Source organism: Microbacterium testaceum StLB037 (assembly GCF_008763945.1).
Taxonomy (GTDB): domain Bacteria; phylum Actinomycetota; class Actinomycetes; order Actinomycetales; family Microbacteriaceae; genus Microbacterium; species Microbacterium testaceum_G.
Genome location: NZ_VTQH01000002.1, coordinates 364,574 through 420,724, shown reverse-complemented (window position 1 = coordinate 420,724; position 56,151 = coordinate 364,574). Strand labels below are relative to the sequence as shown.

53 protein-coding genes and 3 tRNA genes (1 of these 56 running past the window's edge) are annotated in these 56,151 nt (G+C 70.4%); 38 read left to right on the top strand and 18 right to left on the bottom strand.

What is annotated here, in order from left to right; genetic code table 11:
* A protein-coding gene (pepN, locus tag F9B98_RS10660; protein WP_150957064.1) for an aminopeptidase N crosses the window boundary here: on the bottom strand, positions 1-700 show its 5' portion. It extends 1,850 nt beyond the left edge of the window; the window shows 700 of its 2,550 coding nt (coding positions 1-700); its start codon is at positions 698-700; its stop codon lies off the left edge, out of view.
* A gap of 127 nt (positions 701-827) precedes the next feature.
* Here pepN and F9B98_RS10655 point away from each other — a divergent pair, with 127 nt between their 5' ends.
* The 5 genes from F9B98_RS10655 (at position 828) to F9B98_RS10635 (ending at position 5,826) form a co-directional block, all read left to right on the top strand.
* Positions 828-2,015 carry a ferrochelatase gene (locus F9B98_RS10655; RefSeq protein WP_150957061.1) on the top strand — a complete coding sequence of 396 codons (1,188 nt, stop codon included), beginning with the start codon at positions 828-830 and terminating at the stop codon, positions 2,013-2,015.
* 89 nt (positions 2,016-2,104) lie between these two features.
* Positions 2,105-2,647 carry a ribose-5-phosphate isomerase gene (locus F9B98_RS10650; RefSeq protein WP_150957058.1) on the top strand — a complete coding sequence of 181 codons (543 nt, stop codon included), beginning with the start codon at positions 2,105-2,107 and terminating at the stop codon, positions 2,645-2,647.
* Positions 2,647-3,639 (top strand): Fpg/Nei family DNA glycosylase, encoded by a 993-nt coding sequence (locus tag F9B98_RS10645; RefSeq protein WP_150957055.1) that lies wholly within the window; start codon positions 2,647-2,649, stop codon positions 3,637-3,639. Before F9B98_RS10650 ends, F9B98_RS10645 begins: the two co-directional genes overlap by 1 nt.
* Before the next feature lie 70 nt (positions 3,640-3,709).
* Positions 3,710-4,336: an FMN-binding negative transcriptional regulator gene (locus F9B98_RS10640; protein ID WP_191966768.1), complete on the top strand. Its 627-nt coding sequence runs from the start codon at positions 3,710-3,712 to the stop codon at positions 4,334-4,336.
* Positions 4,333-5,826: an amidohydrolase gene (locus tag F9B98_RS10635; RefSeq protein WP_150957052.1), complete on the top strand. Its 1,494-nt coding sequence runs from the start codon at positions 4,333-4,335 to the stop codon at positions 5,824-5,826. Before F9B98_RS10640 ends, F9B98_RS10635 begins: the two co-directional genes overlap by 4 nt.
* Before the next feature lie 337 nt (positions 5,827-6,163).
* On the opposite strand, the gene F9B98_RS10630 is transcribed toward F9B98_RS10635, so the two are convergent.
* The 5 genes from F9B98_RS10630 to F9B98_RS10610 all read right to left on the bottom strand — a co-directional run bounded on the left by F9B98_RS10630 (position 6,164) and on the right by F9B98_RS10610 (position 9,643).
* The gene (locus tag F9B98_RS10630) at positions 6,164-6,649 is read right to left on the bottom strand and encodes a Dps family protein (RefSeq protein ID WP_076675873.1); all 486 of its coding nucleotides are present in this window, start codon (positions 6,647-6,649) and stop codon (positions 6,164-6,166) included.
* 111 nt (positions 6,650-6,760) lie between these two features.
* Positions 6,761-7,999: a signal peptidase I gene (locus F9B98_RS10625; RefSeq protein ID WP_150957049.1), complete on the bottom strand. Its 1,239-nt coding sequence runs from the start codon at positions 7,997-7,999 to the stop codon at positions 6,761-6,763.
* Entirely contained in the window at positions 7,987-8,490 is a 504-nt protein-coding gene (locus F9B98_RS10620; protein WP_150957046.1) for a hypothetical protein, read from the bottom strand. Before F9B98_RS10620 ends, F9B98_RS10625 begins: the two co-directional genes overlap by 13 nt.
* Positions 8,487-9,008, bottom strand: a complete 522-nt coding sequence (locus F9B98_RS10615; protein ID WP_150957043.1) for a hypothetical protein — start codon at positions 9,006-9,008, stop codon at positions 8,487-8,489. Before F9B98_RS10615 ends, F9B98_RS10620 begins: the two co-directional genes overlap by 4 nt.
* A gap of 26 nt (positions 9,009-9,034) precedes the next feature.
* Positions 9,035-9,643: an alternate-type signal peptide domain-containing protein gene (locus F9B98_RS10610; protein WP_150957040.1), complete on the bottom strand. Its 609-nt coding sequence runs from the start codon at positions 9,641-9,643 to the stop codon at positions 9,035-9,037.
* 168 nt (positions 9,644-9,811) lie between these two features.
* On the opposite strand from F9B98_RS10610, the gene F9B98_RS10605 reads away from it, so the two are divergent.
* Positions 9,812-10,390: a gamma carbonic anhydrase family protein gene (locus F9B98_RS10605; RefSeq protein ID WP_150957037.1), complete on the top strand. Its 579-nt coding sequence runs from the start codon at positions 9,812-9,814 to the stop codon at positions 10,388-10,390.
* Between the two features lie 10 nt (positions 10,391-10,400).
* A complete protein-coding gene (locus tag F9B98_RS10600; RefSeq protein WP_150957034.1) occupies positions 10,401-10,769 on the top strand; it encodes a hypothetical protein in 369 nt (122 codons plus the stop codon).
* 5 nt (positions 10,770-10,774) lie between these two features.
* Here the strand turns inward: F9B98_RS10600 and F9B98_RS10595 are convergent.
* Positions 10,775-10,848 (bottom strand) — tRNA-Gly (locus tag F9B98_RS10595).
* Between the two features lie 194 nt (positions 10,849-11,042).
* On the opposite strand from F9B98_RS10595, the gene F9B98_RS10590 reads away from it, so the two are divergent.
* From F9B98_RS10590 to F9B98_RS10555, 8 genes are all read left to right on the top strand, one after another.
* Positions 11,043-11,116 (top strand) — tRNA-Pro (locus tag F9B98_RS10590).
* A gap of 72 nt (positions 11,117-11,188) precedes the next feature.
* Positions 11,189-12,700 (top strand): trigger factor, encoded by a 1,512-nt coding sequence (tig, locus tag F9B98_RS10585; RefSeq protein WP_150957031.1) that lies wholly within the window; start codon positions 11,189-11,191, stop codon positions 12,698-12,700.
* A gap of 179 nt (positions 12,701-12,879) precedes the next feature.
* The gene (locus F9B98_RS10580; protein ID WP_150957028.1) at positions 12,880-13,368 is read left to right on the top strand and encodes a tetratricopeptide repeat protein; all 489 of its coding nucleotides are present in this window, start codon (positions 12,880-12,882) and stop codon (positions 13,366-13,368) included.
* Positions 13,369-13,445: 77 nt separating this feature from the next.
* The gene (locus F9B98_RS10575; RefSeq protein WP_058231493.1) at positions 13,446-14,030 is read left to right on the top strand and encodes an ATP-dependent Clp protease proteolytic subunit; all 585 of its coding nucleotides are present in this window, start codon (positions 13,446-13,448) and stop codon (positions 14,028-14,030) included.
* A 23-nt stretch (positions 14,031-14,053) separates the two neighbouring features.
* The gene (locus F9B98_RS10570; protein WP_115918066.1) at positions 14,054-14,716 is read left to right on the top strand and encodes an ATP-dependent Clp protease proteolytic subunit; all 663 of its coding nucleotides are present in this window, start codon (positions 14,054-14,056) and stop codon (positions 14,714-14,716) included.
* Positions 14,717-15,344: 628 nt separating this feature from the next.
* A complete protein-coding gene (gene clpX, locus F9B98_RS10565) occupies positions 15,345-16,613 on the top strand; it encodes an ATP-dependent Clp protease ATP-binding subunit ClpX (RefSeq protein ID WP_150957025.1) in 1,269 nt (422 codons plus the stop codon).
* A 41-nt stretch (positions 16,614-16,654) separates the two neighbouring features.
* Entirely contained in the window at positions 16,655-17,188 is a 534-nt protein-coding gene (locus tag F9B98_RS10560; protein ID WP_150957022.1) for a hypothetical protein, read from the top strand.
* Between the two features lie 115 nt (positions 17,189-17,303).
* On the top strand, positions 17,304-17,813 hold the full coding sequence (locus F9B98_RS10555; RefSeq protein WP_150957019.1) for a GNAT family N-acetyltransferase: 510 nt from the start codon (positions 17,304-17,306) through the stop codon (positions 17,811-17,813).
* Positions 17,814-17,858: 45 nt separating this feature from the next.
* On the opposite strand, the gene F9B98_RS10550 is transcribed toward F9B98_RS10555, so the two are convergent.
* The gene (locus F9B98_RS10550) at positions 17,859-19,910 is read right to left on the bottom strand and encodes a M3 family metallopeptidase (RefSeq protein ID WP_150957016.1); all 2,052 of its coding nucleotides are present in this window, start codon (positions 19,908-19,910) and stop codon (positions 17,859-17,861) included.
* Positions 19,911-19,990: 80 nt separating this feature from the next.
* Between F9B98_RS10550 and F9B98_RS10545 the strand changes: the two genes are divergently transcribed.
* Positions 19,991-20,587 (top strand): helix-turn-helix domain-containing protein, encoded by a 597-nt coding sequence (locus F9B98_RS10545; RefSeq protein WP_150957013.1) that lies wholly within the window; start codon positions 19,991-19,993, stop codon positions 20,585-20,587.
* Positions 20,584-20,796: a hypothetical protein gene (locus F9B98_RS10540; protein WP_150957010.1), complete on the top strand. Its 213-nt coding sequence runs from the start codon at positions 20,584-20,586 to the stop codon at positions 20,794-20,796. Before F9B98_RS10545 ends, F9B98_RS10540 begins: the two co-directional genes overlap by 4 nt.
* A gap of 169 nt (positions 20,797-20,965) precedes the next feature.
* Here F9B98_RS10540 and F9B98_RS10535 read toward each other — a convergent pair whose 3' ends face one another.
* Together F9B98_RS10535 and valS are read right to left on the bottom strand one after the other, a co-directional pair.
* Positions 20,966-21,214 carry a hypothetical protein gene (locus F9B98_RS10535; RefSeq protein WP_056231099.1) on the bottom strand — a complete coding sequence of 83 codons (249 nt, stop codon included), beginning with the start codon at positions 21,212-21,214 and terminating at the stop codon, positions 20,966-20,968.
* Complete coding sequence (gene valS, locus F9B98_RS10530) at positions 21,214-23,781, bottom strand: valine--tRNA ligase (RefSeq protein ID WP_150957007.1); 2,568 nt, start codon at positions 23,779-23,781, stop codon at positions 21,214-21,216. The genes F9B98_RS10535 and valS overlap by 1 nt, the downstream gene beginning before the upstream one ends.
* Positions 23,782-24,162: 381 nt before the next feature.
* On the opposite strand from valS, the gene F9B98_RS10525 reads away from it, so the two are divergent.
* The 9 genes from F9B98_RS10525 (at position 24,163) to ndk (ending at position 36,317) form a co-directional block, all read left to right on the top strand.
* Entirely contained in the window at positions 24,163-25,002 is an 840-nt protein-coding gene (locus F9B98_RS10525) for an endonuclease domain-containing protein (protein WP_150957004.1), read from the top strand.
* Positions 25,003-25,393: 391 nt separating this feature from the next.
* Positions 25,394-27,007: an ABC transporter substrate-binding protein gene (locus tag F9B98_RS10520; RefSeq protein ID WP_150957002.1), complete on the top strand. Its 1,614-nt coding sequence runs from the start codon at positions 25,394-25,396 to the stop codon at positions 27,005-27,007.
* Between the two features lie 28 nt (positions 27,008-27,035).
* Entirely contained in the window at positions 27,036-28,013 is a 978-nt protein-coding gene (locus F9B98_RS10515) for an ABC transporter permease (protein WP_150956999.1), read from the top strand.
* Positions 28,010-28,852, top strand: coding sequence for an ABC transporter permease (locus tag F9B98_RS10510; RefSeq protein WP_150956996.1), 843 nt, complete (start codon positions 28,010-28,012; stop codon positions 28,850-28,852). The genes F9B98_RS10515 and F9B98_RS10510 overlap by 4 nt, the downstream gene beginning before the upstream one ends.
* On the top strand, positions 28,849-30,396 hold the full coding sequence (locus F9B98_RS10505) for an ATP-binding cassette domain-containing protein (RefSeq protein ID WP_150956993.1): 1,548 nt from the start codon (positions 28,849-28,851) through the stop codon (positions 30,394-30,396). The genes F9B98_RS10510 and F9B98_RS10505 overlap by 4 nt, the downstream gene beginning before the upstream one ends.
* A 295-nt stretch (positions 30,397-30,691) precedes the next feature.
* A complete protein-coding gene (gene ileS / locus F9B98_RS10500; protein ID WP_150956990.1) occupies positions 30,692-34,138 on the top strand; it encodes an isoleucine--tRNA ligase in 3,447 nt (1,148 codons plus the stop codon).
* Complete coding sequence (locus tag F9B98_RS10495; RefSeq protein ID WP_150956987.1) at positions 34,135-35,487, top strand: bifunctional folylpolyglutamate synthase/dihydrofolate synthase; 1,353 nt, start codon at positions 34,135-34,137, stop codon at positions 35,485-35,487. The genes ileS and F9B98_RS10495 overlap by 4 nt, the downstream gene beginning before the upstream one ends.
* Positions 35,475-35,897 carry a DUF4233 domain-containing protein gene (locus F9B98_RS10490; protein ID WP_150956984.1) on the top strand — a complete coding sequence of 141 codons (423 nt, stop codon included), beginning with the start codon at positions 35,475-35,477 and terminating at the stop codon, positions 35,895-35,897. Before F9B98_RS10495 ends, F9B98_RS10490 begins: the two co-directional genes overlap by 13 nt.
* Positions 35,898-35,900: 3 nt before the next feature.
* Positions 35,901-36,317, top strand: a complete 417-nt coding sequence (ndk, locus tag F9B98_RS10485) for a nucleoside-diphosphate kinase (protein ID WP_144785245.1) — start codon at positions 35,901-35,903, stop codon at positions 36,315-36,317.
* A gap of 636 nt (positions 36,318-36,953) precedes the next feature.
* Here ndk and F9B98_RS10480 read toward each other — a convergent pair.
* Positions 36,954-37,550: a vitamin K epoxide reductase family protein gene (locus tag F9B98_RS10480; RefSeq protein WP_150956981.1), complete on the bottom strand. Its 597-nt coding sequence runs from the start codon at positions 37,548-37,550 to the stop codon at positions 36,954-36,956.
* Between the two features lie 329 nt (positions 37,551-37,879).
* On the opposite strand from F9B98_RS10480, the gene F9B98_RS10475 reads away from it, so the two are divergent.
* Positions 37,880-40,510 carry an Rne/Rng family ribonuclease gene (locus F9B98_RS10475; RefSeq protein WP_150956978.1) on the top strand — a complete coding sequence of 877 codons (2,631 nt, stop codon included), beginning with the start codon at positions 37,880-37,882 and terminating at the stop codon, positions 40,508-40,510.
* Positions 40,511-40,658: 148 nt separating this feature from the next.
* Here F9B98_RS10475 and F9B98_RS10470 read toward each other — a convergent pair whose 3' ends face one another.
* Complete coding sequence (locus tag F9B98_RS10470) at positions 40,659-40,934, bottom strand: DUF4031 domain-containing protein (protein WP_150956975.1); 276 nt, start codon at positions 40,932-40,934, stop codon at positions 40,659-40,661.
* Positions 40,935-41,148: 214 nt separating this feature from the next.
* Here F9B98_RS10470 and rplU point away from each other — a divergent pair, with 214 nt between their 5' ends.
* The 10 genes from rplU (at position 41,149) to F9B98_RS10420 (ending at position 49,170) form a co-directional block, all read left to right on the top strand.
* Positions 41,149-41,457, top strand: coding sequence for a 50S ribosomal protein L21 (gene rplU / locus F9B98_RS10465; protein WP_055836929.1), 309 nt, complete (start codon positions 41,149-41,151; stop codon positions 41,455-41,457).
* Positions 41,458-41,475: 18 nt separating this feature from the next.
* Positions 41,476-41,736, top strand: a complete 261-nt coding sequence (rpmA, locus tag F9B98_RS10460) for a 50S ribosomal protein L27 (RefSeq protein WP_055836932.1) — start codon at positions 41,476-41,478, stop codon at positions 41,734-41,736.
* Between the two features lie 93 nt (positions 41,737-41,829).
* Positions 41,830-43,374, top strand: a complete 1,545-nt coding sequence (obgE, locus tag F9B98_RS10455; protein ID WP_150956973.1) for a GTPase ObgE — start codon at positions 41,830-41,832, stop codon at positions 43,372-43,374.
* Positions 43,371-44,216 (top strand): glutamate 5-kinase, encoded by an 846-nt coding sequence (gene proB / locus F9B98_RS10450; RefSeq protein WP_150956970.1) that lies wholly within the window; start codon positions 43,371-43,373, stop codon positions 44,214-44,216. Before obgE ends, proB begins: the two co-directional genes overlap by 4 nt.
* Positions 44,213-45,472 carry a glutamate-5-semialdehyde dehydrogenase gene (locus tag F9B98_RS10445; RefSeq protein WP_150956967.1) on the top strand — a complete coding sequence of 420 codons (1,260 nt, stop codon included), beginning with the start codon at positions 44,213-44,215 and terminating at the stop codon, positions 45,470-45,472. Before proB ends, F9B98_RS10445 begins: the two co-directional genes overlap by 4 nt.
* 50 nt (positions 45,473-45,522) lie before the next feature.
* The gene (locus F9B98_RS10440) at positions 45,523-45,747 is read left to right on the top strand and encodes a hypothetical protein (protein ID WP_150956964.1); all 225 of its coding nucleotides are present in this window, start codon (positions 45,523-45,525) and stop codon (positions 45,745-45,747) included.
* A gap of 10 nt (positions 45,748-45,757) precedes the next feature.
* Positions 45,758-46,354: a nicotinate-nucleotide adenylyltransferase gene (gene nadD / locus F9B98_RS10435; RefSeq protein ID WP_150956961.1), complete on the top strand. Its 597-nt coding sequence runs from the start codon at positions 45,758-45,760 to the stop codon at positions 46,352-46,354.
* Entirely contained in the window at positions 46,351-47,451 is a 1,101-nt protein-coding gene (locus F9B98_RS10430; protein ID WP_150956958.1) for a hypothetical protein, read from the top strand. Before nadD ends, F9B98_RS10430 begins: the two co-directional genes overlap by 4 nt.
* Positions 47,448-47,828 (top strand): ribosome silencing factor, encoded by a 381-nt coding sequence (rsfS, locus tag F9B98_RS10425; RefSeq protein WP_150956956.1) that lies wholly within the window; start codon positions 47,448-47,450, stop codon positions 47,826-47,828. Before F9B98_RS10430 ends, rsfS begins: the two co-directional genes overlap by 4 nt.
* 91 nt (positions 47,829-47,919) lie before the next feature.
* On the top strand, positions 47,920-49,170 hold the full coding sequence (locus F9B98_RS10420) for an LCP family protein (protein WP_225310307.1): 1,251 nt from the start codon (positions 47,920-47,922) through the stop codon (positions 49,168-49,170).
* Between the two features lie 5 nt (positions 49,171-49,175).
* Here F9B98_RS10420 and F9B98_RS10415 read toward each other — a convergent pair whose 3' ends face one another.
* The 3 genes from F9B98_RS10415 to F9B98_RS10405 are packed head-to-tail and all read right to left on the bottom strand — an operon-like array spanning position 49,176 to position 52,146.
* A complete protein-coding gene (locus F9B98_RS10415) occupies positions 49,176-50,108 on the bottom strand; it encodes a TAXI family TRAP transporter solute-binding subunit (RefSeq protein ID WP_191966766.1) in 933 nt (310 codons plus the stop codon).
* A complete protein-coding gene (locus F9B98_RS10410) occupies positions 50,105-51,493 on the bottom strand; it encodes a sensor histidine kinase (RefSeq protein ID WP_150956950.1) in 1,389 nt (462 codons plus the stop codon). Before F9B98_RS10410 ends, F9B98_RS10415 begins: the two co-directional genes overlap by 4 nt.
* Entirely contained in the window at positions 51,490-52,146 is a 657-nt protein-coding gene (locus tag F9B98_RS10405) for a response regulator transcription factor (RefSeq protein ID WP_150956947.1), read from the bottom strand. The genes F9B98_RS10410 and F9B98_RS10405 overlap by 4 nt, the downstream gene beginning before the upstream one ends.
* A 179-nt stretch (positions 52,147-52,325) precedes the next feature.
* Between F9B98_RS10405 and F9B98_RS10400 the strand changes: the two genes are divergently transcribed.
* Entirely contained in the window at positions 52,326-53,690 is a 1,365-nt protein-coding gene (locus F9B98_RS10400; protein WP_150956945.1) for an MFS transporter, read from the top strand.
* Positions 53,691-54,268: 578 nt separating this feature from the next.
* On the opposite strand, the gene F9B98_RS10395 is transcribed toward F9B98_RS10400, so the two are convergent.
* From F9B98_RS10395 to F9B98_RS10385, 3 genes are all read right to left on the bottom strand, one after another.
* A tRNA-Ala gene (locus F9B98_RS10395) sits at positions 54,269-54,344 on the bottom strand.
* A gap of 42 nt (positions 54,345-54,386) precedes the next feature.
* Entirely contained in the window at positions 54,387-55,295 is a 909-nt protein-coding gene (locus tag F9B98_RS10390) for a 3-methyladenine DNA glycosylase (RefSeq protein WP_150956942.1), read from the bottom strand.
* Entirely contained in the window at positions 55,292-56,002 is a 711-nt protein-coding gene (locus F9B98_RS10385; protein WP_150956939.1) for an SOS response-associated peptidase, read from the bottom strand. Before F9B98_RS10385 ends, F9B98_RS10390 begins: the two co-directional genes overlap by 4 nt.
* Positions 56,003-56,151 lie beyond the last annotated feature (149 nt).

The window sequence follows — 56,151 nt, the reverse complement described above, 5'->3', positions numbered from 1 at the left end:
TGTCGAAGACGTAGTCGGCGTCGAGGTACTGCCACAGGCTCTTGCGCGCGAACACGCCGAGGGGGATGACGCGGCCGTCGGCGCTGGTGAGCTCGCTGTAGGTGGCCTCGTAGGGGCCGGCCACGAGCGCGGTGATGTACGACGAGATGCGCGGGGTGGCGGGGAAGTCCCAGCGGGCGGTGTCGTCCGAGACGGCGACCGGCTCGGGCGTGGGGGAGTTGGAGACGACCTTCCAGCGCGCGGGCGCGGTGACCGAGAAGGTGAAGGCGGCCTTCAGGTCGGGCTGCTCGAAGACCGTGTACATGCGGCGCGAGTCGGGCACCTCGAACTGCGAGTAGAGGTAGACCTCGCCGTCGACGGGGTCGACGAAGCGGTGCAGGCCCTCACCGGTGTTGGTGTACTCGCAGTCGGCCTCGACGACGAGCTCGTTCTCGGCCGCGAGGCCCTCGAGCGCGATGCGCGAGTCGGAGAAGACGGTGGCGGGGTCGAGCGAGCGGCCGTTCAGCGTCACGGAGTGCACGGTGCGCGCGATGAGGTCGATGAAGGTCGACGAGCCCTCGGTGGCGGCGAACGCCACGACGGTTCGCGAGGAGAAGACCTCGTCTCCGCGCGTGAGGTCGAGCTGCACATCGTAGGAGTGCGTGTCGACGATCGCGCGACGCTCCTGCGCTTCGATTCGGGTGAGGTTCTCTCCTGGCACTGGCGTACTCCCGGGGATCTGGGTGGAATTGTCGCGGGTGACGCGGTTGACGTCGCTGACAACCGTATAAGCCTAGTAGCGAGATATCCCGGGTCCGGGCCTCGTGCGCAGGTGGGAAGATGTGATCGTGAGCACGACCGACACGGACACCAGCCCTGAGACCGTCCTCTACGCGTCGCCCGCCGCGGCGTCCGGGCCCAAATGGGTCGAGACGCCGGTGGCGTACGACGGCATCCTCCTCGCCGGTTTCGGCGGGCCCGAGGGGCAGGACGACGTCATTCCGTTCCTGCGCAATGTCACGCGCGGGCGCGGCATCCCCGACGAGCGCCTCGAAGAGGTCGCCCACCACTACCGCCACTTCGGCGGGGTGAGCCCGATCAACCAGCACAACCGCGAACTCAAGGCGGCGCTCGAGGCCGAGATCGCCAAGCGCGGACTGGGCTTGCCGGTCTACTGGGGCAATCGCAACTGGTCGCCCTACCTCGAAGAGGCCGTGACCGAGGCGGCCGAAGCCGGAGACACCACCCTTCTGGCGATCGCGACCAGCGCCTACAGCTCGTTCTCGAGCTGCCGCCAGTACCGCGAGGACTACGCGCGCGTGCTCGAGGCGACCGGTCTCGGCGAGACCGTGACCATCGACAAGGTCCGCCAGTTCTTCGACCACCCCGGCTTCGTGACGACGTTCGTCCGCGGAGTGACGGATGCCGTTTCGGCCTACGTCGCCGACGGGATCGCGCCCGAGAAGATCCGCGTGCTCTTCTCCACGCACTCCATCCCGACCGCCGACGCCCAGCGTTCCGGCCCCCGCGACGTCGACTTCGGTGAGGGCGGGGCCTACGAAGCCCAGCACAAGGCCGTCGCGGCCTTCGTCATGGCCGAGGTCGCCGCTGCCGTTGCCGATGTCGAGTGGGAACTCGTCTACCAGTCGCGCTCCGGCCCGCCCACCCAGCCCTGGCTCGAGCCCGACGTCAACGACGTGATCGCGGAGCTTCCGGGGCGCGGCGCCGAGGCCGTCGTGATCGTTCCCCTCGGCTTCGTCAGCGACCACATGGAGGTGCTCTGGGACCTCGACACCGAGGCCATGGAGGCCGCCGAAGAGGCCGGCATCCGCGCGGTGCGCACCCCGACCCCGGGCATCGACCCCGCGTACGTGTCGGGGCTGATCGACCTGGTCGAGGAGCGCTTGAAGGGCACCCCGAAAGCGGAGCGCCCGCACCTCACCGACCTGGGCCCCTGGTACGACGTCTGCCGACCCGGGTGCTGCGAGAACATCCGCGCCGGCTTCAAGCCGGTCGCCGCGGGCCTGCGCCCCTGACACCATCCGACGCCGCCCGTTCCCTTCCCGGAGCGGGCGGCGTCGTCATGTCCGCCCGCGATGTCGGACGCTCTCAATAGACTGACGACATGCGCATCCACATCGGCACCGATCACGCCGGTCTCGAGTTCTCCACCCAGATCCAGCACCACCTCGCCTCGCAGGGCCACGAGGTCATCGACCACGGTCCCATCGAGTACGACGCCCTCGACGACTACCCCGCGTTCTGCATCCGCGCGGCCCAGGCCGTCGTCCGCGACCAGGCCGCGGGCGTCGAGGCCCTCGGAGTCGTCTTCGGCGGGTCGGGCAACGGCGAGCAGATCGCCGCGAACAAGGTCCTCGGGGTGCGCGCCGCGCTCGTGTGGAACACCTCCACGGCCGAGCTCGCTCGCGAGCACAACGACGCCAACGTCATCTCGATCGGTGCGCGTCAGCACACCTTCGACGAAGCAGCGTCGTTCATCGACCGCTTCATCGCCACCCCGTTCTCGGGCGAAGAGCGTCACGCGCGCCGCATCGGACAGCTCGCCGCGTACGAGCAGGACGGCGTGCTGCTGCCCGACCCGCGCGCGGGCCAGAAGCCGAACACGATGACCGACGCCAGCGACTCGTTCGACCCCGAGGCAGGCTGATGCCCGAAGGGCATTCCGTCCATCGCATCGCCCGGCAGTTCGAGCGGAACATCGTCGGCCGCACGGTGTCGGCATCCAGTCCTCAGGGACGTTTCGTCGAGGGGGCCGCCGTTCTCGACGGCCGCGAGGCGACCGAGGTGCGGGCCGTCGCGAAGCAGATGTTCCTGCGCTTCGACGGCGACGTGTGGCTGCGCGTGCACCTCGGCATGTACGGGGCGTGGGACTTCTCGGGCGAGGTGGTGGTCGATGCCACGATCGCCTCGGCCAACGGGCGCATGGGGCAGACCAACCAGCGCGGCACCGTGCTCGACGACGAGCCCATCCTCGATTCCGCCGGCGAGAACTCCCTGACCTCGATCGGCGCCCCGCGGCGCACCCGCGTCCGCATGTCGGAACAGACCACCGGGCTCGAAGAGCAGACCGAGTGGCCCCCGCCCGTCGTCGGCGCGGTGCGCCTGCGCCTGCTGACCGAGACGACCTGCGCCGACCTGCGCGGACCGACCGCGTGCGTGCTGCAGACACCCGACGAGGTGGCGGCGACGATCGCCAAGCTCGGCCCCGACCCACTCGTGGACGATCTCGCCGAGGGCGAGGAGCAGTTCACGGCGACCGTGCGCAAGAAGCCCACCGCCATCGGTCTGCTACTCATGGACCAATCCGTCGTGAGCGGGATCGGCAACGTCTACCGCGCCGAGCTGCTCTTCCGCGCGCGGCAGAACCCGCACACGCCCGGTCGCGAGGTGCCGGAAGAGGTCGTGCGTGAGATCTGGCGCGACTGGGCTCGGTTGCTGCCGATCGGCGTCGAGACGGGTCAGATGATGACCATGGACGACCTCGATCCCGAGGCCTACCGGCGGGCGATGGCCCACCGCGACGACCGCCACTGGGTCTATCACCGCGCGGGTCTGCCGTGCCGGGTGTGCGGGACGACCGTGCTGATGGAAGAGGCCGCGGGGCGCAAGCTCTACTGGTGCCCGCGCTGCCAGGCGTGAACACGGGGGATCGGTGGCGAGGCGGCTTCACCTGTCGAAGGCGCCTCGCCGCGCGTTCTAGGCTGATCCGGTGCGTCAGAACCCGAGCTTCGCGATGACCGACGTCGGTGAGATCCGCCGTCTCATCGACCTCAATCCGTGGGTCACCCTCATCAGTCACGGCGACGACGGTCTCGTCGCCTCGCACTACGCCGTCATGCTCGACGACGAGCGCGACGACCTCACCATCGTGGGTCACGTCGGCAAGCCCGATGACGCCATCCTCGGCCTCGGCGAGGGCGAGTTGCTCGTCGTCGTGCAGGGCCCGCACGGGTACATCACTCCGCGCTGGTACGGCGACGTGCCGGCCGTGCCGACGTGGAACTTCGTGTCGGCGCACCTGCGTGGCATCCCGGAACTTCTCTCTCCCGAGGAGAATCTGCGCGTGCTCGATCGTCTGGTCGACCGCTTCGAGGGGGGCGCAGACGACGCCCGGGGGCTCTACACGCTGCCGAACGACGCGGCCTTCGTCGAGCGCCTCGAACGGGGGACGGTGGGCTTCCGCCTCACCCCGACGCACGTGACCGCGAAGCGCAAGCTCAGCCAGAACCGGTCGCCCGAGGTGGTCGAGACGATCATCGACGGTCTCAGCGCCGAAGGGCGTCACGAGCTCGCCTCCGAGATGCGTCGCGCCGCCGACGCGCGGGTGCGGCCGTGATCGGCGAAGAGGCGGGGTTCCTCCGCGCCGTCCGCGTGGCCGGGCCCGGTCGGGAGTTCCTTCCGACCACCGAGCCCGTCGACATCGTCATCGCCGATGGCTTGATCGCCGACATCGCGCCGACCGGCAACCTGCGCCCGCGGGGATTCGTCGTCGACGGGGAGGGCGGCTGGCTGCTCCCGGGGCTCTGGGACCACCACGTGCACGTGCTGCAGTGGGCCCTGGCCGCTGACCGCGTCCCCCTCGGCGAGGTCGCCAGCGCACACGATGCGGCCGACATCATGGCGCTCGCTCCCGAGACCGACGGACGCCGCGTCGGGTCCGGATTCCGCGACGGGCTCTGGCCCGACACCCCCAGCCTCGACCTGCTGGATGCCACCACCGGCGGCGTCCCGACGTACCTGATCAACGCCGACGTGCACAGCGTCTGGATGAACACGGCGGCCTTCCGTCGTGAGGGCTTCGAGCCCGCGGCATCCGGGATGCTCGTCGAAGAGGACGCGTTCGAGATCTCGCGGCGACTCAACGCTGTCGCCCCGGAGGTGGCGGATGCCGCGGTCGAGCGGATGGCGAACGCCGCCGCTGCGCGGGGGCTGGTCGGCCTCGTCGACCTCGACATGACGTGGAACGACGAGCCCTGGCAACGGCGCGCCGCGCGGGGATTCGACGCCCTGCGGGTGTCGTACGGGACCTACCCGCAGGATCTCGACCGCGCCATCGCCGAGGGGCTGCGCACCGGCGACCCCGTGCGCGGATCGACGAACGGCCTCGTGCGCGTGGGGCCACTGAAGGCCATCACCGACGGCTCGCTCGGCACCCGCACGGCCGCGTGCGCTCACCACTACCCGGGAGACGTCGGCAACCACGGCCTGCTCACCGTGCCGCCCGACGAGCTCGTCGACATGATGACGCGCGCCACAGCCGCGGGAATCGAGTGCGCGATCCACGCGATCGGCGACGTTGCCAACGCCCACGCCCTCGACGCGTACGCCCTCACGGGCGCGGTGGGCACGATCGAGCACGCCCAGCTCGTCGCGCACGCCGACATTCCCCGGTTCGCCCGTCTGGGCGTTGCCGCGAGCGTGCAGCCCGAGCACGCGCTCGATGATCGGGACATGACGGATGCCATCTGGGCCGAGCAATCCGCCCAGCCCTACCCCCTGCGGGCCCTGGCCGACAGCGGGGCCAACCTGCGGTTCGGTTCCGACGCGCCGGTGGCGCCCCTCGATCCCTGGGCCGCGATGGCGTCGGCGGTCTTCCGCACGCGCGATGGCCGGGACGCCTGGCAGCCGCACCAGCGGGTCGACATCGACACCGCCATCGCGGCATCCACCGCCGGCGGCTCGACCGCGGCCGCGGAGATTTCACCCGGTGCGGTGGCCGATCTCATCATCGTCGGCGCCGACCCGCTGACGGCGGACGAACGCGGCCTGCGCTCCATGCCCGTGCGGACGACCCTGCTCGCGGGTCGCGTGACGCACGGCGCCTGACGCGCGGTAGTTCTTCTCCGCGCGCTGCGGACGCGTTTCCGGGCCCTTTCCGCGTGAGGGGTCGAAAACTGTCGCCTGGAGCGGCTCTCGGCGACAGCAATTGACCCCTCACGCGCACTGCGGAACGCGTGCTCCGGGCCCATTCCGCGTGAGGGGTCGAAAGTTGTCGCCTGGAGCGGCTCCCGGCGACCGAAACTGACCCCTCGCGCGGGCTGTGCACGCGCGCGCAGCGGCGGGGCGGGGGAGCGTGAAACGGAGCGCGCGACGCGACAGATCGACGTCCCGGACACGACGGAGGGGGCGGCGCCGAAGCACCGCCCCCTCGTGAGTGAACGTCTTACGCGGCGAGGTGCGCGAAGAGGAACCAGCGGTCCTTGTCGAGGCCGCGCTTGATCTCGATCGCGACGTCCTGGCTCGACATGTCGATCTCGTCGAGGCCCTCGATGGCGGCCTCGATGTCGACGAGCACGGCGTCGATGTCGGCGATCACGGCGCGGATGACGACGTCGGACTGCGCGAAGCCGGCGGGCACCTCGGTGGCCTTCGCTTTGGCGGCCACCGTCGACAGGCGCGAGTCGATGGGCAGCCCCAGGGCGACGATGCGCTCGGCGGCGAGGTCGGCCCAGTCCTGCGCGTGGGCGACGACGGTGTCGAGCAGCTCGTGCACACCGATGAAGTTGGAGCCGCGAACGTGCCAGTGGGCCTGCTTGCCGTTGACGACGAGGGCCTCGAGGCCGATCACGACGGGGGAGAGGAACTGGGCGGTGCCGGCGGCCATGGTCGGGTCGACGGTGGTGGCGGCGGGGGTCTGAACGGTGCTCATCTTCTGCTCCTTAGGCGACGTTCGAAGTCTTGATGGATGCAACGCTACTCACGTGGGAGCATTCCGCAAGCAAGATGAGGCTCGGCTAAATACCTGGTGAATAGGCAATCCTCACCTACGTTCGTCGGCCCGGGCGCGTAAGGCCAAGCCCAGGGTCGCAAGGATCGCCGCCGCGACCACGACGCCCCCGAACGGCGTGGAGCGCAGTCCCGTCCAGGGCAGCGTGCCGCCCTCCTGTGCCGACGGGTGCGCGTTGTCGTCAGCGGATGGGTCGGGAACCGACTCGGTGAGACGCACGGTGGGGGTGAGAACCGCCTCGGCGAGGCGGGTCTCGTTGCCGGCGGCGGGGTCCATCCGCAGGGCGACATCGAGGCGCACGGTTTCGCCCGGCGGGATCACACCGCTCACCCACTGACCTCCGCTGGGGATGACCGCGTCGCCGACGACCAGGTGCAGAGCCGCGGCGAAGGCACGGTCGTCGTCCGTCGTCGGCACGCTGTCCAGACGCAGCCCGGCCCGAGCGGGGTCGCCGCTGGCGTTGCGCACCCACAGCGTCGATGGAGTGGTCGCGCCGGGCACGTACGGACTCGTGCGAGGGAAGAGCGAGACGGATCCGTCGGCGACGAAGCGCGCGCCGTCGCCGCTCACCAGGAGCCGCTCGAGGGAAGCCGCCCCGGTGTCCGCGTGCGCCTCGACCGGGAGCGAGGCCGTCGCGATCGCCGTCGCGGCGACGAAGGAGGCGGCCAGGAACACCGTCGGCACCCGTCGCTCCCTGGCCCGCCGCCGCTGCGTGCGGATGGCGTCGATCGCGAGGAGTCCGAGCCCGTAGCCGACGACCACCACACCGATCGCCGCGACGACCGCCCCGCGTTCCTCGCCGCCGAAGAGCATCGCGGGGTAGCCCAGGAAGGGGACGGCCAGCACCACCACACCGCGGAGCTGTTCGCTCTGCACCGGGGGGTCGTCGACATCGTTCGCGTCGCCGCGGGTGATCAGGAGGCGGCCGCCGCCCGTGCTGCTGGTCGTCCCCACGACGCGGTGGGTGGCCACCGCGGGTTCGCCGGAACGCATCTGGAAGGTGACGACGTCGCCGATGCGGACCTCCTCGATCGGGGTGGGCCGAACCGCGATCATCGTGCCCGGGGGCATGCCGGGCTGCATGCTGCCGGTGAGGACGGAGTAGGTCTGCCCGCCGAGGAGCAGGGGGAGCACGACCGTCACGAACGCGAACGCCGACACCGCGACGAGGAGGACGGTCGTGGCGATCGAGCGGGCGCGGGACCAGGCCGAGCGGGGCGGGGCGGCGTCGGGGGAGGCGCGGTGGTCGCGGCGGAGGCTCAGTTCGGGCATCGCAGGCCCCCGAGCAGTCCGCTGACGAGCCCCGATGGAATGAGCGTCTTCCCCGCGCTCGCTGGGGACGTCCAGTCACCGTGGCGAGCGACGACCGCCACGGTGGGGTTGCCCGTGATCAATCGGATGACGTTGTTCAACAGACCCGCTCGGACGTCGGCGGCGATGATGCCGTTCTGCGCATCGGATGCGCTCACGGTGAGAAGGACCGGAGCAGGAGTGCCGGGGGGTGTCACCAGGACGACGTCGTACGCCGTGGCGTCTGAAACGGCACTCCAGCTGAGACGCACGTGGAGGTCGAGGAGCGGGCCCCCGCGATTCTGGCAGACCACGGGCCCGGGCGAGCCAAGGCTCCCGGTCGACAGCTCGAACGACGGCGCGGACGCCGTCGCTTCCCATCCGGCAGACGCGGGAGCCGCCCCGCCCGCCACGACCACGAGCGCCGCCAGCGCGCAGGCGGACAAAGCCCGCGCCCCGAGCACGCGCTTCATTCGGTCACCTGCTGCGCCCGCACCTTCAGACGGGGTTCGATCGGCACGGACTGTTCGTCGGGGGCTCCGGGGAGAAGCATGACGCGCAAGCAGAGGTCGACGGACGCCCCGCTCGCGTAACCGCCCGGGGGTGCATACGAACCGCCCGCGGGAATGAGCTGGCCGCGGCCGCACTCGCCGACGAAGACCTCCGTCTTCACCCACTCCGCGAGCCCGGCGGCCACCTCGGGTTCTGCCGCAACTCGCCATCGCAAGGTGGTGCCCTGCCCCGTCTCCGTCACGTGAAGCGTCGCGGTATCGCTCGACTGCCCGGGGAACAGCGGCTTCCACTCGTCCCAGCTACCGACCCACTCCGCCGACAACGCGAGCGACCCCGACGACACCGTCTCCGCCGGCAGCGCGACGCGACTCTGCCACACCGCATGAGCGGCGGCGGTCCCGGTTCCGAGTACCAGGACCGCCGCGACCCCCGCACCCCACCGCAGCCGTCGCGAGACGCCGTTGTCGCGCTTCGACATGCCGTGGTGCACCTTGGATCGGCGGGTCAGTTGTCGCCGACCTGCGAGAGCATGAACTCGACATCGTCGAGGTTGACCGAGCTCGCGGCACCGAGCTGACCGCCCGTGGTCCCGCGGAACGTGATCGTCAACGTCGCTTCGACGGTCTGCGTGCCGTCTTCGTCCGCGATGTCGGCGGCCGTCAAACGATACGAGGTCGCGTCGTTCGCGGTTCCGACGCCATCGAGATCGAGGGCCACGTCGAGATATGCGCCCAGCCCCCCAGAGAAAGATCCGCCCAGCTCGGCGGACAGATCCGCGACGATCGTGTCCCCGACGAGCGTCACGTCGATCGGCTGGGTGAGGGTGAGGACGTCCCCCGGAACGATGCGGACGTCCGCCACGTTCGCGACGTTGGTGACCCCTCCGAGGACACCCTCGAGCTCCCATGATCCGGGCTGGAGAGCGAGGTCGAGATTTCCGGAGCTGACGGCGGTGGCCTGCAGCGCCTCCGAGGTGCTCCAGAACGCGTACGTCCCCGCCCCGCCGAGCATCAGCGCCGTGCCCGCGGCGACCGCCACGATGGCCTTGCCGCGACGGTGTCGGCGGGTGGTGCGGCGGCGGGTGGACGGAGCGGCGGGGTCGGTGATCGACATGGGTTCTCCTGGGTTCTCGGGCGAGTTCGATCCGAACCTAAGAGTTTCCCGTGAGTCACGAGCTACCTATCCGCGCGGTTGCAGTACCCGACCCACCGAACGTCAGTAGTCCGCGGTAGGGCGGCTCGGTAGTGCGGATGCCACACGCGGGCGCGCTAGCCTCGGCCCATGCCGATCGCCCCAGACGCCTCCGTCCTCACCCTTCCCGACGCGGCCCCGGTCCTGCACGACAGCGCTTTCGTGGCATCCGGTGCCCGTATCGTCGGGGCCGTGAGCCTCGCCGAGGGCGCGAGCGTCTGGTACAACGCCGTCCTGCGCGCCGACAGCGCGACGATCGCGATCGGCCCGCGCAGCAATCTCCAGGACAACGTCTCGGTGCACGTCGATCGGGGCCGCCCGGTCGTCATCGGCGCCGACGTCTCGGTGGGGCACAACGCCGTGGTCCACGGCTGCACGATCGGCGACGGCTCACTCGTCGGCATGGGTAGCGTCATCCTCTCGGGCGCCGAGATCGGGCCGGGGTGTCTCATCGCCGGGGGAGCGGTCGTGCTCGAGGGCACCGTCATCCCCGCGGGGTCGCTGGTCGCCGGCGTCCCCGCGAAGGTGCGTCGCGTTCTCACCGACGACGAGCGCGCCGGCATCCTGCGCAACGCGCAGACCTACCTCGCCCACGTGGCGCGTCATGCGTCGGCCGAGCAGATTCCGGATGCCGCAACCCCGGCCGCCGGTGAAGGTGCAGGCGCGTAACCTCGCGCGCATGCAGATCACATCGCTCGAACCGCACGAGGTGTTCGTCTTCGGCTCGAATGCCTCGGGTGCGCACGGCGGAGGGGCGGCGCGCTTCGCGATGGACCGCTTCGGCGCCGTCTGGGGGCAGTCCGAGGGCCTGCAGGGCCAGTCGTACGGCATCGACACGATGTCGGGACTCGGCACCCTCGAGGAGCAGGCGCGACGCTTCATCGCGTTCGCGGCGGAACACCCCGAGTTGCGGTTCCTGGTGACCGAGGTGGGTTGCGGCATCGCGGGCTATCGGCCCGCTCACGTGGCGCGGTTCTTCGTGGGGGCGGGCGACAATGTCGTGCTGCCGGAGTCGTTCACGCGCGAACTCCGAGAGGAACGCGCCTGAAAAGATGGAGGGGCTGACGAGAATCGAACTCGCATCATCTGTTTGGAAGACAGAGGCTTTACCACTAAGCTACAGCCCCGGATTTCCGCAGCTCTGTGACGAACCGCGAAGTCGGACGACACCCACTCTACGACACCTCGAAGCCCCTCGCGAACGCCGGGGGATCGGCATCCCTCGATCATCTCGTGCACGGCGACCGGTGAAATGGGCCCTGGCAGGGCTATCGACTAGACTTTCAGCGGTCGTTTCGTCGGCGCGTTCCGCGCGCCGTCCCGGGGCGTAGCTCAGCTTGGTAGAGCGCCCGCTTTGGGAGCGGGAGGCCGCAGGTTCAAATCCTGTCGCCCCGACGAACGGCCCCACAGACCACAGGCCCAACCGGCCCCCGCGTGCGCGCGGGCCACACGAGGAGAACGAACCGCATGGTCAACAGCACCGTCGAGAAGCTCAGCCCCACCCGGGTCAAGCTGCACATCACGGTTTCGCCCGACGAGCTCAAGCCGAGCATCGCCCACGCCTACGAGCACATCGCGCGCGACGTGCAGATCCCCGGCTTCCGCAAGGGCAAGGTGCCCGCGCCGATCATCGACCAGCGCATGGGCCGCGGCGCCGTCATCGAGCACGCCGTCAACGAGGGCCTGGACGGCTTCTACCGCGAGGCCGTCGAGGCCAACGAGCTGCGCGTCATCGGCCGTCCGAACGCCGAGATCGTCGAGCTCCCCGAGCTCAAGGACTTCTCCGGCGACCTGGTCGTCGACGTCGAGGTCGACGTCCGCCCCGAGTTCGACCTGCCCGCCTACGACTCGATCACGGTGACGGTCGACGCCGCCGAGGTCGACGAGGCCGGCATCGACGCCGAGCTCGACCGCCTGCGCGCCCGCTTCGGCACGCTCATCACGGTCGACCGCCCCGCCAAGACGGGTGACTTCGTCGAGCTCGACCTGGTCGCCACCATCGACGGCAACGAGATCGACCGCGCCGAGGGCGTGTCGTACGAGATCGGTTCGGGCGAGCTGCTCGAGGGCATCGACGAGGCCATCGAGTCGCTCACGGCCGACGAGCAGACCACGTTCCGCTCCAAGCTGGTCGGCGGCGAGCACGCCGGTGAAGAGGCCGAGGTCTCGGTCACCATCACCGCCGTCAAGGAGCGCGAGCTCCCCGAGGCCGACGACGACTTCGCGCAGATGGCGTCGGAGTTCGACACCATCGCCGAGCTGCGCGAGTCGCTCAGCGAGCGCGTCTCGCAGCAGTCCGTGTTCACGCAGGGCTCCGCCGCGCGCGACAAGTTCATCGAGGCGCTCCTCGACGCCGTCGAGATCCCGGTTCCCCCGCAGCTCATCGAAGACGAGGTGCACCAGCACCTCGAGGGCGAGAACCGCCTCGAAGACGACGAGCACCGCGCCGAGGTCACCGAGGCGAGCGAGAAGCAGTTCCGCACGCAGATGGTGCTCGACAAGATCGCCGAAGACGCCAACGTCCAGGTGTCGCAGGACGAGCTGACCCAGTACCTCATCCAGTCGGCCGCGCAGTACAACATGGCGCCGCAGGACTTCGTCAACGCGCTGCAGCAGGGCAACCAGCTCCCCGCGCTCGTCGGCGAGGTCGCCCGCAACAAGGCCCTCGCGATCGCGCTCGGCAAGGTGAAGGTCGTCGACACCGACGGCAAGCCCGTCGACCTCACCGGTTTCGTCGCCGTCGAGGGCGAAGAGCCCGCCGAGGCTGACGACGACGCCGACGAGGCCACCGCCGACGCTCCCGCCGAGGAAGCTGCCGCCGAGGAGGCCCCCGCCAAGGCTCCCGCCAAGAAGCGCGCCCCGGCCAAGAAGAAGGCCGACGCTGACGACGCGCCTGCCGCGGAGGAGGCCCCCGCGAAGGCTCCCGCCAAGAAGCGCGCCCCGGCCAAGAAGAAGGCCGACGCCGCCGACAGCGAGTAAGTCGTGACGGAGGGGGTGGATGCCACGGCGTCCGCCCCCTTCTTCGTTTCCGGGCGCCGTCCGGGGACGACCCCGGTGCGTGTCCCGAACACTCGGCCCGCATCTCGAAGCGTCCGGGTGTTGTGGACACTCAGCGCGCGAGCGCGCGGTCAGAACGAGGACGAGGAAGAAGAACACACGTGGACGACTGGCAAAGCAGGGTGGATGCCGTCTGGGCCGACGAGGCGCTCAGCCCGGAGGATGTGGTCTCGCGCATCGACGAAATCGCCGCCGAGCGACCCGCCGATGACGCGATCGCACTGTTCGAACGGGCGGGTGCGCGGGACTCGGCGGGCATCGAGGACGAGGCCGAGGTGCTGTACCGCCGGGCCCTCGAGATCGGCCTCGACGACGAACGGCGCACGCGGGCGACGATCCAACTGGCGAGCACGATCCGCAACCTCGGCAAGACCGAGGAGTCGCTCGCGATGCTGCAGGCGGAGTACGACCGCGAGCCGCGCGGACCGCTGCACGACGCGGCCGCCGCCTTCTACTCCCTCGCGCTGGTGTCGAGCGGACAGCCGGAGCGGGCGGCATCCATCGCCCTTCACGCCCTCGCCCCGCACCTGCCGCTCTATACCCGGTCGGTGACCGGATACGCGCGAGAAATCGCCGAACGAGCGGGCTGATCCGCCCGCGGCGAACACGGCATCCGGTGTCGTACCCCGCCGGTAGATTCATTGCAGATCACGGAAGAGGAGCACACATGCCCGAACCCCTTATGGCAACGAGCGTCTTCGACAGACTGCTCAAGGACCGCATCATCTGGCTCGGTTCCGAGGTGCGCGACGAGAACGCCAACGAGATCTGCGCCAAGATCCTGCTGCTTGCCGCAGAAGACCCGCAGAAGGACATCTACCTCTACATCAACTCGCCCGGTGGCTCGATCACGGCCGGCATGGCGATTTACGACACGATGCAGTTCGTGCCCAACGACATCGTCACCGTCGGCATCGGCATGGCGGCCTCGATGGGCCAGCTGCTGCTGACCAGCGGCACCAAGGGCAAGCGCTACATCACGCCCAACGCCCGCGTGCTCCTGCACCAGCCCCACGGCGGCTTCGGCGGAACGTCGAGCGACATTCAGACCCAGGCGCAGCTCATCCTCGACATGAAGCGCCGCCTGGCCGAGATCACCGCGAACCAGACCGGCAAGAGCGTCGAGCAGATCAACGCCGACGGTGACCGCGACCGCTGGTTCACCGCTCAGGAAGCCCTCGAGTACGGCTTCGTCGACCACATGCGCGAGCACGCCACCGACGTCACCGGCGGCGGCGGAACCGCGGCCTGAGTCGAGAGGAAAAGGACACCGACATGAACATCCCCACTTTCGGCGGCGCCGCAGCGCACATGCCTTCGAGCCGCTACGTCCTTCCTCAGTTCGAGGAGCGCACGGCCTACGGCTACAAGCGCCAGGACCCCTACAACAAGCTGTTCGAAGACCGCGTGATCTTCCTCGGCGTGCAGGTCGACGACGCGTCGGCCGATGACGTCATGGCCCAGCTGCTCGTGCTCGAGTCGCAGGACCCCGACCGCGACATCATCATGTACATCAACTCGCCCGGTGGCTCGTTCACGGCCATGACGGCGATCTACGACACGATGCAGTACGTCTCGCCGCAGATCCAGACGGTCGTGCTCGGTCAGGCCGCCTCCGCGGCATCCGTTCTGCTCGCCGCCGGCGCCCCCGGCAAGCGTCTCGCCCTGCCGAACGCCCGCATCCTGATCCACCAGCCCGCCATGGGTGAGGCCGGTCACGGGCAGGCGTCCGACATCGAGATCCAGGCGCAGGAGATCCTCCGCATGCGCACCTGGCTCGAAGAGACCATGGCGCGCCACACCGGTCAGGACGTCGCGAAGGTCAACAAGGACATCGACCGCGACAAGATCCTCTCCGCCGCCGAGGCGATGGAGTACGGCATCGTCGACCAGGTGCTCACGACCCGCAAGCGCACTCCCGCGGCCCTCACGGCCTGACGCGCTCGCGCCACGACCAGCCCCGCAGACCCGTTTCGGTCTGCGGGGCTTCGTCGTGTGCAGGGGTTTGCGTGCTGGCGGTTCTCGCGCCGGGTGGGGGATTCGCGCAGGGTCAGTTGGGAGGGGCGGATGCCGACTGAGGTTGTGCGGATCGCTGAGGGTGTGCGGGGCGCGGGGCGGATTCTGCGCCGGGTGGGGGATTCGCGCAGGGTCAGTTCGGAGGGGCGGATGCCGACTGAGGTTGTGCGGATCGCTGAGGGTGTGCGGGGCGCGGGGCTGTTTCTGCGCACGGTCAGGGATTCGCGCAACCTCAGTTCGCGGGGGCAGATGCCGACTGAGGTTGTGCGGATCGCAGAGATTGTGCGCCGCAGCACGGGCGTCTCCGCGCCGGGTCAGCGATTCGCGCAACCTCAGGCCGCAGGGGGGGAGTTCGCGACTGAGGTTGTGCGGATCGCGGAGGTTGTGCGCGGCGCGCCGAGCCAGCGGCCACGCCACACAACCCGGATGCCGGTAGTCCGCCATGGGCGATCATGACCGGGCCGCGCGCGCAAATGCCCTCGGATCGCGCGGGCTCGGGTTAGGCTCGGGTAACACACCGGCGGGGGCCGGGTGACGGGAGGATCCGGCCATGGCACGCATCGGTGAGAGCGCCGACCTGTTCAAGTGCTCCTTCTGCGGCAAGAGCCAGAAGCAGGTACAGCAGCTGATCGCCGGTCCCGGCGTGTACATCTGCGACGAATGCGTCGAGCTGTGCAACGAAATCATCGAAGAGCGCATGGCCGAGTCGTCGGCCGGCGAGGTCGCCGAGTTCGACCTTCCCAAGCCGCGCGAGATCTTCTCGTTCCTCGAGGAATACGTCGTCGGTCAGGAGTCCGCAAAGCGCGCCCTCGCCGTCGCCGTCTACAACCACTACAAGCGCGTGCGTTCGCACGGCACGCTGCAGCCGGCCGAGGCGCGCGCCGAAGAGATCGACATCGCCAAGAGCAACATCCTGCTCCTCGGCCCCACCGGGTGCGGCAAGACCTACCTGGCCCAGACGCTCGCGAAGCGCCTCAACGTCCCCTTCGCGGTGGCGGATGCCACGGCTCTCACCGAGGCCGGTTACGTCGGTGAAGACGTCGAGAACATCCTTCTCAAGCTCCTGCAGGCCGCCGACTTCGACGTCAAGCGCGCGGAGACCGGCATCATCTACATCGACGAGGTCGACAAGATCGCCCGCAAGGCCGAGAACCCGTCGATCACGCGCGACGTGTCGGGCGAGGGCGTGCAGCAGGCGCTGCTGAAGATCCTCGAGGGAACGGTCGCCTCGGTTCCGCCGCAGGGCGGCCGTAAGCACCCGCACCAGGAGTTCATCCAGATCGACACGACGAACGTCCTGTTCATCGTGGCCGGCGCCTTCGCGGGTCTCGAAGAGATCATCTCGTCTCGCGTCGGCAAGCACGGCGTCGGTTTCGGCGCCCCGCTGCAGCGCAAGGAAGACGCGCCCGACCTCTTCAGCGAGGCCCTCCCCGAAGACCTGCACAAGTTCGGCCTGATCCCGGAGTTCATCGGTCGCCTGCCCGTCGTGGCATCCGTCTCGCCCCTCGATCAGGACGCGCTGATGGAGATCCTTACGGCGCCGCGCAACGCGCTCGTCAAGCAGTACCAGCGGATGTTCGAGCTCGACGGCGTGCAGCTCGAGTTCGACGAAGACGCCCTGCGCGCGATCGCCGACCTCGCGGTGGCGCGCAAGACCGGTGCCCGCGGCCTGCGCGCGATCCTCGAAGACGTCCTCGGCCCGATCATGTTCGACGTGCCGTCGGCCGACGACATCGCCAAGGTCGTCATCACCCGCGCCTCCGTCGAGGACCGCGCCCAGCCGACGATCGTGCTGGCGCAGAAGCGTCGCAGCGCCTGAGTCGTCCCGTCGCGTTGCACGGGCGCGGCGAGCACCTGCGGGTGAGTCCCCTCTCCGTCGGGGGGATGACCCGCGGGGCGCGGCTGGTCGTACGAGAGAGACCGGATGCCGCGCTCTCGGCGCTCGTCGAGGCGTTGCGCGCCGAACGGTTCGACGTCGGCGATGACCGCGTGTCGAGGACCCTGTCGGCGCGAGGCTCGGAGTGGATCGCGCAGGACCTGTTCATCGGAGCGCCCGCGCCGACGTGGTCGTCGGGCATCGTGGACGCGGCGTTGCAGCACACGCCGCTCGCTTTCGTGCCCGGACTCCGCCGGCGAGCCACACCGACCGTCGTCGTCGCCAGCGCCCGTGCGCACGACGACGGCGCGGAGCTCGTCGTGTTCTCGCATCCGACGCTGGTCGGCTGGGCCATCTCGAACGACGCCGCACCCCTCCTCGCGGCGGCCCTCGACCGCGTCGAGGCGCAGTACGCGCCCGCGGGGCGGCTGGTCGCGCGCGAGGCGCTGTGGGGGATTCCGAACGACGGTGCTCCCACCTCCCAGGCGTTCGTGCGGGACGAGCTGGGCTGGCGCTGACCCGGGATCACCTGCCCGCCAGCGCCGCGAGAGCCGCCCGCGCGGGAGGTGCCCAGGCACGCTCCGCGAGCGGAAGCAGCCCGCGGCGACCGACCCGAGCGGGCAGGATGGAGGGATGCTGTCCGCTCTCTCCCTCCCCGTCGCCCTGTCGAGCCGAGCCGGGGAGGTGCAGCTGCGGCGCGCCGTTCCCGACGACCTGCCGGGGCTGATGGCTCTGCTGTCGGATGACCCGATCAGCGCCGCCCGGGGCGACCGGTCCGACGGGGCCGACGAGGGCGCATACGCTGCCGCCCTCCGGAGCGTGCTGGATGCCCCCCTGAACGACCTCCTCGTCGTCGACGACGCGCAGGGCCGCCTCGTGGGCACCCTGCAGCTCACCGTCATCCCGGGCATGGCCCGCCGCGGGGCCACCCGCCTGCTCGTCGAGGCCGTGCGGGTGTCGTCGAGCGAGCGGTCGGGCGGAATCGGCACCGCCCTGATGCAGTGGGTCGTGCACGTGGCGGCACGCGCGACGGGGGCGACGCTCGTCCAGCTGACCTCCGACGCCGCGCGCGTCGACGCCCACCGGTTCTACACGCGGCTGGGCTTCGTCGCCTCGCACGTCGGATTCAAGTACTCGCTCTGACGGCTCAGGGCCCGAGCGCACCACGCACCCGGGCCCGTCGACGCCTCAGCCGGCGAGACCGCGGCGTTCGAGAAGCGGCTGGATCTCGGCATCCCGGCCCCGGAAATCCCGGTACGCGGCCAGAGGATCGCCGGACCCACCGACGCCCAGCAGCCGCTGGCGGAACCGGTCACCGTTCTCGCGCGTGAGGCCGCCGTTCTCGCGGAACCACTCCACGGTGTCGGCGTCGAGCACCTCGCTCCAGATGTAGGAGTAGTACCCGGCGCTGTAGCCGCCCGAGAACACGTGGGCGAAGTACGTCGAGGCGTAGCGGGTCGGAACGGCGGGGTTGTCGAGCCCGATGTCGGCGAGGGCGGCCGCTTCGAAGGCGGCGACGTCGATGTGGGCCGAGGCCTCGTCGACCGAGAGGCCGTGCCACGCCTGATCGATCCAGGATGCCGCGAGGTACTCGCTCGTGGCGAAGCCCTGGTTGAACGCCTCGGACGCGTGCAGGCGCTCGACGACGTCGGCCGGGAGGGGTTCCCCGGTGTCGATGTGGCGGGCGTAGTTCGAGAGGATCTCGGGCCACATGATCCACATCTCGTTCACCTGGCTGGGGAACTCGACGAAGTCGCGGTACACCGCGGTGCCGCCGAAGTGCGGGTAGGTGACGGTGGCGAAGAGTCCGTGCAGGGCGTGACCGAACTCGTGGAAGAGGGTGGTGACCTCATCCAGTGTCAGCAGCGTCGGGGTTCCGGGCGCGGGCTTGTTGACGTTCAGGTTGTTGACGACGACCGGCGCCGTGCCGCGGAGGTCCGACTGCGTGACGATCGAGTTCATCCAGGCGCCGCCGCGCTTGCTGTCGCGCGTGTACAGGTCGAGCAGGAACAGCCCGAGCTCGCTGCCGTCGGCGTTGTGCACCTCGAAGACGCGCACGTCGGGGTGATAGCCCTGCAGGTCGTGCCGTTCGGAGATCCGGATGCCGTAGAGGTTCTCGGCCGCGAAGAACACGCCGTCGCGCAGCACGCGCTCTGCCTCGAACCAAGGGCGCAGGGCCGCGCGGTCGAGGTCGTAGCGCTCCGCGCGCACCTTCTCGGTGTAGAACGCCCAGTCCTGCGCCTCGATGCGGATGCCGTCGGCGTCGGCGATCTTCTGCAGCGCCTCCTGCTCGGAGCGCGCGTTGGCTGCGGCGGGGACGGCGAGTCGGCGGAGGAGGTCGCACGCGGCATCCGGAGATCCGGCCGTCTGATCCGCGAGCACCGCGGCCGCGTGCGAGGGGTAGCCGAGGAGGGCGGCGCGCTCGGCGCGCAGGCGCACGATCTCGCGGAGGACGTCGCGGTTGTCGTTGTCGTTGCCGCGCGTCGCGCGCGAGCGCGAGGCCTCGAGCAGACGGCGGCGGCTCTCGCGGTTCGTCAGCGAAGCGAGCAGGGGGTGGCCGGTGTACAGCGTGAGGGTGACGACGTAGCGTCCGTCGAGGCCGCGGCTCGTAGCTGCCTGCGCGGCGGCGGAGAGCTCGCCGTCGCTGAGTCCGTCCAGCTCGTCCGCCGTGTCGAACACCACCGCGAGGTCGTTGGTGTCGGCGAGCAGGTTCTTCTCGAACGTGGTCGTCAGCACCGAGAGGCGCTGGTTGAGCTCGGTGAGCTTCTGCTTCTGCGCGTCCTCGAGGCCGGCGCCGGCCAGCGACATCTCGCGGTGGTACCGCTCGACGAGGTAGCGGCTCTCGGCGTCGAGGTCGAGGTCGTCGAGCTGCGCGTGCACGGCGGCGATTCGCGCGAACAGCTCGGTGTCGAGCTGGATCGCGTCGCGGTGCGCCGACATGAGGGGAGCGAGCTCCTCTTCGACGGCCTGGATCGCGAGGGTGCCGTCGGCGGATGCCACGGTGTAGAAAGTGCGTGCGACACGGTCGAGCAGTTCGCCGCTGCGTTCGAGGGGAATCAGCGTGTTCTCGAACGTCGGCGCGGCGCTCTGCGCGGTGATCGCGTCGACCTCCGCCCGCTGCGCGGCGAAACCGGAGCGGAACGCGGGGAGGTAGTGCTCGACGTCGATGCTGCCGTAGGGCGGCAGGTCGTAGGGGAGCGAGGGCGGCGCGAGGAGGGGATTGTTCACGGCATCCGTCATCGCTCCAGCCTAGGCGCAGTCATCTTGATCATGCAGAGATTTGCTTGCAAAGAAATCTTTGCAAAGGTATCTTTGGGGATATGAACGAGCAGTCAACCCCCCGGACGGAACGCGTCCTCGACGCAGGGGCCCTTCGCGCGCTGGCGCACCCGCTCCGGGTGCGGCTGTACGACATCCTCAGCCAGTACGGCCCGCAGACGGCCAGCAGCCTCGCCGAGCTCACGGGGGAGTCGACCGGATCGACGAGCTACCACCTGCGCGCCCTCGCGCAGCACGACCTCATCCGCGAGGTCGCCGACCGCGGCACTGCCCGCGAACGCTGGTGGGAGCGCCCGGCCGGCGCGGTGACGCTGTCGAACCCCGAGATGGAGAACACCCCGTCGGGCCGCGCCGTGCTCGAGGCGGTCCACTCCGAGACGCTCACGCTCCGCCACCAACAGCTCATGCAGTTCGCGACCCACGGGTGGAACGAGACGGAGGAGTGGCGAGACGCCGCCCTCATCGCGACGGCGAGTGCCCGTCTCACCGCGACCCAGACCCGCGAGCTGGTGCAGCGGATCCAGGCGGTGATCGACGAGACCGTGGCCCGCTACCGCGACCAGTCCGGAGAGGGCGTTCGCCCCATCACCATGCGCGCCGACATCTTCCCGCTACCGACCGAAAGGGGCTCCGCATGAGTGCCGTCACGCAGACCATCGCCGTCGCCGCCCGTCCCACTCTCATCGAGAACGCGCTGCTCGCGGGGGCTCGCGCCATGTCGACGGTGGCCGAGCGGCGTATGCGCCGACGCGCCGCCCGCCTGGAGGCGGAGCCTGCTCGCCGCGCCGGGCTGGCGGCGTCCCGGGCGATGTCCGACGATGTGGCGCGCTACCTCCTGCCTCGGTAGGACGCGCGCTCAGCGGCGGGCACCCCGATGACGGGGAGAGACGCATCTTGCGGAGGGGGTCGCGGGGCGTGATTCCGTCCCCCGCTCCGGGGATCAGCAGCCGCAATGCGGAGAGCCCGCCGACGCGCGTAAGCATCGACGGGCTCTTCGATCTCGAGCGGAAGCCGGCTCAGGCGAACTCGGCGTCGTCGTCGTAGCGCACGACGACCTCGCCCGCGGCATCCTGGCTCACGATGACGCCGGTGTCGAGCTCGGCGACGGGGCGTCCTTCGAGGAAGGTCAGCGTCCACTTCGGCGCGGGTGCGCTGAGCCCGTCGGGGTTCAGCGCGGCTTCGACGGCGGCGATCTGGGCGTGGAGCACCTCGGGAACAGCCTTGGGCGGCTGCTCGCGGGCGGTCCAGCGGGTTCCGAGTTGCATCAGGCCTCCTGGGGTGCGAACACGATGTCGGTGACGGTGGTGGTGTCGGCCTCGGCGAACGAGATCGTCTCGATGCGGCCCACGGCGCGCAGGTCGCCCTCGGCGAGGCGCAGGGCCTCGACGTGCGGGCCCGACACGGTGAGCGAGGTCACGGGCGTCTTCTGCGAAGCCTTGGCCTCGGTCTTGGCGCGACGGATGCCGATGAGCGCGGCACTCACGGCCGTGAGCACGGCCGGGTCGCCCTCCACGCCCAGCGGCTCGGGCCAGGCCGCGGTGTGCACCGAGCCCTCTTCGAACCACGACCACACCTCTTCGGACGCGAACGACAGCACGGGCGCGAACAGGCGCACGAGCGTCGACAGGGCCGTGCGCAGCGCGAGGGCGGCCGAGGCCTGTCCCGCGTCGGTCTGGTCGTACGCGCGCTCCTTCACCAGCTCGAGGTAGTCGTCGCAGAACGTCCAGAAGAACGACTCGGTGATCTCGAGCGCCCGCGCATGGTCGTACGCCTCGAAGGCGGCGGTGGCGTCGCGCACGACGGCATCCAGGGTCGCGAGCATCGACGCGTCGAGCGCGTGCGTCACCTCGGCGCCCTCGGGCACGGGGAACGACAGCACGAACTTCGCGGCGTTGAGGAGCTTGATCGCGAGGCGGCGGCCGATCTTCACCTGCGTCGGATTCTGCGGGTCGAACGCCGCGTCGGTGCCGAGGCGGCTCGACGCCGACCAGTACCGCACGGCGTCGGAGCCGTGCTGCTTCAGGATGTCGGCGGGCGTAACCACGTTGCCCTTCGACTTCGACATCTTCTTGCGGTCGGGGTCGACGATGAAGCCCGAGATCGCGGCATCCGTCCACGGGCTCCGGTCGTCTTCGAGGGCGCTGCGCAGCATGGTCGAGAAGAGCCAGGTGCGGATGATGTCCTGACCCTGCGGGCGCAGGTCGAACGGCGACACGAGGTTCCACAGCTCCTCGTCGCGCTGCCAGCCACCGGCGAGCTGCGGGGTGAGCGACGACGTCGCCCACGTGTCGAGGATGTCGCGCTCGGCGTCGAATCCGCCGGCGACGCCGCGCTGGTCTTCGCTGTAGCCCGGGGGCACGTCGGTGGTCGGGTCGACCGGCAGCGACGCGAGATCGGGCGTCAGTACGCGCGCGTAGTCGCGTTCGCCGTTCTCGTCGAGGCCGTACCAGACCGGGATCGGCACGCCGAAGAAGCGCTGACGCGACACGAGCCAGTCGCCGGTCAGGCCGCTGGTCCAGTTCTCGAAGCGCACGCGCATGAAGTCGGGATGCCACGACATCTCGCGACCGAGCGAGATGAGGCGCTCGCGCAGCTCGGCGTCGCGCGCACCGTTGCGGATGTACCACTGGCGCGTCGACACGATCTCGAGCGGGCGGTCGCCCTTCTCGAAGAACTTCACGGGGTGGGTGAAGGGCTTGGGAGCACCCTCCATCGCACCGGATTCCTGCAGGAGCTCGACGATGCGCTTCTTGGCGCTGAACACGGTCTTGCCAGAGAGCTCGCCGTACGCCGCCTTCGCGGCATCCGTCACGATCACATCGGGGGCCTCGGCGACGATGCGGCCGTCCTTGCCGATGATCGTGCGGTTGGGCAGGTCGAGCTCGCGCCACCAGATGATGTCGGTCACGTCGCCGAAGGTGCAGATCATGGCGATGCCCGACCCCTTGTCCTTCTGCGCGAGGGGGTGCGCGAGCACCGGCACCTCGACGTCGAACAGCGGGGTGCGCACCGTCGTGCCGAACAGCGGCTGGTAGCGCTCGTCGTCGGGGTTGGCCACCAGCGCCACGCAGGCGGGCAGCAGCTCGGGGCGGGTGGTCTCGATGAACACGTCGCCCGAGCCGTCGGTCTTGGCGAAGCCCACGCGGTGGTACGCGGCGGGCTGGTCGCGGTCTTCGAGCTCGGCCTGGGCGATTGCGGAACGGAAGTCCACGTCCCACAGCGTCGGGGCGAGCGCCTGGTACGCCTCGCCGCGCTCGATGTTGCGCAGGAACGCCAGCTGGCTCGTGCGGATGGAGTCGTCGGAGATCGTGCGGTAGGTCTGGGTCCAGTCCACGCTCAGACCCAGCTCGCGGAACAGGTCCTCGAACTGCTTCTCGTCTTCGACGGTCAGCTGCTCGCACAGCTCGATGAAGTTGCGGCGGCTGATGGGCACCTGGTCGGCGGCCTTGCTGCTCTTGTTGTCGCCACCCGCGAACGGCGGGGTGAAGTCGGCGTCGTAGGGGAGCGACGGGTCGCAGCGCACGCCGTAGTAGTTCTGCACGCGGCGCTCGGTGGGCAGGCCGTTGTCGTCCCAGCCCATCGGGTAGAACACGGTCTTGCCGCGCATGCGCTCGAAGCGCACCTTCACATCGGTGTGCGTGAACGAGAACACGTGACCGATGTGCAGGCTTCCGGATGCCGTCGGCGGCGGCGTGTCAACGGAGTACACGCCCTGGCGGCCGAGCTCGGCGGCGCGCAGACGGTCGAAGACGTACGTGCCGCGTTCGCGCCACGCGGCGTCCCACTTCTGCTCGAGGCCTTCCAGGGCGGGCTTGTCGGGAATGGTGGCCATAGGGGGACTCCTCGAGCGATATGGGCGGCACCGTGTGAGCGTGCCTGATGGGTTCTGCATCCCACGATACCGGGGGTCGCGCGCGAGCGCGCGTCGTGGCGCGCAGGCTCAGCGATTCGCGCATCCTCAGCCCCGAGGGGCGGATGCCGTGTGAGCTTGCGCGGATTTCTGAGGTTGTGCGGCGGGGTGGGGCGGGCCGCGGCGCAGGCTCAGCGATTCGCACATCTTCAGCCCGGAGGGGCGGATGCCGTGTGAACCTGCGCGGATCGCTGAGGCAGCGCGACCGCGATCGAGGTGTCGAGGCTCCTCCACAGGCCGAATTCTGTCCACAGCTTTCACGACCGCCCGTCACGGACCGCTCGCCCCTACGACCATGTCCCCATGGATGACACCCCCGCCCGCGCCGTCGCCACCCGCGTGGCCTCCCTCGGAGGCGTCGTGCGCCCCACCCGCCTCGTCCTCGAGGGGCACAGCCGGCACCGGATCACCCAGGCACTGGACCGCGGCCTCGTCGTACGTGTCGTGCGGGGATGGATCGCCGTGCCGGACGCCGACGCACACCTCGTCGCCGCGGCTCGAACGGGGGTCGTGTTGTCCTGCGTCACGGCCGCCGAACGGCTGGGACTGTGGGTTGCCGAACGACCGGACAGACCTCACGTCGCCTACCCCGGCCGGGGGAGGGTCCGCGAGCCAGCGGCTGTCGTGCACTGGCATCGGCCGATCGTTCCGCGGCATCCGGACCTGCTCGAAGACGAGATCGAGAATGTGCTCCTGACGGTCGCCGCGTGTCAGCCGTACGAGAAGGCGCGGGCGTTGTGGGAGTCCGCGCTGAACAAGAAGGCCGTGGACCTCTCTCATCTGCGGCGACTCCCGTGGAATGGCGCCGCGCGACGTCTCGTGCACGAGGTGTCTCCGTGGGCCGACTCCGGCCTCGAGACCCTCGTCATCGTCCGGTTGCGGTGGCTGGGCCTGCCGATCCGGACGCAGATCTGGATCGCCGGCCACCGCGTCGACTTCCTCATCGGCGAGCGGCTCGTCCTGCAGGTCGACGGCGGACACCACGTCGGCGCGCAGCGCACCGAGGACATCCGGCACGACGCCGAGCTGATGCTGCTCGGCTATCACGTCATCCGCGTCGGATACGACCAGGTCATGCACCACTGGCCCGAGGTGCAGGAGCGCATCATGCACGCCGTGGCGCAGGGGCTGCACAGGGCCTGAGCCGGACGGCGGCGTTGGCGCAGACGCAGCAATTCGCACAAAATCAGCCCGAAGGGGCGGATGCCAACTGAGGTTCTGCGGATCGTGGAGCATGCGCCCTAGGGGGCTCGCGCCTGCCGCGCAGACACAGCGATCCGCACAGAGTCAGCCCGAAGGGGCGGATGCCGATTGAGCGTGCGCGAATCGCGGAGCTTGGGCCCGCGCGGGCCACGCACCGGCCGCGCAGAATCAGCGATCCGCACAGGATCAGCCCGAAACCCGGCATCCCGACTGAGGTTGCGCGAATCGCGGAGCCTCGGCCAGCGAGCGCGGGCACCCCCGGGTTTCCGCACCCGGTCCAGGAACCCCGGTAAGCTGAAAGCCTTCCCATCAGAGATTCCGAGGTTTCTTCATGCCTTCTCCGCTTTCGCGTCGCGTGCTCTCGGCGGTCGCCGTGGCCGCGGTCGCCGCCCTTTCGCTCTCCGCCTGCGCCGGGTCGGACCCCGCCGCCGAGGGCGACGGCGAGATCGTCTGGGCGATCGAGGGCGCGAACCTCTCCGCCGGGCACATGGATCCGCAGACCAGCCAGCTCGACGTCTCGGCCATGGTGCAGCGCGCCGTGCTCGACTCGCTCGTCTACCAGGAGACCGACGGCACGTTCTCGCCGTGGCTCGCCGAGTCGTGGGACGTCGAGGACGGCGGCGCGAGCTACCTCTTCCGCCTGCGCTCCGACGTGACCTTCCACGACGGCACCGCGTTCGACGCCGCGGCGGTCAAGGCCAACTTCGATCGCATCGCCGATCCCGAGACCGCGTCGGCCCAAGCCGCGAGCATGCTCGGCGGCGACCTGTACGCCGGTACCGACGTGGTCGACGAGCACACCGTGCGCGTGCGCTTCACGCAGCCCTACGCCCCGTTCCTGCAGGCGGCCAGCACCGCGCTGCTGGGCTTCTACTCGCCGCAGGTGCTCGAGACCAAGGCCGACCAGCTCAAGGCGGGTGGACCCGACGTCACCGTGGGCACCGGCCCGTTCGAGCTCACCGAGTACACGCCCGACCAGGACATCGTGTACACCCGCAACGACGACTACACCTGGGGCCCCGACGGCGGCGGCAAGCCGAGCTTCAAGACGCTGCGCGTCGACATCCTCCCCGAGGCGTCTGTGCGCGTCGGCGCCCTGTCGAGCGGTCAGGCCGACGTCGTCACGAACCTCCCGCCGAACCTGGTCGCGCAGGTCCCCGCCGACGACGAGGTCAAGTCGATCGCCTACCCGGGCCTGCCCTACTCGCTGTTCCTCAACGAGAAGTACGGCGTCTTCGCCGACCAGAAGGTGCGCCAGGCGTTCTCGAAGGCCATCGACGTCGACACCGCCGTGCAGGAGATCTTCTACGGCCAGTACCCGCGCGCCTGGAGCATCCTCGGCGCCACCACCCCCGGCTACGACGCGAGCCTCGAGAAGACGTGGCCTTTCGACCAGGCGGCCGCCAACGCCCTTCTCAACGAGGCGGGCTGGACGGGTCGGGATGCCGATGGCATCCGGACCAAGAACGGTCAGCGCCTCACGGCCCGCTGGATCGCGTGGACCCCGGTGCCCGACGACCGCGCGGCGCTCGCGAACGCGGTGCAGAGCGACCTCAAGGCCGTCGGCTTCGACCTCCAGCGCGAGGTGCTCGAGCCGGGCGCCTACAACGAGCAGTACGGACCCAAGACCTACGACGTCACCGACTGGGGCTTCTCGGGTGTCGACGCCGATCTGCTGCGCAGCCACCTGGCGACCGACGGGTTCCAGAACGCCTCGCAGGTGAGCGACCCGTCGATGGACGCGCTCCTCGAGCAGGCTGCGTCGACGACCGACCCCGCCGCCCGCAACGCGATCTACGCCCAGGTCCAGCAGTGGAACGCCCAGCAGTCCGCGATCGTGCCGCTGTACAGCCCGGCGCTCATCAGCGCCGTGACCCCGAAGGTCTCGGGGCTGACGTTCGACCTCTACGGTCGTCCGCTGTTCGCGACCGCGTCGGTCGGCTGAGTCCGCGCGTTTCGGACACACTGGTCGGATGCCACGTTCTCGCTCCCGCGCCCTTCTCCGGCGCCTCGGGGGGATCGTGGCATCCGTCGTCCTCGTGCTCTGGGGCGCCGCGACGCTCGCGTTCGTGGCGTTCCGGATCATCCCGGGCGACCCGGTCGAGGTCATGCTCGGCCCGCAGGCTCAGGTGAGCGAGGCCGTGAAGGCGGGAATCCGCAGCGACCTCGGTCTCGACCGGCCGGTGATCGAGCAGTACGCCGCATTCCTCGGGCGGCTCGTCCGCGGTGATCTGGGGGAGTCGTACCAACTGCGCCTCCCCGTGGCCGAGGTGATCGGTCGCCAGCTCGGACCCACTTTGCAGCTGTCGGCCCTGGCGCTCGTGATCGCCGTGCTCCTGGCGCTCGCGACGGCCCTTCTCGTGCGCGGACGGACCGGGCGGGCCGTGGCATCCGGAATCGAACTCGTCGTGCTGTCGTCGCCGGTGTTCTGGACGGGACTCGTGCTGCTGAGCGTCTTCTCGTTCCAGCTCGGGTGGTTCCCGGTATCGGGCGGGCGGGATGCCGCGTCGCTCGTGCTGCCCGCCGTGACCCTGGCCTTGCCGGTCGCCGCTCTGCTGTCCCAGGTGCTGCGGGATGGGATCGAGGCCGCCGAGCGCGAGCCGTTCCTGCTCACCGTCCGCGCCCGCGGCGCCGCGCCTCGGCGCGAGACCCTGCACCACACGCTGCGGCACGCCGGAGTCGGGGGCGTGACCCTCGCCGCCTACCTCGTCGGCTCGCTGCTGGGCGGTGCCGTGCTGGTGGAGACCGTGTTCGCGCGGCCCGGGATCGGACGCGTCACGCTCGCGGCGATCACCGACCGCGACCTGCCCGTCATCACCGGGGTCATCGTGCTGAGCGCCCTCGTCTTCGTCGTGGTCAACACCGTCGTCGACCTCGTCGTGCCCCTGCTCGACCCGCGGCTGCGATCCGGCACCGCGGCCCTGCGCGTGCGCGCGGGGGTTCCCGCGTGACCGCCGTCGCTCCGCCGCGACGCCGCACCCGCCGCGGCCGCGTGATCGCCCTGTCGGTCGCGGGCCTCGTCCTCGCCGTCGTCGCCCTCGCCGCCGTCGCACCGGGGCTGCTCGCCACGCACGACCCGCTGGTGACCGAGGTCCGCGCGGCCCTCCAGCCGCCCAGCGTCGCGCACTGGTTCGGCACCGATCAGAGCGGGCGCGACGTGTACTCTCGCGTCGTCTTCGGCGCCGGCCGATCGGTGGGCACGGGTCTGCTGGCGACCGGCCTCGCCCTGGTGCTCGGTGTGATCGCGGGTTCGCTCGCAGCCGTCGCCCCGCTCGCAGTGGATGCCGCCGCGATGCGGGTCGTCGACGTGCTGCTGGCCTTCCCCGAGTTCCTGGTGGCGCTGCTCGTGGTCGCGGTCCTCGGGCCGGGGGCCACGAACATCGCCGTGGCCGTGACGATCGCCGCGGTTCCCGTGTACATCCGGCTCGCTCGCGCGCAGACCCGCTCTCTCGCGGCGGCCGAGCACGTCGAGGCCGCGCGCATCATCGGCGTCCCCGCCGTGGTGGTGCACCTACGGCACGTGCTGCCGGGCGTGCTGGGCGCGGTGAGCGTGCTGGCCACGATCGGTATCGGCACGAGCATCCTCGCGGCGGCGGGCCTGAGCTTCCTGGGTCTCGGGCCCACCGAGCCGACGCCGGAGTGGGGGCTCATGCTCTCCGCGGGACGCAACCTCCTCGTGCAGGCGCCGTGGGTCGCCGTCTTCCCGGGCCTGGCGATCACCGCGACCGTGGTGAGCGTCAGCGTCATCGGCCGCATCCTGCGGGCGCGCTCCGAGGAGCGGGACGCGTGAGGGGCGTCCACCTGCGGGGCCTGCGCGTCGACGGTCGCGAGGGAGCGATCGTCCGCGGCCTCGACCTCGATGTCCCCCCGGGGGAGTGCGTCGCGATCGTCGGCGAATCGGGCGCGGGCAAGTCGCTGAGCGCGCGCGCCCTGCTCGGACTCGTTCCCGCGGGACTGTCGTGGTCGGCCGAGGCGCTCGAGATCGACGGCACTCCAGCGCAGTCGCTGACCGAGCGGCAATGGCGGGCCTTGCGCGGGCGGCGCATCGCCCTCGTCTCGCAGGACGCACTCGTCTCGCTCGACCCCCTGCGCCGGGTCGGCGCCGAGGTGGCCGAGCCCGTCCGCATCCACGAGCCCGCGGTGCGAGGACGAACCCTCGCCGACCGCGTCCACGAGAGCCTCGAGCGCGTCTCGATGCCCGACCCCGACGAACGCGCCCGCCAGTACCCGCACGAACTCTCCGGCGGTCTGCGCCAGCGCGCCCTGATCGCCTCGGCCCTGTCGGCGAAGCCCGCCGTCCTAGTGGCCGACGAGCCGACGACAGCACTGGATGCCACGGTGCAGGCGCGCGTGCTCGAGCTCCTCCGCCGCATCGCCGACGAGGGCGTGGCCGTGGTGTTCATCAGCCACGACCTCGGAGCCGTCGCGCGGGTGGCCGACTGGGTCGTCGTGATGCACGAGGGACGGGTCGTCGAGACCGGCGTCACCGCCGAGGTACTGGCATCCCCCCGCGATCCCGTCACGAGAGAGCTGGTCGCCGCCGTCTCGCACGAGCCCCTGGGCCGGGCCCCGCGCACCGACGCGCCGCTGTTCACCGCGCGGGGCGTGACCAAGAGATTCGGTGAGCGTGTCGCCGTCGACGACGTCTCGTTCGAGGTCCGACGCGGACGCACGCTCGCGGTCGTGGGGGAGTCGGGGTCGGGGAAGACGACGCTGGCGCGGCTCGCGGTCGGGGTGACCGCGCCCGATGCGGGGGAGCTGCGCTTCGACGACCGCCCCTGGACGCCCGCCGTCGCCCGCGGCACGGACCGACGACGCGTTCAGCTCGTGCAGCAGAACCCGTGGGGTGCGCTCGATCCGCGCTGGAGCGTGGGTCGCACGCTCGGCGAGGCGGTCGCCGCGGGGGGAGTGCCGCGGTCCGGCCGACGGCGCGCCGTGGTCGCTCTGCTCGAGGAGGTGGGGCTGTCGCCGGCGTTCGTGCGCCGCCGCCCCGCACAGCTCTCGGGCGGGCAGCGTCAGCGCGTCGCGATCGCCCGCGCCCTGGCCGTGTCACCGGATCTGCTCGTGCTCGACGAACCCGTCTCGGCGCTCGACGCCTCGGTGCGCGCGAAGATCCTCGACCGACTCCTCGCCCTGCAACGCGAGCGCGACCTTGCGATGATCTTCGTCACCCACGACCTCGATGTCGTGGCCGCGATCGCCGACGACGTGATCGTCATGAAGGACGGACGCGTCGTGGACTCGGGCGCCGTGTCGTGCGTGTTCGCCGCTCCCGGCCACGCCTTCACGCGCGAGCTGCTGGCGTCCGCCGGCCTGGGCACGCCTGGCGCGTGATGCCGGGGTCGTGTCTGGCGCGTCCGTTCCCCTCTCCCTCGAGTGCCACGGACGCGCCTGCGCCGCAGCGCACGCCGCCCGGCTCGCGTAGACTGGAGCGATCAGCATCGATCCGGCCATCACCGGGGAGCTCGCGGAAGAAACGGGTCCAGGCCCGCAGTAGAACCGCGCGGGGCAGGCCCGTCACAGCCGCAGTGAGAGAGGCACCGGTCCCGAACGGGGGCGGCGCAACGCGGGGTGGTACCGCGGTCCGCACGGATCGTCCCCGCAGGTGGATCCCAACCTGCGGAGAGACATGACCTACCCACGCCCCTCATCCTTCGGCCCGGCAGCCGACGCGTCGACCCCGGACACGCCGACCCCGGATGCCGCGACCCTCGCGTCCGCGCAGGGCGCCGCCGCCGCGGCATCCGTCGTCCCGAGCCCCCGCTTCCCGGCGATCGAGAACGACACCCTCGCCTTCTGGGCGCAGGACGACACCTTCCGCGCTTCGATCGCGAACCGCGAGGGCGCCGAGGAGTGGGTCTTCTACGACGGCCCGCCCTTCGCCAACGGCCTGCCGCACTACGGCCACCTGCTCACCGGGTACGCCAAGGACGTCTTCCCGCGCTTCCAGACGATGCGCGGCAAGAAGGTCGACCGCGTCTTCGGGTGGGACACCCACGGTCTTCCGGCCGAGCTCGAGGCGATGAAACAGCTCGGGATCACCGAGAAGGACGAGATCGAGGCGATGGGCGTGGCGACCTTCAACGCCAAGGCCCGCGAGTCGGTGCTCGAGTACACGCGCGACTGGCAGGACTACGTCACGCGCCAGGCCCGCTGGGTCGACTTCGAGCGCGGCTACAAGACGCTCGACACCACCTACATGGAGAGCGTGCTGTGGGCGTTCAAGACGCTCCACGACAAGGGCCTCGCCTACGAGGGCTACCGCGTGCTGCCGTACTGCTGGCGCGACGAGACGCCCCTGTCGACACACGAGCTGCGCATGGACGACGACGTCTACAAGATGCGTCAGGATCCCTCCGTCACTGTGACATTCCCGCTGGTCGGGGCGAAGGCCGAGGCGCTGGGGCTCACGGGCGTGCGCGCACTGGCGTGGACGACGACGCCGTGGACGCTTCCGACGAACCTCGCGCTGGCCGTGGGTCCCGGAATCCGTTATGCCGTCATCGAGGGCGGGCCGAACGGCGCAGCCGACGTGCACCGCGCTCCCGACGGCACGCCCGACGAGGCGTTCGAGGCCGTCGCCCACCGCTATCTGCTGGCCGAAGACCTGTTGCCCGGCTACGCCAAGGACCTCGGGTACGAGAGCCCGGATGCCGCCCGCGCGGCCGTGCAGACCACGGTCCTGGGCTCCGAGCTCGAGGGCGTGTCGTACGACCGCCTCTTCGACTACTACGCCGACGCCTCGGTGTGGGGCACCGAGAACGCCTGGAAGATCCTCGTCGACGATTACGTCACCGTCAGCGACGGCACGGGCATCGTGCACCAGGCCCCGGCCTACGGTGAGGACGACAAGCGCCTCGCGGATGCCGCGGGTCTGCCCACGATCATCTCGCTCGACGACGGTGGCCGGTTCCTCTCCGCCGTCACCGACGTGGCGGGCGAGTTGTGGCTCGACGCGAACCGTCCGCTGATCCGTCTGCTGAAGCAGGGCGGACGCCTGCTGCGCGAGGCCTCGTACGAGCACTCGTACCCGCACTGCTGGCGCTGCCGGAACCCCCTGATCTATAAGGCCGTGTCGAGCTGGTTCGTGCGCGTGACCGACATCAAGGACGACCTGCTGGCGAACAATCAGCAGATCACCTGGGTGCCCGAGAACGTCAAGGAGGGCCAGTTCGGCAAGTGGCTCGAGGGCGCGCGCGACTGGTCGATCAGCCGCAACCGCTACTGGGGCTCGCCGATCCCGGTGTGGAAGAGCGACAACCCCGACTACCCGCGCGTCGACGTCTACGGCTCGCTCGCCGACATGGAGGCCGACTTCGGCCGACTGCCGGTGAACGCCGACGGCGAGGTCGACCTGCACCGCCCCTACATCGACGACCTCACGCGCCCGAACCCCGACGACCCGACGGGGCAGTCGACGATGCGCCGCATCGAAGACGTGCTCGACGTGTGGTTCGACTCGGGCTCGATGCCGTTCGCACAGGTGCACTACCCGTTCGAGAACCACGAGTGGTTCGACGAGCACGCCCCCGCCGACTTCATCGTCGAGTACATCGGGCAGACCCGCGGCTGGTTCTACGTCATGCACGTGCTCTCGACCGCGCTGTTCGACCGCCCGGCCTACACCGGGGTGTCGTGCCACGGCATCGTGCTCGGCAACGACGGGCAGAAGATGTCGAAGTCGCTGCGCAACTACCCCGACGTGCGCGAGGTGTTCGACCGCGACGGGTCGGATGCCATGCGGTGGTTCCTCATGTCGTCGAGCGTGCTGCGCGGCGGCAACCTCGTGGTGACCGAGGAGGGCATCCGCTCGGGCGTGCGCGAGTTCCTGCTGCCGCTGTGGAACGCGTGGTACTTCTTCGCGACCTACGCCAACGCCTCGGGCCCCGACGGCTACACCGCCGAGTGGCGCACCGACTCCACCGACGTGCTCGACCGGTACATCCTCGCCCTCACCGGCGACCTCGTCCGCGACGTGGCCGCCGACCTCGAGGGCCTCGACTCCACGACCGCGGCCGAGCGCCTGCGCGACTTCGCCGAGGTGCTGACCAACTGGTACATCCGCCGCTCGCGCGACCGCTTCTGGGTGGGCGTGACCGACGACCCGACGAGCCGAGAGGCGTTCGACACGCTCTACACCGTGCTCGAGACGCTGACGCGTGTCGCTGCCCCGCTCATCCCGCTCGTCTCCGAGCGCGTGTGGCAGGGCCTGACGGGTGGGCGCAGCGTCCACCTGACCGACTGGCCCGACGCCTCGGCTTTCCCGGCGGCGGCGGACATCCGCACCGCGATGGACACCGTGCGCGAGGTCTCGAGCGTCGCCAACGCGCTGCGCAAGCGCGAGGGCAAGCGCGTGCGCCTGCCGCTTCCGCGGCTGACGGTGGTGACTCCGGATGCCACGGGCCTGGCGCAGTTCGACGACATCCTGCGCGAGGAGCTCAACGTCAAGACCGTCGAGCAGGTCGCCTTGCAGGACGGAACCGCCGCGGAGTACGGCATCACGCACCGCCTGTCGGTCAACGCCCGTGCCGCCGGCCCCCGCCTCGGCAAGCAGGTGCAGCAGGCGATCAAGGCCGCCCGCGAGGGTGACTGGAGCGAGGTCGACGGGCAGGTCGTCGCGGGCGGCATCGCCCTCGAGCCCGCCGAGTACGACCTCGTCGTCGAGACCGCGGGTCGCCCCGAGGGCGAGGCGCTGGCCGTGCTCGCGGGCGGCGGCTTCGTGCTGCTCGACACCGTCACCACGCCTGAGCTCGAGGCCGAGGGCCTGGCGCGCGACATGATCCGCGGCATCCAGGACACCCGTAAGGCCGCCGGCTTCGACGTGAGCGACAGGATCTCCCTGACCCTCACGTTCGACGACGCCGGCGATGCCGCGGCCGTGGCTCAGGCGTTCGACGTTGCGGGCGTGGCATCCGAGACCCTCGCCGAAGGCGTCGTGCTGGCCAGCCGCACCGAGCGACTCATCGAGCGCGGGAACGTGGGCGAGCCCGAGTTCGAGAACGTCCTCACGGCCAAGATTTACGCGAACGTCGGCGCCGTCACGGTGGCCGTCGCGCGGATCGGAGCACCCGCATGAGTGATCGCAGCAGAGCGGATGCCGTGTACGCGGCGCTACTGGAGCGACAGGGCGAGCAGTGGGTGCAGCCGCGCGTCGAGCGCACGCGCCGCGTGCTCGAGCTGCTCGACGACCCTCAGCGCACGTACCGCGTCATCCACGTGACTGGCACGAACGGCAAGACCTCGACCAGCCGCATGATCGAGAGCCTGCTGCGCGCGATGGGGCTTCGGACGGGCCTGTTCACCAGCCCCCACCTCGAGCGCTTCACCGAGCGGATCCTCATCGACGGAGAACCCGTGGCCGACGCCGCGATCGCCGACGCGTGGGACGAGATCCAGCCCTTCGTCGGCATGGTCGACGCCGAGCTCGAAGCCGCCGGAGACGCTCCGCTGACGTTCTTCGAGCTGCTCACGGTGCTCGCCTTCGTCGCGTGCGCCGACGCGCCCATCGACGTCCTCGTGCTCGAGGTCGGCATGGGCGGGGAGTGGGACTCCACGAATACCGCCGACGGCGACGTCGCGGTCTTCGCCCCCATCGACATCGACCACACCGACCGTCTCGGCTCGACGATCACCGAGATCGCCACCGTCAAGGCCGGGATCATCAAGCCCGGCGCGGCGGTCGTCTCGGCCGCGCAGCCCGCGGAGGCGCTGCGCGTCATCCGTGCCCGCGCCGAGAAGGAGGGGGCGACGGTCGCCGTGGCCGGAGACGGGTTCGCGCTCGAGGGTCAGACGCTCGCGGTCGGCGGGCAGCAGCTCGACATCCGCGGGGTCGCCGGCACGTACCGCGAGCTCTACCTGCCGCTCTACGGCGCGCACCAGGGCGCGAACGCGGCCCTCGCCGTCGCCGCGGTCGAATCGCTGGTCGGCGGAGGCACGCAGCCCCTCGCCGCTGACGTCGTGGCCGACGGCCTCGGCAACGCCACCTCGCCCGGGCGCCTGCAGCTCATCGGCACCGCCCCCACCGTGTTCGTCGACGCCGCGCACAATCCGCACGGCGCCCGCGCGCTGGTCGCCGCCCTCGACGAGTCGTTCGACATCGACGAGTGGGGGGCCGTGGTCGGCATCCTCGAGGGGAAGGATGCCGCGGGCATCATGTCGGCGCTCGTTCCGGCCGTCGCCCGCGTGTTCGCCACCGCCCCCGACAGCGACCGCGCGACCGACCCCGACGCGATCGCCGATGTGGCCGAGGCCGCCGATCTGCCGGTGACGGTGCACCCGACCCTCGAAGACGCCGCCGACGCGGCGCGCGCGTGGGCCGCGGAGTCCGACCGCCGCGCCGTGGTGATCGCCGGATCCGTCGTGCTCGCCGGTGAAGCCCTGCGCCTGTCCGAGCTCGAGGACTGGAAGTCGGGGTGGCAGGAGTGAGCCCGCGCGAGCCGCGCGCCCCTCGCCCCCGCCGTCAGCGCGGGGCCCAGGAGTCCCTCGGCGCCGTCGTGCTCGGCTTCGAGTCGATCATCGTCTTCCTCGGCGGGCTCGTCGTTTACGGCCTCAAGGTGCTGCCCGCGGGCATCGAGCCGTGGTGGGGGATCGTCGGCGGTGTCGTGATGGCGATCGCGATGGTCGCTGTGTCGGGTCTGCTCCGACACCGCTGGGCGCTCTTCGCCGGGTGGGGCCTGCAGGTTGTGCTGCTGCTCGCCGGTTTCCTGGTTCCGGCTCTCGCCGTGGTCGCCGTCATTTTCGGCGGCATGTGGGCGTATGCGACCATCAAGGGAGCGGCGCTCGATCGGCAGAACGCCCGACGCGCCGCATCCCCCGACCTCTCGAACGGAGAATGACCCATGGCCACCGAAGAGACCCTCGTCCTGGTGAAGCCCGACGGCGTCGCCCGCGGCCTGACCGGCGCGATCCTCGCCCGTATCGAGGCGAAGGGCTACGCCCTCGTCGACATCCGCCTCGTCGAGCCCGACCGCGAGACCCTCGCCCAGCACTACGCCGAGCACGAGGGGAAGCCGTTCTACGAGCCGCTGCTCGAGTTCATGATGTCGGGCCCCTCCGTCGCGATCCGCCTCGCCGGCAACCGCGTCATCGAGGGCTTCCGCTCGCTCGCGGGCACGACCGACCCCACCACCGCCGCCCCCGGCACGATCCGCGGCGACTTCGGCCGCGACTGGGGCCTCAAGGTGCAGCAGAACCTCGTCCACGGGTCCGACAGCGTCGAATCCGCCGAGCGCGAGCTCGCGATCTGGTTCTCCTGATCCCGGATGCCACGAAGGCCGCCGCCCCGCGAGGGTGGCGGCCTTCGTTGTTCGGGGCGGGGTTCGCGCGGGCGGGCCGGGGGCCGTTCGCCAGCTCGGTGATCCGCACATCCTCAGTCGCTTCCGTGGCTTCCCGGCTGAGGCTGCGCGAATCGCTGAGGGTGCGCCGCCGCCGCTCGCGCGCCGACCCCGCGCGCCGCCGCACGCTCAGCGATTCGCACGATCTCAGTGGCATCCGGGGCAATCCGGCTGAGGCTGCGCGAATCCCTGAGGGTGCGCCGCCGCCGCTCGCGCGCCGACCCCGCGCGCCGCCGCACGCTCAGCAATCCGCGCACGCTCAGTGGCATCCGGGGCACCCCACCTGAGGTTGTACGAATCGCCGAGCTTGCGCAGCCGCCCGTCCCGCGCCGACCCCGTGCGCCGCCACCGCTCAGCGATCCGCACTCGTTCAGCGGCATCCGGGGCATTCCAGCTGAGGTTGCGCAAATCAGTGAGGATACGCAACCGCCGACCCCGCGCTGACACACGCTCAGTGATCCGCACAGACTCAGTGACATCCGGGCCATTCCAGCTGAACATGTGCGAATCGCTGAGGCGACGCAGCCGCCGGCCGCACCCCGGCAGACCCCGCTCGGCTCAGAACTGCGACAGCACGTCGAGGCGCACCTGCGCCAGCACGGCGACGACGGCGAACGCCACGATGGTCATGAGCGGCACCCACGCCATCAGGCGGTCGGCGACCTCCTGCACGCGCGGGCGCGGGATGACCCCCTCGCGCAGCACGTGCAGCGTCACGACGAAGAACGAGGGGATCACGACCGACCACGTCACCATGCACCACGGGCACAGGGTCGCGAGCACGAACAGGCTCTGCCCGATGAGCCAGATGACGAAGCCCAGGGCGAAGACGAAACCGAGCCAGAACAGGGTCCAGAACCACCGGGCGAACCGCGCACCGGCGAGCAGCGCCGCGCCGACGACGATGGGGGCGATCCAGGCCGCGAGGCCGATGATCGGGTTGGGGAAGCCGAACACGCTGCCCTGCGCCGACTGCAGATTCGTCGAGCACTGGACCAGCACGCTGAAGTCACAGGATGCCGCGGCCCCGGGGTTCTCGAGCTGGTGGAAGCGTTCCATGGTGAGCGAGAACGCCGCCCACCATCCCACGACCCCCGCGAAGATCAGCCAGATCGCAACGACGACCGGACGACGGGGGGTGACGGTTTCGCTCATGCGGAGATTCTTCCATCGACCCGCTATGCGGCGGCTTTGAACGTCTCGACGACGAGGCGCCGCCGGAGAGGCGCCCGTTCATCGGGCCGACGGGCCGGTTCGGAGATGCCTCGTGGGTGTTCCGGGCACTTCGTGCGATAATGAAGGCTGATGTGACCGCGGCCGCGCCGCAGGAACATCACCCTGAAGACTTCGGGCGATGACCGCCCTTCGCAGCCCGAGCCGCAGGCCGGCTGCAGACCGAGTGAGTTCGCGGCCCCGCCGGGTGCGGCGCCGCATGAGATTTCGTCGGACGACGCGCGGTGTCGTCCGCCAGGGAGTACCCCGACATGGCCGATGTGACAGACGAACAGAACCCCACCGACGAGGCGCCGATCTCGCCCGAGACCGCAGCTCCTTCCGAGACGGCCCCCGCGGTCGACGAAGAAGAGGCAGCGGTTCAGGATGCCGAGGACGCGGCCGCCGACGACACCGAGGCGCCCGCGGTGCTCGATGTGGAGGACATCCCCGCGTCGGACGAGTCCGCGTCGGACGAGCCCGCCGGCGAGGAGCCTGCGGTAGAGCAGCCCGCAACAGAGCAGCCTGCTGCGGACGCGACGAACGCAGACGAGGCGAGCCCCGCCGCGCAGGTCGAAGAGTCCGCCGGTGACGCCGAGGCCCCGGCATCCGGAACCGTTTCCGTCGACGCCACGGACGACGCGAGCGAGAAGACCAGGAACCCGGCGGAAGGGTCGGAGACCCCCGCCCAGCCCGAGACCCCCGCCGAGCCCGAGAAGCCCGCCCGCCCGACGGCCGTGTCGCTGGGTCTGCTTCCGGAGAACTTCGTGTCGGCGGTGTCGACGGCCCTGCACTTCTACGCGCCCGAGCTGCCGCCCGTCATCATCCGCGACGACGTCGACGAGCGTGACGACGAGGGTTCCGACCGCCTCTCGGCGAACGCCCGTCGCCGCAACCGCCGCCGCGGCGGCGCGAACGACACCCGCGACGAGGCCCCCGAGGCCCCGGCCGCCCCTCCCGTGCGCCAGCGCGCGGTCGAGGTCATCACCGAGCCGCAGCGCATCAAGGGGTCGACGCGTCTCGAGGCCAAGAAGCAGCGTCGTCGTGACGGCCGCGAGGCCGGGCGTCGCCGCCCCGTGGTCACCGAGGCCGAATTCCTCGCGCGCCGCGAGGCCGTCGATCGCGTGATGGTCGTGCGTTCCAAGGCAGGGCGCATCCAGATCGCCGTGCTCGAAGACAACGTGCTCGTCGAGCACTACGTCGCGCGCAACCAGGACGCCTCGCTGATCGGCAACGTCTACCTCGGTCGCGTGCAGAACGTGCTGCCGAGCATGGAGGCCGCCTTCGTCGACATCGGCCGCGGGCGAAACGCCGTGCTGTACTCCGGCGAGGTCGACTGGGACGGCGTCGAGACCAACAACCAGCCGCGCCGCATCGAGCTCGCCCTCAAGTCGGGCGACCGCGTGCTCGTGCAGGTCACCAAGGACCCCGTGGGCCACAAGGGCGCGCGCCTGACGAGCCAGATCTCGCTGCCCGGCCGCTACCTCGTCTACGTGCCCAATGGCACGATGAACGGCATCTCGCGCAAGCTGCCCGACACCGAGCGTGCTCGCCTGAAGAAGATCCTCAAGGAGGTGCTCCCCGAGTCGTCCGGCGTGATCGTGCGCACGGCCGCCGAGGGCGCCACCGAAGAGCAGCTGACCCTCGACGTCCAGCGCCTCACCTCGCAGTGGGAGCACGTCTCGAGCCAGGTCAAGACCATCCAGGCCCCGGCCCTGCTGCACTCCGAGCCCGACCTCCTGGTCAAGATCGTGCGCGACGTCTTCAACGAGGACTTCACGCGCATGCTCATCCAGGGCGACGAGGCGCTGCAGACGATCTCGTCGTACCTGCAGGGCGTTGCCCCCGACCTGCTCGAGCGCGTCGAGAAGTACCAGGGCGAGCAGGACCCGTTCGACGCGTTCCGCGTGACCGAGCAGATCGAGAAGGCGCTCGACCGCAAGGTATGGCTGCCCTCGGGTGGCTCGCTGGTCATCGACCGCACCGAGGCCATGACCGTCGTCGACGTCAACACCGGCAAGTTCGTCGGCTCGGGCGGCAACCTCGAAGAGACCGTCACCAAGAACAACCTCGAGGCGGCCGAAGAGATCGTGCGCCAGCTGCGCCTGCGCGACATCGGCGGCATCATCGTCGTCGACTTCATCGACATGGTGCTCGAGTCCAACCGCGACCTCGTGCTGCGCCGCCTCATCGAGTGCCTGAGCCGCGACCGCACGAAGCACCAGGTGGCCGAGGTCACCTCGCTCGGCCTCGTGCAGATGACCCGCAAGAAGCTGGGCCTGGGCCTGCTCGAGACCTTCAGCGAGGCGTGCGAGGTGTGCGCCGGCCGCGGCGTGATCGTGCACCACGACCCCGTCGTCAAGCACCGTCCCGCGGGTTCGTCGAACGGCAACGGAAGCGGCAACGGTTCGTCGAACCGTCGCGGTCGCGGGGGCAACAACGGCTCGAACAGCAACGCGCAGTCGGGCGGCGCAAACGGCGGCGGCAACGCCGGTCAGGGCAACGGCGGCGGCAACGGTGGGGGAGCGGCGGCCCCGGCCGGCGGCACCCACGTCATCACCGAGGGTGTGAAGTCGGCCCTCGCGCAGATCGCGGCCTCGACCGTCAAGCCCACCATCGACGACCCCGCCGTCGTGGAGGCTGCGGTCGTGGCATCCGTCGAAGCCGTGCTCGAGGCCAAGAGCGAGTCGGCCGCCGAGGCGCCGGCCCCCGCCCGCGAGAAGCGTCCGCGCAAGAAGCGCGAGCCCAAGGCACCGCGTACCGAGAAGAACGCCCTGCTCGAGTCGGTCCTCGAGGCCCTCCCCGAGCCCAAGGCGCCGGGTCAGGGGCGCTCGCGCCGCCGCGTGACCACCGCGGCGCTGACGGGCACCCCGGTCAACGCCCAGCCGACCACGGAGTCCTGAGCCGGTTCCCTTACGCGTGAGGGGCCAGTTCTCGTCGCCGCGCATCGCGCCAGGCGACAGGACGTGGCCCCTCACGCGTGGGAGCGGGCGGGGTGGATGCCGGGAGCCCCGGGACCCGCGCACGGTCCGCTACCGACGGGGTGGGGCCTCAGCCGCGCGTACGCCGCTCCCGCGCCGTGATCCGCAGGCCCGAGGCGCGCAGGCGCCGCACCAGCTCTTTGCCGCCCAAGTGCTCGGCCCCCGCGCGGACGAGGTCGGCGTGCCGCTCGTCGGGCACGTCGTAGTGGTCGAGGTCGAAGGCGCGACGCGGGATACCGGCCGCGGCGGCGAAGGCATGCAGCTCGGCGAGGTCGCTGTCGCTGACCAGGTGAGCCCACAGCCGTCCGTGCGCGGGCCACTGCGGGTCGTCGATCAGGATCGCCATTCGGAAATCCTACGGTCGACACGCGGGTCGGATGCTTTTGCCGGATGCCGTGACGTGAGCTAAACTTGACCCTTGGTGCGTCGCGTCCACTCCTGACAGGAGCAGGACCCCGCGGGTTCAGCCCGCCGGATCGCACCGAGACTTGGGTCGTCAGACCCTCCCGACGTCATCAGACAACCGGAGCTCCGCGCTCCCGAACGAAAACAGGTGTGAAGTGGTTTACGCAGTTGTGCGCGCCGGCGGCCGCCAGGAGAAGGTCCAGGTCGGCACGGTCGTCGTGCTCGACCGCCAGAAGGCGAAGATCGGCGAGAGCATCCAGCTGCCCGCCGTCCTGTTCGTCGACGGCGACGCGGTCACGACCGACGCCGACAAGCTCGCGAAGGTCTCGGTCACGGCCGAGGTGCTCGGCGAGGAGCGCGGTCCGAAGATCGTGATCCAGAAGTTCAAGAACAAGACCGGCTACAAGAAGCGCCAGGGCCACCGTCAGGACCTCACGCGCGTCAAGATCACCGGCATCAAGTAAGAGCCAGGAGACGCAGAGATGGCACACAAAAAGGGCGCAAGCTCCACCCGTAACGGTCGTGATTCCAACGCACAGCGCCTCGGCGTGAAGCGCTTCGGCGGCCAGGTCGTCCTCGCCGGCGAGATCATCGTCCGCCAGCGCGGCACGCACTTCCACCCCGGCGCCAACGTCGGCCGTGGCGGCGACGACACGCTGTTCGCCCTGGCACCCGGTGCGGTCCAGTTCGGCGCGAAGGGCGGCCGGAAGGTCGTCAACATCGTCACCGCAGCAGCGGAGTAATTCCCGCGCTTCGGCGCACGAGGGGGTGGGCGCTGCCCACCCCCTCTTCTGTTTTCGAGTCGGCACCGCCGGCCACACCCGGAAGGACCCGCCATGGTCACCTTCGTCGACCGCGTGACCCTGCACCTGCGTGCAGGAAAGGGCGGCAACGGCTGCGTCTCGGTGCGCCGTGAGAAGTTCAAGCCGCTGGCCGGTCCCGACGGCGGCAACGGAGGCAGCGGCGGCGACGTCGTGCTCGTCGCCGACCCGCAGACCACGACCCTGCTGTCGTACCACCACTCGCCGCACCGCTCCGCGGGCAACGGCGGGTTCGGCATGGGCGACCACCGCTCGGGCGCGCTGGGTGAGGATCAAGAGCTCCCCGTGCCGCTCGGCACCGTCGTCAAAGACACCGACGGAAACGTGCTCGTCGACATGCTCACCCCGGGAATGCGCTTCGTCGCCGCCCCTGGCGGTCTGGGCGGTCTCGGCAACGCCGCTCTCGCCTCGCCCAAGCGCAAAGCCCCCGGCTTCGCGCTGCTCGGAACCCCCGGTTACGAGGGCGACGTCGTCCTCGAGCTCAAGACCGTCGCCGACGTCGCCCTGGTCGGCTTCCCCTCGGCGGGCAAGTCGAGCCTGATCGCCGCGGTATCGGCCGCTCGCCCCAAGATCGCCGACTACCCGTTCACCACGCTGCACCCGAACCTCGGCGTCGTGCAGGCGGGCGACGCTCGCTACACGATCGCCGACGTGCCGGGCCTCATCGAGGGCGCGAGCGAGGGGAAGGGCCTGGGCCTGGAGTTCCTCCGCCACGTCGAGCGCTGCACGGCCCTCGTGCACGTGCTGGACTGCGCCACGCTCGACCCGGGTCGCGACCCGCTCAGCGACCTCGACATCATCCTCGCCGAGCTCGCTGCCTACCCGGTGCCCGAAGGTCAGATCCCCCTGCTCGACCGCCCGCAGATCGTCGCCTTGAATAAGGTCGACGTCCCCGAGGCGCACGAGCTCGCCGACTTCGTGCGCCCCGACCTCGAGGCCCGCGGCTTCCGCGTCTTCGAGATCTCCACCGTCAGCCGCGCGGGTCTGCGCGAGCTCACTTTCGCCCTCGGCGACATCGTCGAGGAGCACCGTCTCGCGACGATCGACCAGACGCCGGCCGAGCGCGTGGTCATCCGCCCGAAGGGCGCCGCCAAGGACTTCGAGATCAAGGTCGAGGGCGGAACGTACGGCCCCGTCTACCGCATCCTCGGCGACAAGCCGGTCAAGTGGGTGCAGCAGACCGACTTCCAGAACGAAGAGGCCGTGGGCTACCTCGCCGACCGTCTCGCGCGCCTCGGCGTCGAAGACGGGCTGTTCCGCGCCGGCGCGGTCGCGGGCGCGACCGTGGTCATCGGCCCCGGCGACGGCATCGTCTTCGACTGGGAGCCCACCCTCACCTCGGCGGCCGAGCTCATGACGGCCCCCCGCGGCACCGACCCGCGTCTCGTGCAGAACTCCCGCCGTACCTCGTCGGAGCGCCGCGAGCAGTATCACGAGCGGATGGATGCCAAGGCCGACGCCCGCGCCGAGCTCGAGGCCGAGCGCCGCGCGGCGCGTGCCGCCGGCATCTCGCCCGACGGCGACTCCTCCCAGCTCGCGTTCGAGGACGAGGAGCGGTGACCGCGACGACGCGCGCCGACATCCCCGGCGCCGCCCGCGTCGTGGTGAAGGTCGGTTCGTCGTCGATCAGCGGCGACGGAGCCCACCGCATCGACACGATCGTCGAGGCGCTCTCGCGCGCCCACGGCGCCGGAACCGAGGTCGTCCTCGTGTCATCGGGCGCCATCGCCACGGCACTTCCGCTGCTCGACCTCGAGGGCCGCCCGAACGACCTCGCCACCCAGCAGGCCGCAGCCGCGGTCGGTCAGAACGTCCTCATGTGGCGGTACCAGACCTCGCTCGACCGCTTCGGTCTGCTCGCGGGACAGGTCCTCCTCACGGCCGGCGACCTCGAGAACGCCACGCACCGCTCCAACGCGCGTCGCGCCATGGAGAGACTGCTGGGGCTCGGCATCCTGCCCATCGTGAACGAGAACGACACCGTCGCCACTCACGAGATCCGCTTCGGCGACAACGACCGGCTCGCCGCCCTCGTGGCGCAGCTGATCGGCGCCGACGTGCTCGTGCTGCTCAGCGACATCGAGACGCTCTTCACCCGTCCGCCCAGCGAACCCGGAGCCCGCCCCATCACTGACGTGGCATGGGGCGACGACCTGTCGGAGTTTGAGTTCGGCGCGGGCGTCGTGAACGGAGTGGGCACCGGGGGAGCGGCCACCAAGGCCTCGGCGGCCAAGCTCGCCTCGACCGCGGGGGTGGGCGTGCTCGTCACGAGCGCCGACCTCGTGGCATCCGCCCTCTCGGGGGAGTCGGTGGGCACATGGTTCGCCCCTCATCCCGACCCCGTGACCCTCTCCACCGGCCCCGTGGGCGCCATCACCCCCGCCGGTACACTGAGCGCATGACCGCCATCGCCACCTCCGTCGACGAGCGCCTGCGTCTGGCCAAAGACGCCGCGCGCGAGATCGGTCTGCTCGATTCGGCCCGCAAGAGCGCGCTGCTGCACGCCGTCGCCGACGCGCTCGAGGCCGCATCGACCGAGATCGTCGCGGCCAACGCCGACGACCTCGAGAGAGGGCGGCAGGATGCCATCGGCGAGGCGCTACTGGACCGCCTGCGTCTCGATGACACGCGCGTGTCGGCCCTCGCCGCGGCGGTGCGCGATGTCGCCGAGCTCCCCGACCCGGTCGGGCGCGTCCTCGACACCCGCACCCTGCCGAACGGCCTCTCCCTCGAGAAGGTGGCCGTGCCCTTCGGCGTGGTCGGCTCGATATACGAGGCACGACCCAACGTGACCGTCGACATCGCCTCTCTGGCCCTGCGCTCGGGCAATGCCGTGGTGCTGCGCGGGGGGTCGGCGGCGCAGAGCAGCAACGCCACGCTCGTGCGCGTCATGCGCGATGCGCTGGCCGATCAGGGTGTGAGCCCCGAGGCGATCCAGAGCGTCGACGACTTCGGTCGTGACGGCGCGAAGGCCCTCATGAACGCCCGCGGCCTCGTCGACGTGCTCGTCCCGCGCGGCAGCGCCGGACTCATCGAGACCGTCGTCACCGAGTCGACCGTCCCCGTCATCGAGACCGGGGCCGGCGTCGTGCACGTCTTCCTCGACGCCACCGCGCGCGAGGACTGGGCCCGCGACATCGTGCTGAACGCCAAGACCCAGCGCCCGAGCGTGTGCAACGCCGTCGAGACGGTGCTCGTGCACCGCGCGGCGGCCGATCGCCTGCTGCCGGAGCTGCTGGCATCCCTCGACGAAGCCGGCGTGACCGTGCACGGCGACGAGGCGACGCGCGCGCTAGATGCGCGGGTCGTCTCGGCCACCGACGACGACTGGTCGACGGAGTACGGCACGCTCGATCTCGCCGTGCGCGTGGTCGACGGTCTCGACGAGGCGCTCGCGCACATCCGCCGCTACTCGACGCACCACACCGAGTCGATCATCACCGCCGACCCCGAGGCGGCCGAGCGCTTCCTCGCCGAGGTCGACTCCGCGGTGGTGCTGGTGAACGCCTCCACGCGTTTCACCGATGGAGGCGAGTTCGGCTTCGGGGCCGAGGTCGGCATCTCCACCCAGAAACTCCACGCCCGCGGACCCATGGGCCTCGCCGAGCTCACGAGCACGAAGTGGCTCGGGCGCGGCGACGGCCAGGTACGCGCCTGACCGCCTAAAATGAGATGCGCGCCTCGCGCAGACCTCTGATCGGAGCACTGATGACTTTCGTCGCACTTCTGGCCCACGCCGCAGAAGAAGGCGCCCACCACGGCGGCAACGTCCAGGCCCAGACCTTCTGGTACGGCGCCGTGGCGTTCGTGACCTTCGTCGCCCTGAGCCTCGTGACGCTGTCGTACCGCAACGTGTCGAACCGTCACGCGCACAAGGCGGCGGCGTACACCCAGAAGCACGGGACGCCCACCCCCGAGGCGCACGGCCACTGAGGCCCACCGTATGTCGGTGACGCGCGCCCCTCGCATCGGGGTCATGGGTGGGACGTTCGATCCCATCCATCACGGTCACCTGGTCGCCGCCAGCGAGGTCGCCCAATCGTTGGACCTCGACGAGGTCGTCTTCGTGCCCACGGGCCGCCCGTGGCAGAAAGACGACGTCACCGAGAGCGAGCACCGCTACCTCATGACGGTGATCGCCACGGCATCCAATCCGCAGTTCACCGTGAGCCGCGTCGACGTCGATCGCGCGGGGCCCACGTACACGATCGACACCCTGCGCGACCTGCAGGATCAGCGCCCCGGTGCAGAGCTGTTCTTCATCACGGGCGCCGACGCGGTCGCGCAGATCCTCAGCTGGCGCAACCATCAAGAGCTGTGGGACCTCGCGCACTTCGTCGCGGTCTCGCGACCGGGTCACGTCCTGACCACCGAGGGCCTCCCGTCCGAGAACGTGAGCCAGCTGGAGATCCCCGCCCTGTCGATCTCGTCCACAGACTGCCGCGCCCGCGTGCGCCGGGGCCACCCCGTGTGGTACCTCGTGCCCGACGGCGTCGTGCAGTACATCGCGAAGCACCACCTCTACCGGAGCACAGCATGAGCACTCCCGAGAATTCCGAGACTCCCGCGCTGACCCGTCGGCAGCTGCGCGAGCTCCGCCAGACCGGCGCGACGCCCATCATCACTCCGCAGCCCGAGGGCGAGACTCCGGATGCCGGCACCCCGGCCCCCGCGGTCGAGGCACCCGAGGCGCCCGTCGTGGATCGCGTCCCCGAGCCCGGCGTCGCCGAGGAGCCCGCCGTCTCGAGCGAGCCCGCGGTCTCGGACGAGCACGCTGTGCTCGGGGCCCCCGCCGGCGCTGGGGCGCCCTCGACGCACGAGCCGGCCGTATCGGAGGAGCCCGCACCCGTCGTCCCGCGTGACGAGCCGTTCGCTCCCGCCCTCCGCCCCGACTCGTTCGACGGCCCGTTCGGCGACGGCGACTTCGGCGTCACCGGCCTCACCCGCCGCCAGGTGCGGGCGCAGGAGAAGATCCGCACCGCGGCCGTGCCGGTGATCAGCTCCGACCTCGAGTCGTCGCTGCCCCGCCAGAACGCCCCGGCCGCGGCCCCGCAGGTCGACGACGAGCCCGCTCAGCCGGCGATCTTCCGACCGGCCGCCCTCGAGGAGGCCGCGGCCGACGCTCCCGGGTCATCGGTGGTGAACCCCGCCCTCGGCTCCGAGCTGCTCGACGGCGCGACCCCCGAGGTCACCCTCCCGGCCTCGTTCGACCAGCTGATCTCGCGCAACACCGCCGCGAGCGGCGCGGTGTCGACCCCGAACGCGCTGATCCTGTCGCAGACTCCCGCGGGCGTCCCCCTGGTCGGCCCCGTCACCGCGACGGGCGAGGTCATGATCACCGGCACCTTCGAACTGCCCGAGGGTCTGGGCTCGATCGGTCACGCACCCGGCACCACCGACGGCCGTGACGCCGACGCGGTGCTCCTCGACGGCGAGCTGCCGCCCGCCTCGTCTCCCACCCCGATCGCGGCCAGCGCCGCGATCAGCACCGTCAAGCAGCCCGGTGAGATCATCCGACCGCCGGCACCCGAGAAGGGCAGCAAGCTCCTCATCGGGCTCATCATCACGACCGGTGCTCTCTTCCTGGCGGTGGCCGTCACCCTCGGCCTCGCCTTCACGACAGGAGTCTTCCGATGACCGCCACCGACAACGGTCGCGAGATGGCGCAGATCGCCGCCCTCGCCGCCGACGCGAAGGGCGGCGACGACATCGTCGCCCTCGACGTCTCCGAGCCCCTTCCGCTGGTCGACATCTTCCTCCTCGTCACCGGTCGCAACGAGCGCAACGTCGCCGCGATCGCCGACGAGGTCGAAGAGAAGCTGCTCGAGCACGGCCACAAGCGCGTGCGTCGCGAGGGCCGGCAGGAGTCCCGCTGGGTGCTGCTCGACTTCGGCGACCTGGTCGTGCACGTCTTCCACGAAGAGGAGCGCGTCTATTACGGCCTCGAGCGCCTGTGGAAGGACTGCCCGGTCGTCCCGATCGAGCTGCCGACCCCGGCCAACGCCGCCGACTGACGCCCTCCCCGTCGACGCCCTCTGCCACCGCGGCAGGGGGCGTTCGCGTTCGTTCGCCGGATTCATAGCCGCGGGGGCGCAAGCTGGGTCGGTGTCACCCACCTCGCCCCGCGTGCGCCGCAACCGGCGCCGACTCCTGCTCATCGTCGCCGCCGTCGTCACCACGGCGGTGGTGGGCACCGTGGCCTTCGTCGCCGTGAACCTCGCGGGGGCGGCCAATGGCATCCGTCATTCCGATGCCGAGCTGCCCACCGCCGCTCCCGGCGTCGCGCAGGACGAGGGCGAGCAGAACATCCTCATCATGGGTCTCGACAGCCGCGTCGACGAGGACGGCAAGCCCTACCCGCAGGAGATCTACGACGCCATTCACGCCGAAGACGCCTCGGTCGGCGGGTACAACACCAACGTGCTGATGTACGTGCACATCCCGGCCGGCGGCGGGCAGGCGGTGGCCGTCTCGATCCCACGCGACGACTACGTCGACTACGCGGGCGCTCCCGGCGGGACGAAGAAGGGGAAGATCAAAGAGGCTTATGGTCGAGCCTTCGCCGCGAAGAACGACGAGCTGCGCGCCGCGGGCGTGGCCGAGGACGACGCGTACCAGCAGGCCCGTGACGCCGCCCGTACCGAGGAGATGCAGACCGTCTCGCAGTTCCTGGGAGGGGTGCCCATCGACCACTTCGTCGAGGTCACGATGGCGGCGTTCTACCGGGTCGCGCAGGCCGTGCAGCCGATCTCGGTGTGCCTGAACCAGGCCACGGCCGACACGTACTCGGGCGCGAACTTCGCCGCCGGCGAGCAGCAGATCGACGCGTCGCAGGCGATGGCGTTCGTTCGTCAGCGCCGCGACACCGAGTACCGCAACGTCTTCCTCACCGACCTCGACCGCACGCGCCGCCAGCAGGCGTTCATGGTGTCGCTCGCGCTCAAGCTGCGCGATGCGCAGACGTTCACCGACTTCGGACGCATGCAGGACCTCCTCGATACCGCCAAGCAGTACGTGGCCGTCGACAAGGGCTTCGACCTGCTGAGCCTCGCCTCCACCGCGCAGCGCCTCGCCGGGGGAGACGTGACGTTCCAGACCCTTCCCGTCGAGCGCTTCGGCACGATCGACGGCGAGAGCGTAAACATCGTCGACCAGAAGGCGATCGCGGCGCAGGTCAGCGCCCTGCTGCATCCGGAGCCCGCGTCGACGACGGAGGCGTCCTCGGCCCCGTCCGAGGAGCCCGCGGCCACGGCTTCCGAGACCGCGGCCCCCTCGGCGTCTCCCAGCCCGACGTCATCGGTGTACACCGACTCGCAGCAGCCGATGCGCTCGGGGTCGGTGCCCTGCGTGAACTGAACCGCTCAGCCGTACCGCTCGCGATACCGGCGCTCGGCGGCGGGGTGCAGGGCGATCGGCGAGGTGTCGATGAGACTCGCCGGGGTCAGATACTGGATGCCGAGGGCGTCCGGCGGCACGAGGGCCGGGGCGTCGTCGATGAGGGCGTCGACGAGCGCGCGCGCCAGGTCGTCGGCGAGGTCGGCGCGAGCGAGCAGGAGGTTCGCGACGCCGATCGTGGGCACCGATCGCGTGGCGCCGTAGACGCCGGCGGGGATCGTGGTGGCGGCGTACACGTCGGGGAACCGCGCACTGAGCGCCGGCAGAGCGGGGGTCGTGTCGATCACCGACACCGGTACTTGCTCGGCGAGTGCCGCGATCTGCGGGGTGGGGACCCCACCCGACCAGAAGAAGGCGTCGATGCGTCCCGCGGCGAGATCGTCGACGGCGCCGCGGAACGTGCGTTCCACCGTCCGCGGCCTCGCGGTGCCCGTCGAGTCGAGTCCGGACGCGTCGAGCACCCGTCTCGCCGTCTGAGCCGCGCCCGATCCCGGGGCACCCAGAGACACCGTGCGCCCCGCCAGGTCGGCGAGCTGCGAGATCCCGGCGCCCGCGCGCACGATGCACTGAAGGTAGTTCTGGTAGACGCGCCCGATCGCGACGATGTCGTCAGCGGCATCCGTTGCCGAATCCACCAGAGAGAGTCCGAGGTCCACGCGGCGCTCCCGCAGCAGGCGGAGGTTGTCGATGCTGCCCTCGCTGGCCCGTGGCGAGACGGACACCGCCGCCGATGACGCCGTCGCGGCCGCCAGAAGTTGGCCGAACTCGAGGTAGCTGCCGCCCGGTTCCCCGCAGCCGAGGACGAGAGGGGTCGACGAGGGAGCGGAACAGGCCGCGAGCGACAGCGCCCCGGCGCCCGCCACGATCGAGAAGAACGCGCGGCGGGTCAGCGGGGTCACGAGCGTCTCCACTCGAGTCGTGCGCCGAGTCCGCCCAGGGGCGACCGCTCGAGGTACAGGGTGCCTCCGGCTGCCCGCATAAGCTCGGCCACGATCGCGAGCCCCAGGCCGGTGCCCGGCATCGAACGGTGAGCGCTCGCGCGCCAGAAGCGTGTGCCCATGCTCTCGAGGTCGGCGTCGGCGAGGTGGGCACCCGAGTCGTCGACGCGCAGCGTGACGCCGCCTCCGTCGTCGGTCAGGGCCAGCCGTACCAGAGCGCCGCGACCGGCGTAGTTGGCTGCGTTGTCGAGCAGCACCTGGACCATCTCCTCGAGATCCGCTCGGCCGCACGGCACGACGACCGCGGTGTCGTCCGAGGCTTCGAGGATCACGCCCGCCTCGTCGAGTCGCCAGCGGTGCAGATGCCCGAGCTCGGATGCCGACACCCGGCATTCGCGCTCCGCCCCCTCGTCCCGCGCGGCGTCGTAGCCCTGCCGCGAGGCGGAGGCGCGATGCTCGGCGTTGGCCAGGGTCAGCATCCGTTCGACGGTGTGCTCGAGCCGGTCGAGGTCGTGGTCGACCGCGGCGAGGTCGTCCGCGGCATCCGGATTCCGAGGGAGCGAGTCCACGCGGAGGCGGATGGCGGCCAGGGGAGTGCGCAGCTGGTGCGAGGCGTCGGCCACGAAGCCGCGCTGCTGCTCGAGGGTGTTCTCGACCTCGTCGGTCATGGTGGTGAAGGCGCGGCTGAGACGGCGAAGCTCGGGTGGTCCGGTCGGACGCAGGGGGACCGGCTCGCGATGGGCTGTGAGCGCGGCGACGGCGGCATCGAGCGCGCGCACCGGGCGCAGGATCCAGCGTGTCCAGAGCAGGGAGGCCCCCATGAGGGCGGCGAGCATCAGCAAGCCGATGAGGACCACGACCGTCCACGCCGCCGCGACCTCGGTCTTCGCGCGGACGAGATCGACCTCGAGCACCACCACTCCGGTCGACAGATCGCCCGCCGCGATGACGGGGACGGCGACCAGCGCGGTGTCGGGGGCCCACGGCGTGACGCTCGGCAGCGACACCTGGGGGATCGCCCGCGAGGCCGCTCCGGCTATCGAACGCACGTCGACGTCGGGGGAGAGGCCCCCGGCCGAGGCAACCGCGCCGCCGCTCTCATCGAGCACGAGCACGGCCTCGCCGTACACCGCGTAGAACCGGTCGACGTAGGTCTGCAGGCTCGACGTGCCGCCCTGGACGAGCGCCGTTCGGGCCCGCTGCACGACCTGGTCGAGCGCCGCCTGGCGCTGCAGGGCGACCTGTTGCGTGCGCGAGTCCGCGATCGACTGCGCGACGGGGATGAGCACCGCGATGACCGCGATGAGCCCGAAGACCAGCAGCGGAAGCAGGACCCGCAGCTTCACGCGGCATCCTCGAGGCGGTACCCGTAGCCGCGGACCGTGGTGATTGTGACCTCGGGGAGCTTCTGTCGCACCTGGCCCATGTGCACGTCGAACGACCGCGACGACGCCGCGTAGGCGTCGCCCCACACCTCGTCGAGGATGACTCGGCGGCTCACGACCGTCCCCGCGCGGCGGGCGAGAGACAACAGGATGCCGAACTCGTTGGGCGTGAGCGACACGTCACGGCCCGCGGCGCTGACGCGTCGGGAGTCGATGTCGATCGACAGCCGGGAAGTCTCCACACGGGTCGGCTCCTCGGGCGGGCTGTACCGGCGCGTGACGGCGATCAGTCGCGCGAGGAGCTCGTGCAGGCGCACGGGCTTGACGAGGTAGTCGTCGGCACCGAGCGACAGCGCCCGCACGGTCGACCGCTCGTCGCCCCGCGCGGTCACCACGATCACCGGGATCTGGCTGAGCTCACGGAGATCCCGCAAGACGTCGAGGCCGTCGCGGTCTTCGAGGCCGAGATCCAGCAGGACCGCCTGGGCGTCGCGGTGGCGCAGGAGCACGTCGCTGCCCCGAGAGACCCGGGTGCACGTGTGACCGGCGCGGCTCAGGGCCGAGACGAGAGCCGCGGCGACGGAGCCGTCGTCCTCGGCGACGAGTACGTGCATGCTCCATCGTAGGCACAGGCTCGGCGGCTCCGCGGCCCTCGAATGTAAGGCCACTGTAAGGATCTCGCTCGGCGGTGCCGCGGCCCGACACGATGGCCGATAAGCCTCGTCACCGCTGCCGGAGGCCCCCTCTCGGCGGTGACGAGACGACCAGCGTCCCTCGACCGAACGGTTTCCTCATGTCAACGACGACGACGATCCCCACGAGTCTGCGGCGTTCGATCTCGAACACCCTCAAAGGCTCGGCCGGCAACCTCGTGGAGTGGTACGACGTCTACGTCTACTCCGTGTTCGCGGTGTACTTCGAGTCGCAGTTCTTCAGCGCCGACGACAAGAACTCCACCATCTACGTGTGGGCGATCTTCGCCGTCACTTTCCTCATGCGACCGATCGGCTCGTGGTTCTTCGGTCGCTTCGCCGACCGCTACGGCCGCCGCCTGTCGCTGACGGTGTCGGTGTCGCTCATGGCCTTCTGCTCGCTCATCATCGCCTTCGCTCCGACCGCCGAGGCGATCGGAGTCGGCGCCGTCGTCATCCTCGTCTTGGCCCGACTCCTGCAGGGCTTCGCCACCGGCGGCGAGTACGGCACGAGCGCCACCTACATGTCCGAGGCCGCGATGCCCGGTCGCCGCGGGTTCCTCTCGTCCTTCCACTACGTCACGCTCGTCGGCGGGCACGTGCTGGCGCAGACCACCCTGCTCATCATGGTGCTGACGCTCGACGAGGAAGCCATCACGACATGGGGCTGGCGCGTGGCGTTCGCCATCGGCGGCGTCGCGGCGGTGGCCGTGTTCTGGATGCGCCGCACGATGGACGAGTCGCTCGAGAAGCACGTGCTCGACGACACCAAGGCGGGCCGGGCGAAGGACTCCGGTTCGATGCGCGACCTGCTCGTGAACAACTGGCGCCCGCTGCTGCTGTGCTTCGCGGTGACCGCGGGCGGCACCGTCGCGTTCTACACGTACTCGGTCACCGGACCGAACATCGTCAAGACGGCCTTCTCGGGCGGCGACGTCGTCACCGGCACCGTGATCAACCTCATCGCGCTGACCGCCCTCATGCTGATGCAGCCCCTCGGCGGCTGGCTGAGCGACAAGGTCGGCCGCAAGACGCTCCTGGTGTTCTTCGGCGTCGGCGGAGTGCTCTACACGTGGTTCCTCATCACGATGCTCCCGCAGCAGACCAACGAGTTCGCCGCCTTCGCGATCCTGCTCGGCGGCTTCGTCATCCTGACCGGATACACCTCGATCAACGCGCTCGTGAAGGCCCAGCTGTTCCCGACGCACGTGCGGGCGCTCGGCGTCGGCCTCGGCTACGCCCTCGCCAACTCGCTCTTCGGCGGCACCGCGCCCCTGCTGTACGCCGGAGCGCAGTCGACCTCGCAGGTGCCGTTGTTCATCGTGTACGTCACGGTCATCATCGCGGCCTCGCTCGCGGTGTACATCTTCGCCCTGCGCAACAAGGCGCCGAACTGGCTCGACGACGAGCTCGTGATGCGCGAAGCGCACGTGAAGAAGAGCCGCGAGACGGTCTCGGCCCGCTGACCCCGCCGCGCGAGGGGCGCCTCTCCTTCGGGGGAGGCGCCCCTTGTGGTTGATGGGTGGGGCGGGGCGGCTACGCTCCGCGATTCGCGCGGAGTCATTCTCTCCGGCGGTCTCGGGCTGAGGCTGTGCGGATCGCTGACTTTGTGCGGGGGCACGGGATGCCGCGGGCGCCGGTGTCACTCTTTTCCTCAGCAATCCGCACAAAGTCAGTGGCATCCCGCGCCTCAGGGCTGAAGTTGTGCGGATCGCTGAGTTGGTGCCGGGGCCCCGGATGCCGCGGTGCCTATCGCTTCGCACAACCTCCGCGATTCGCACAAACTCAGTGGCATTTCGCGCCTCGGGGCTGAAGTTATGCGGATCGCTGAGTGTGTGCCGAGAACCCCGGATGCCGTGGTGCCGGCGCCCCGCGTAGGTTCAGCGATTCGCGCAGAGTCAGTAACATCCCCTGCCTCGGGGCTGAAGTTATGCGGATCGCTGAGTCTATGCGCCCGGCTCGGGATGCCGTCGCCCCCGCCGACCCGAGGACGAGCCGGAGGCGAAACGACGAAAGCCCCCGCCGAAGCGGAGGCTTTCTCTTGTGGTGGACCTGAGGGGACTCGAACCCCTGACCCCCTGCATGCCATGCAGGTGCGCTACCAGCTGCGCCACAGGCCCGTTTGTTTTGTTTTCCGCCCCGTTTGAGGCAACTCCATGAGCTTACAACACAGATCGCGACGGCAAGAAATCGGCGCCGCCGGGCGTGTCGTCGAGCCCCGCAGCGGCCGCGAGGACGGCCCGTCGGAGGGCTTGTCCGCGCTCGCTCACCATGCGCTGGCGCGTCACGTACTCGGCCTTGCCCTCGGGGGTCTCGATCGCGACGGGGGTGTACCCCCAGGCGGTCAGGTCATAGGGGGAGGCCTGCATGTCGAGCGTGCGGATGTCTCGCGCCAGCTCGAAGGCGTCGAGCAGCAACGAGCCCGGAACCAGCGGCCCGAGCTTCACGGCCCACTTGTAGACGTCCATCCCCGCGTGCAGGCAGCCCGGCTGCTCTCTCGCGACCCGGTCGTCGCGGCTGAGCGGCGTGCGGTTGAGGGGCACCGCCTCGGGAGTGAAGAACCGGAAAGCGTCGAAGTGCGTACACCTCAGGTCGTGCGCGTCGACCACCGCGTCGGTGCCGTCACGACCCAGACGCAGCGGAACGGCGTGGCGAACCTCGTCGGCGCGGTACGCCATCGCCCACTCGTGCAGGCCGAAGCAGCCGAACTGCGCCGGCCGGTCGGCGGTCGCCCTCAGCAGGTTGACGATTCCGCGGTACATCGATCCCTTCTCGGTGCGGAAGCGCTCGGCATCCACCTCGACACGATCGCCCTCTGCCCGGTACCAGCGCCACCCGACGCGCTCGTCGGCCTGCTCGAGCAACACGCCCGGGCCCGGATGCCAGCGCCGAAGAATCGCCGGCTTGTACGAGTAGTACGTGAAGAGGAAGTCCTCGACCGGGTGCTTCTGCGCGCGACTCGCGCGAGCGCGGTGGTCAGCGGTGAGCACGTCGGCGCGCGCGGCGTGCTCTTCAGCGAGGGCTGCCCATTCCTCGCGAGCGAGGACGGGCCGGGTGAGCAGCGACGTCACTCGACCGGCTCGATGAGCTCGGGGGAGTCGTTGCGCACGTTCCCCACCGCGGACGACACGACGTGGTCGTCAAGGGTCTCGGCCATGTCGGGGGCGGCGTCGATCGCCGCGTCGAGAATGTCTCCGACGTTCTCCGTCGTGGGGTCGAGCCAGGCGTCGGCGAAATCGGGGTCCATGAACAGCGGCATGCGGTCGTGGATCGACCCGAGGCGCCCGATCGCGTCGCGCGTGAGGATGGTGCAGCTCAGCACCCAGCGAGCCGGATCATCGTCGGCGAGCGCGGGATTCTTCCACCACTCGTACAGTCCCGCGAAGAACAGCGGCGAGCCGTCGGCGGGGTGGATGTAGTGCGGCGTCTTCCCCTCGTCGGTGGTCTTCCATTCGTAATAGCCGGAGGCCGGGATCACCGCGCGCCGCTTGATCAGGGCGTTGCGGAACATCGGCTTGTCTTCGACCTCTTCACTGCGTGCGTTGAACGCCCGCGCGCCGATCTTGACGTCTTTGGCCCAGCCCGGGATCAGGCCCCACCGCGCGACCTCGAGGCGCCGCACCGGGGGCTCGCTCTTGATCGAATCGAGCACGATCCCCACCTGCGACGTGGGCGCGATGTTGTACGAGGGCTTCGGCAGCTCGTCGGCCTCGACATCGACGCGCAGCACCCCCACGAGCTCACTGGCCACATTGGCTACGACGAATCGACCGCACATGCCTCCACCGTACGCGCCACCTCCGACATCGGGCCGCCCGTCCGGCCCTCCTTGCGCTCTGCGTCAGTGATTCGCATATCCTCAGCCGGAAGGCACGGGATGCCACTGACTTTGCACGGATCGCTGAGGTTGCGCGCCGCGCCGGNGCA

What these genes read in the sequence shown, in the direction of transcription:
- F9B98_RS10650 (WP_150957058.1), top strand. Translation starts at nt 2,105, where the DNA reads ATGCGCATCCACATCGGCACCGATCACGCCGGTCTCGAGTTCTCCACC.
- F9B98_RS10645 (WP_150957055.1), top strand. Translation starts at nt 2,647, where the DNA reads ATGCCCGAAGGGCATTCCGTCCATCGCATCGCCCGGCAGTTCGAGCGG.
- F9B98_RS10630 (WP_076675873.1), bottom strand. Translation starts at nt 6,649, where the DNA reads ATGAGCACCGTTCAGACCCCCGCCGCCACCACCGTCGACCCGACCATG.
- F9B98_RS10625 (WP_150957049.1), bottom strand. Translation starts at nt 7,999, where the DNA reads ATGCCCGAACTGAGCCTCCGCCGCGACCACCGCGCCTCCCCCGACGCC.
- F9B98_RS10620 (WP_150957046.1), bottom strand. Translation starts at nt 8,490, where the DNA reads ATGAAGCGCGTGCTCGGGGCGCGGGCTTTGTCCGCCTGCGCGCTGGCG.
- F9B98_RS10615 (WP_150957043.1), bottom strand. Translation starts at nt 9,008, where the DNA reads ATGTCGAAGCGCGACAACGGCGTCTCGCGACGGCTGCGGTGGGGTGCG.
- F9B98_RS10610 (WP_150957040.1), bottom strand. Translation starts at nt 9,643, where the DNA reads ATGTCGATCACCGACCCCGCCGCTCCGTCCACCCGCCGCCGCACCACC.
- F9B98_RS10605 (WP_150957037.1), top strand. Translation starts at nt 9,812, where the DNA reads ATGCCGATCGCCCCAGACGCCTCCGTCCTCACCCTTCCCGACGCGGCC.
- F9B98_RS10600 (WP_150957034.1), top strand. Translation starts at nt 10,401, where the DNA reads ATGCAGATCACATCGCTCGAACCGCACGAGGTGTTCGTCTTCGGCTCG.
- tig (WP_150957031.1), top strand. Translation starts at nt 11,189, where the DNA reads ATGGTCAACAGCACCGTCGAGAAGCTCAGCCCCACCCGGGTCAAGCTG.
- F9B98_RS10575 (WP_058231493.1), top strand. Translation starts at nt 13,446, where the DNA reads ATGCCCGAACCCCTTATGGCAACGAGCGTCTTCGACAGACTGCTCAAG.
- F9B98_RS10570 (WP_115918066.1), top strand. Translation starts at nt 14,054, where the DNA reads ATGAACATCCCCACTTTCGGCGGCGCCGCAGCGCACATGCCTTCGAGC.
- clpX (WP_150957025.1), top strand. Translation starts at nt 15,345, where the DNA reads ATGGCACGCATCGGTGAGAGCGCCGACCTGTTCAAGTGCTCCTTCTGC.
- F9B98_RS10555 (WP_150957019.1), top strand. Translation starts at nt 17,304, where the DNA reads ATGCTGTCCGCTCTCTCCCTCCCCGTCGCCCTGTCGAGCCGAGCCGGG.
- F9B98_RS10550 (WP_150957016.1), bottom strand. Translation starts at nt 19,910, where the DNA reads ATGACGGATGCCGTGAACAATCCCCTCCTCGCGCCGCCCTCGCTCCCC.
- F9B98_RS10545 (WP_150957013.1), top strand. Translation starts at nt 19,991, where the DNA reads ATGAACGAGCAGTCAACCCCCCGGACGGAACGCGTCCTCGACGCAGGG.
- F9B98_RS10540 (WP_150957010.1), top strand. Translation starts at nt 20,584, where the DNA reads ATGAGTGCCGTCACGCAGACCATCGCCGTCGCCGCCCGTCCCACTCTC.
- F9B98_RS10535 (WP_056231099.1), bottom strand. Translation starts at nt 21,214, where the DNA reads ATGCAACTCGGAACCCGCTGGACCGCCCGCGAGCAGCCGCCCAAGGCT.
- valS (WP_150957007.1), bottom strand. Translation starts at nt 23,781, where the DNA reads ATGGCCACCATTCCCGACAAGCCCGCCCTGGAAGGCCTCGAGCAGAAG.
- F9B98_RS10525 (WP_150957004.1), top strand. Translation starts at nt 24,163, where the DNA reads ATGGATGACACCCCCGCCCGCGCCGTCGCCACCCGCGTGGCCTCCCTC.
- F9B98_RS10520 (WP_150957002.1), top strand. Translation starts at nt 25,394, where the DNA reads ATGCCTTCTCCGCTTTCGCGTCGCGTGCTCTCGGCGGTCGCCGTGGCC.
- F9B98_RS10515 (WP_150956999.1), top strand. Translation starts at nt 27,036, where the DNA reads ATGCCACGTTCTCGCTCCCGCGCCCTTCTCCGGCGCCTCGGGGGGATC.
- ileS (WP_150956990.1), top strand. Translation starts at nt 30,692, where the DNA reads ATGACCTACCCACGCCCCTCATCCTTCGGCCCGGCAGCCGACGCGTCG.
- F9B98_RS10495 (WP_150956987.1), top strand. Translation starts at nt 34,135, where the DNA reads ATGAGTGATCGCAGCAGAGCGGATGCCGTGTACGCGGCGCTACTGGAG.
- ndk (WP_144785245.1), top strand. Translation starts at nt 35,901, where the DNA reads ATGGCCACCGAAGAGACCCTCGTCCTGGTGAAGCCCGACGGCGTCGCC.
- F9B98_RS10480 (WP_150956981.1), bottom strand. Translation starts at nt 37,550, where the DNA reads ATGAGCGAAACCGTCACCCCCCGTCGTCCGGTCGTCGTTGCGATCTGG.
- F9B98_RS10475 (WP_150956978.1), top strand. Translation starts at nt 37,880, where the DNA reads ATGGCCGATGTGACAGACGAACAGAACCCCACCGACGAGGCGCCGATC.
- F9B98_RS10470 (WP_150956975.1), bottom strand. Translation starts at nt 40,934, where the DNA reads ATGGCGATCCTGATCGACGACCCGCAGTGGCCCGCGCACGGACGGCTG.
- rpmA (WP_055836932.1), top strand. Translation starts at nt 41,476, where the DNA reads ATGGCACACAAAAAGGGCGCAAGCTCCACCCGTAACGGTCGTGATTCC.
- obgE (WP_150956973.1), top strand. Translation starts at nt 41,830, where the DNA reads ATGGTCACCTTCGTCGACCGCGTGACCCTGCACCTGCGTGCAGGAAAG.
- F9B98_RS10445 (WP_150956967.1), top strand. Translation starts at nt 44,213, where the DNA reads ATGACCGCCATCGCCACCTCCGTCGACGAGCGCCTGCGTCTGGCCAAA.
- F9B98_RS10440 (WP_150956964.1), top strand. Translation starts at nt 45,523, where the DNA reads ATGACTTTCGTCGCACTTCTGGCCCACGCCGCAGAAGAAGGCGCCCAC.
- nadD (WP_150956961.1), top strand. Translation starts at nt 45,758, where the DNA reads ATGTCGGTGACGCGCGCCCCTCGCATCGGGGTCATGGGTGGGACGTTC.
- F9B98_RS10430 (WP_150956958.1), top strand. Translation starts at nt 46,351, where the DNA reads ATGAGCACTCCCGAGAATTCCGAGACTCCCGCGCTGACCCGTCGGCAG.
- rsfS (WP_150956956.1), top strand. Translation starts at nt 47,448, where the DNA reads ATGACCGCCACCGACAACGGTCGCGAGATGGCGCAGATCGCCGCCCTC.
- F9B98_RS10405 (WP_150956947.1), bottom strand. Translation starts at nt 52,146, where the DNA reads ATGCACGTACTCGTCGCCGAGGACGACGGCTCCGTCGCCGCGGCTCTC.
- F9B98_RS10400 (WP_150956945.1), top strand. Translation starts at nt 52,326, where the DNA reads ATGTCAACGACGACGACGATCCCCACGAGTCTGCGGCGTTCGATCTCG.
- F9B98_RS10385 (WP_150956939.1), bottom strand. Translation starts at nt 56,002, where the DNA reads ATGTGCGGTCGATTCGTCGTAGCCAATGTGGCCAGTGAGCTCGTGGGG.